Raw genomic sequence first — 57,671 nt, forward strand, 5'->3', positions numbered from 1 at the left:
AATTATATTATAATGCGTAGCTGTAATACCGCTTGCACTACTCTTATTTGCATTTGCCAAAACAGAACATTGTAATTCTGTAAACAGACTATAAAACTCTTTTTCTGTTGAATTACTCATATTATTTAACCTTATTAATTAATACTTAACTTCGTTAAGTATTAATAAGGTTAAGCACAATGAAAAATATAATCATCACAAATGCTAGACAAAACAATTTAAAGAATATCTCTTTAGAAATTCCTAAAAACAAAATAACTGTTTTTACAGGAGTTTCAGGATCAGGTAAATCTTCCTTAGTGTTTGAAACAATCGCAGCGGAAGCGCAACGTCAATTTAATGAGACCCAAGATAGTTTCTCTCGCAATAGATTAAAACATATGGGGATAGCAGATGTCGATAAAATAGAAAACCTAAACGTACCTATTATTATCAACCAGAAAAAACTAGGTGGTAATGCAAGATCTACAGTAGGTACAGCTACAGATATCTATGCCTCCCTTCGATTGCTATACTCAAGAATGGGGTCTCCTTTTGTTGGTTATTCCAACTCTTTTTCTTTTAACAATCCTCTTGGAATGTGTCTTGAATGCCAAGGACTTGGTTTTATTCAAGCTGTAAACCTAGACGCTCTGATAGATAAAAACAAATCTTTAAATGAAGGTGCTATTCTATTTCCTACTTTCCAACCTGGTGGATGGAGATTAACTCGCTACACCCTATCTGGTTATTTTGATAATGATAAAAAACTAATTGATTACACCTCTAAAGAATGGGATATTTTTTTATATGCCAAAGAACACAGACCTAAAAACCCAAATAAACAATGGGGTAAAACAGTTAGATATGAAGGGTTAATTTCAAGGATTGAGCGAACTTTCTTAAAGAAAAACTCAAAAGAGAATAGTATTCGAAAAGATGCTTTAGATCAAATCACAACAACAACAGATTGCCCCTCTTGTAAAGGAAAAAGATTAAACGACACAATCTTAACTTGTAAAATCAATAACTTAAACATTGCCGATACATCTGCTCTATCTATTGATGAATTATTGGATTTTATAAAAGCTATTAAGTCAGATAAATTTGAAGTTATACTTCATGATCTAAAAGAGAAACTACAAAATTTAGTAGATATTGGATTACAATACCTAACCTTAGACCGAAGAACTCAAACCCTCTCAGGAGGAGAAAGTCAAAGAATAAAAATGGTTCGCAATTTAGGTAATAGTTTAACAGACTTACTCTACATCTTTGACGAACCAAGTGTAGGATTACACCCAAAAGACTTACAGAATATTGCAACTATACTAAAACAAATAAGAGATAAAGGAAATACAGTTTTAGTAGTAGAACACGATCCTGATTTAATAAAAATAGCTGATTGGATTGTTGATATGGGACCTAAATCAGGTAAAGATGGCGGGCAGATTATTTATGAAGGAACTTTTGAAAAACTAAACATTTCAACAGGGAAAACAGGGCAATATTTTGCTACAATACCAACAATTAATTTAACCCCTAGAATAGCTAGTGAATATCTTTATGTCGAAAATGCTTCTTTATATAACCTTAAAAATATAAGCCTTAAAATACCCAAGAATGTATTAACTGTTGTTACAGGAGTAGCTGGATCTGGAAAAAGTACATTAATAAATAAAGTATTTCCTCAGCTATATCCACAGGTTACACTTGTTGATCAATCGCCATTTACTACCAATGTTCGCTCTACTATTTTAACGTTTTTAAACCTGTCTGATGATCTTAGAAAGAAAATGGCTAAAACCAATACTGTATCTGATAAACTCTTTAGCACAAATAGTCAAGGAGCTTGTGAGAATTGTAAAGGATTAGGAATGGAAAAAATTGACTTAGCCTTTTTAGAAAATATTCAGCAACCTTGTGAAGTGTGTAAAGGTACTGGGTTTAAAACTGAAGTATTGCAGTACAAATACAACAACAAAACTATTGTTGATATATTAGCTATGACTATAAAAGAGGCACTTGTTTTTTTTGATAAATCTCCTATTTACATTTCAGCATTAACTATTTTAATCAAACTTGGTCTGGGATACCTAACCCTAGGACAAAGACTTAATACTTTTTCTGGTGGCGAAAGACAACGGCTTAAACTTAGCAAAGAATTGAATCAAACCAACAAAATTATTATTTTAGATGAACCTAGTACAGGTTTACATCCAAGTGATACTCAAATACTACTTGATTATATAAATAATCTAGTTGAACAGGGTAATACGCTAATTGTAATTGAACACAACTTAGACATTATTGCAAAAGCAGATTGGATTATTGACATAGGTCCAGGTGCAGGAAAATATGGTGGTAATATTGTATTTACAGGCACTGCATCTGATATATTAAAAGACAATAATTCTATAACAGGGAGTTATTTAAAAAGATATATTGAAGATAAATAACGCGTTACATCATCGTATTCTACTATAAAAACCAAACTTAGAAATACTTAGTAAAAAGAAAAAACAACATGAATGGTTATCGAAAAATCATTAACGTTGTATATTATAGCTATTTCTAATCAAATTAATAACACTTCCTACACATAGTAAATAAAATTTTAATTCATTCTCCTATATTCATTCGGAGCAACGCCTACCCTTTGCTTAAAGGCTCTTGTGAAGTGCTGTGGATATTTGAACCCGAGTTCATAGGCGACTTCACTTATCGATTTATTAATATCAAAAATACGTTCCTTGGCAACGTCAATTACCTTTTCCTGTATGTATTCCTGTGCAGATTTTCCAGTTTCCTTTTTTATCAGGTCTCCAAAATAATTAGCCGATAGATTTAGTTCATCAGCGCAATATGCAACCGAGGGTAATCCAATACTTTGTGGTTTATCCGAAGAATAATACTGGTTGAGCAACTCTTCAAATTTCTCTAACATTCCCTGATGGGCATTATCCCTGGTTATAAATTGACGGTCGTAAAAGCGTGTGCAATAATTCAGCAACAATTCTATATTCGCTGCTATCAAAGTTTTGCTGTGCTTGTCGATAGACTGTTGCAATTCATACTGGATTTTAGCGAAGCAATCCAAGACCAATTGCTTTTCTTTTTCTGAAAGGTGCAGTGCCTCATTAACGTCATACGAAAAAAAGGTGTAATCCTGTATGTGTCTACCCAAGGCTGTTCCTTTTACTAACTCCGAATCAAATAACAGTGCCCACCCTTTAGGTTCAAATGACTTGACGTTTGGCTGAACACCTATCACTTGTCCAGGAGCTGTAAATACCAAAGTGCCTTCCTGGTAATCGTAATTATTGCGCCCGTATTTTAATTCGCCACAATTCAACTCTTTTAAGTATATCGCATATACGCCAAAATTAAACGTCTTGGCGGTCATCGGTGCTGCTTTTGACAGGTCAATAACTGTGACTAACGGATGCAATGTCGGTACGCCGCGTAATTTATTATACACCGATACGCTATCCACTTTCACTATCTCTTCCATATTTTATTGATTTTCTGATACAAATTTAATCAATCCTGTCATGTAATTATCATGTATATAGCTATTTCAGTAATAATGGTAAGACAAACAGTAATCTGTATACAAACTGCCTCATATCTAATTCGGAAATTTGTATTAGAAAATAAAATGGCAAAATAAAGTGCCATTTGTAATATACAATGATATGAAAACAAGAGCTTTAGGAAACAGTGGATTGGAAGTTTCCGCAATGGGAATGGGATGTATGAACCTGAGTTTTGGAACGGGCAAAGCTGCCGATATTAATGAGGGTATAAAAGTGATTCGTACAGCTTACGAGAAAGGGATAAACTTTTTCGACACAGCCGAAGCGTACGGCCCTTTTACAAACGAAGAATTGGTAGGTGTAGCTTTAAAGCCTTTGCGAAAAGATGTAATTATTGCAACAAAATTTGGAATGATCTCCGATACCGGAGTTAACAGCAAACCCGAACATATCAGAAAAGTTGTTGAAGATTCACTGAAAAGACTGCAAACCGATTACATTGATTTGTTGTACCAACACCGCGTAGATCCAAACGTTCCTATTGAAGATGTGGCTGGCACGGTAAGAGATTTGATCCAGGAAGGAAAAGTGAAATATTTCGGCCTTTCAGAAGCTGGATCGGAAACAATCCTGCGGGCGCATTCGATACAGCCGGTTTCTGCGGTACAAAATCAGTATTCTTTATGGACAAGAGAACCAGAAGCGAAAGTGTTACCTCTTTGTGAAAAACTGGGAATAGGTTTTGTGCCTTGGGCGCCAATCGGAACAGGATTTTTAACCGGGAAAATTACTCCGGATACAAAATTTGACAGCGACACTGATCTTCGTGCAGCCTTCCCCCGTTTTACTCCCGAAGCCATCAGGGCAAACATGCCTGTCGTGGAATTGCTAACGAAAATTGCCCACAGGAAAAATGCCACACCGGTACAAGTTGCCTTAGCATGGTTACTGGCCCAAAAACCGTTTATCGTTCCTATTCCGGGCATGGATAAAATAGAGTACCTCGGCGATAATATAAAATCGGTGGCACTGGAACTTACTGGATCCGACTTGCAGGAAATTGAAAATGGCTTGGCAAACATTAGATTTCTGGGAGCAAGACTGGATGCAGGATTACTTGGATTATCAGAATAATAAAAACAGATAAAGCTACCCTGTAAAAAAAGGTAAGCGTTTTTTAACGAAAAAAAAATGGAAAATAGAAAATTAAACAATGGTGTAGAAATGCCCATCCTTGGGTTTGGGGTATTCCAGATTACAGACCCTCAAGAATGCGAACAAAGTGTCGTTGACGCTCTTAGCGTAGGTTACCGCTCCTTGGATACCGCAGCTTCGTACCTCAATGAGGTATCAGTGGGCAATGCCATCAAAAAAAGTGGTGTTGCAAGAGAAGAACTGTTTATTACCACCAAACTTTGGATTCAGGATGCTGGTTATGAAAACACCAAAAAAGCCTTCCAAAAATCATTAGACCGGTTGCAATTGGATTACGTGGATTTATACCTTATCCATCAGCCTTATGGGGATGTTTATAGTTCCTGGAAAGCTATGGAGGAATTATATGCCGAAGGAAAAGTAAAAGCCATTGGTGTTGCCAATTTTCATCCCGATCGTTTAATCGATTTAATCCTGCACAACAAAATTGTTCCTGCGGTAAACCAAATCGAAACGCATCCATTTCATCAACAAATTGAAACTCAAAAATTCCTTACTGACAATAATGTACAGATCGAATCTTAGGGTCCGTTTGCAGAAGGTAAAAATGATATTTTCAAAAATGAACTACTGGCTTCGATAGGAACAAAATACAACAAAAGCATCGCTCAGGTTATTCTGAGATGGCTGACGCAACGCGGTATCATAGTAATCCCGAAATCGGTTAAAAAAGAAAGAATGGTCGAGAACTTCCACATTTTTGATTTCAGGCTTTCCGACGATGATATGGCCAGAATCGCAACACTCGATACCCGCCAGAGTTTGTTTTTTGACCATCGCGATCCGGCAATGGTCAAATGGTTGAGTGAAAGAAAGCTCGACATCTAATTAAAACCAATTCTTATGAATTGTAGAGACTTATTAAAATCATCCGGACTTGTTATAGCAGCAACCGCATTGTTGATTCACATTTTACACTCACGCATATCACGGGATATGTGCAGTCAAAAGCCGAATGGTTCTCCGAAATTGAAAGTGAGAGGATGAAATATTATTCTTATGCGGAAGTAAAAACAGCTGTAAAAATTAATGGAGACAAAGCTACTTTCGTGGATCAGAACCTTCTCGATGCCCAAATTTGGGGAACACGGAATAAATGGCGTTTGCAACAGAAAATGGATCTTGAAAAACAAAACGGGAAATGGACTATCCTGAAATCTGTAGCGACAACCTTTTAAAAATTGATTTCGAACTTAAACCAAAAAATGCAATAAAATATATCTTTTGACTATTTTATTTTTTACCGACTTTCAATCTTTTCCACAATCCGCTCCTGAAAAAGAATTACGCCAGTTATCTGATGCTATCTTTAAATGGGAAGTGGATAATAAGATCGATTCCGTACAAACAGCCTTTCATGAAAAATTTCTTGTGATTGGTTCCGATGGAAACGTCCAGTTGAAAAATCAATACATCAGCAAGTTAAAAAGCGGTGCCTTTGTCCATAACCGTATAGGTATAGAAGAAAATAACGCTGTCATTTCAGGTAATTCAACTGTTGTTTCGGTTACCATTTCTGGAAATAAGGTTCAGTTCCATCTTTCTCACATAGAGGTGTTTACCAGAGAAAACAATAAAAAAGAGTGGAAAGTCCTAGCAATGAAAGCAAGTGTTATTGATAAATAGTTCAGTTTACAACAATAAATAATATTAAGTTATGCAAACAAGAAAATTAGGTAATAGCGGATTAGAAGTATCCGCATTGGGATTAGGTTGTATGGGGTTGAGTTTCGGCTACGGACCGGCAACAGATAAATCCCAAGGTATAAAATTAATAAGGGAAGCTTATGAACAGGGCATTACTTTTTTTGATACGGCTGAGGCTTACGGAAAAGCAAATGAAGAATTGGTGGGTGAAGCTTTAGCACCTTTTCGAAAAGAGGTGGTCATTGCTACCAAATTCGGATTCCAGGATGGCGATTCGCATAAAGGACTGGACAGCCGACCAAAACGTATCAGGCAGGTGGTTGAAGAATCTTTACAAAGATTACAAACAGACTACATTGATTTGTTTTACCAACACCGTGTTGATCCCAATGTACCTATGGAAGACGTTGCCGGCGCGGTAAAAGAGTTGATTGCGGAGGGAAAAGTAAAGTATTTTGGACTTTCGGAAGCCGGTGTAGAATCGATTCGCAAAGCGCATTCGGTACAACCTGTGACTGCCTTGCAAAGCGAATACTCCATTTGGTGGAGAGAACCTGAATTAGAAATTTTGCCAACTTTGGAGGAACTCGGAATTGGGTTCGTTCCTTTCAGTCCATTGGGAAAAGGATTTTTAACCGGTGCCATCAACGAAAAAACAAAATTTGATGCTACTGATTTTAGAAATGTAGTACCTCGTTTCAGTGAAGAAAACAGAAAAGCCAATCAAGGTTTACTATCGTTATTAGGCGAAATCGCAAAGCAAAAACAAGCAACGTCTGCGCAAATTGCGCTGGGTTGGCTGCTGGCTCAAAAGCCCTGGATAGTTCCAATTCCGGGCACAACTAAATCAAACCGTTTAACTGAAAATATAGGTGGAGCATCAGTCAATCTATCTAACGAAGAGGTGAAGGCTATTGATGATTCTTTTGCTAAAACTACCATTCACGGCGACCGTTATCCCGTTTATTTACAAAAAAGGGTAGGCAAATAATCATACCTGATTTAGCAGCGGGAAGCGCTTTAATGGGTGGTATTTGGGGATATTTGGCAGATTTTATTGAATTTGAATCTATTCTCACCGCCAGAATTTTGTTATTGGCGGTTTCAGGAATTTTAGGATCCTATGCACTGCGAAAAAGCAAACCATTTCAAACCATACAATAATTACCTGCAACATGAAAAATGTTCCAGTGGATGACAATTAAATATAAAAACATGAAAAAAGTATTAGTAATAGGCGCAAGCGGAAGCCTTGCCAAATTTGTAATTGACACTTTGGAAAATGTAGCTGATGTACATCTTACCTTAATGGCAAGAAATAAAAAAAATATTGCAAATGACACCACAAGCTGTACTGTTGTGCAAGCCGATGTGATGGATTACGACAAATTGAAAAGCGCGGTTGCAGGACAGGATATTGTCTACATCAATCTTACTGGAAATTTAGAAGCAATGGCGAATAATATTGTAAAAGCCATGCAGGAGACTGGCGTAAAAAGAGTCATTGCCATCAGTTCCATTGGTATTTACCAAATGCCATTGAAGCCTGTTTTAGTTCCTTACCGAAAGTTGGCAGATGTTATAGAGAGTTCAGGATTGGATTACACTATACTGCGTCCGGAATGGTTTACCAGTGCTAACGAAGTCAATTATGCCATTACCGAAAAAGGCACGCCTGAAAAAGGTTCTGCGATTTCACGAAAAAGCATCGCTGCTTTTGTGGCAACAATTGTCCAGGATCCTGAATTGCATAAAAACAAGAATCTTGGAATCAGTAAGCCATAACAATTACGTCGGGCGATATCACACCTGCTATCGATAACGCTTACTAAAATGTGCTAGATGGAAAGGTAAAATACCGTTATGTAATCAATATGCATACGATGAAATAAAAAATACTGACATGAAAATAAGTACAAATCTTGTCCCGTTTTGCTTAATAACTGCAATGCTTATTTTTGCAACGCAGAGTAAAGGACAAGCAACAAATAACACAAAAAAATATAAAATGAAATCAATAGCACAACAAGGGAGCGCAGCTCCCGAAGAATACTTTACTGGCACCGTGTACATAAATATGGCCGTAACCCCTGAAGATAAATTAAATACAGGGATCGGTAAAGTGACTTTTGATGCAAAGGCCCGCACTAATTGGCATACCCATCCATATGGGCAAATTTTGATCGTTACTCGGGGAAAAGGTTATTACCAGGAAAAAGGCAAGCCTGTCCAGCTCATCCGCAAAGATGACGTAGTCAAGATACCGGCAAATGTGGAACACTGGCACGGCGCATCTCACGATATGGGAATGAGCCACATTGCAATCGTTCCGTCAGATACAAATGCCACGATTTGGTTCAAGCCTGTTACCAATGTTCAGTATAACGAAGCCCTGCCTGATAACGAGCAATCCGTATTGGAAATATCAGATGTTGCTCACCGAAACCATAATGAAATCTTACCCGCAAAGTAATGAAAATTGATTTGAAGTATAGGTTTATTAGTGACATGACATCATTGATAGACTAAATCTAGACACTTAATAGCATTTTGTCGTTTTATTACTAATGTATAGGTCGGATGTTTCTAAATCATCCAATTACTAATCCGCTAATACCTTTTTGCTTCCTGTCTTTGCAATAGCCAATCCGTTATAAAATGATTAAAAGCAAGATTATGATGTTGTGTTTTATTCCCTTTTTTAATTTATATATTATAGAGTACATTGACTGACTGCGATTAGATTGATCAAGAAAACAAAAAACACATTTGGAATACACTTCGTTATATGTATTTCTAATTCAAACCAAACAGTCCACTTCTACAGTACGTAAACTGCTATTTAATTTTTATGCAATTCCTTTGCTATTTCAAAAAATCAAAACAATATCAATTGTTTTCAAGAGGACTAATAGAACTAGGGGGTGTAATTCCTTTTAAAATGAATTGAATTGCTCGATTAACCTCGATTTTATTTGAATTCAATGAAACATGAGATATAGCTCCGCCTAGCATAACTATTACAAGAATTAAATCCTCTTTAATACTGAAATCATGTCGTAACTGTTTCGTTTTTTTTGCTTTTCCAATTGGATTTTTAAAAATTTCAAATAAGCGCTTAGTTGCTTCAATGCTCTGTTCTTCGCTCATATATGGTAGTAATAAATTGTAATCTATACGTAGTTCTAATACAGCATACAATAACTTAAAAAAAGCTTGAGCATCATTTTTTAACAACAGGGCATAATCTGCTAATTTATCTAGATTATGATTAAAAACTGCTTCTATAATTGCTTTTTTATCTGGAAAATTACGATAACAAGTCATTCTGGATACTTTAGCAATTTTAGCAATTTCACTTAAAGTTACATCCGGTCCTTCTGTTTTAAAAAGCTTCAGAGCAGCTTGAATTAAAGCCCTTTTATTTTCTTTAGCATCTTTCCTTAAAGAATCAGTATCATTAGTTAAATTCTTAGTAGTTCTTTCCATAATTAAATTAAAAACAAACAAATGTTACACCATGTAACATTTAATTAGTATATTAGTGTGAAGTCCTTTCCTTTAATATAAGGGTTTTTATAGGTGTATTACCTTGCTTGTTGTATAAAAAACAAAAAAATAAATATATGAAAAAAATAAATATGGACTTCGGTCCTGTCTTAAAAGAACAAACTGTAGATTTACTAATTGTTGGGGCTGGAACAGGATTGGCTGCGGCACTTACTGGTCATGAGAATGGGCTATCAACTATAATCATCGAGAAAACCCCCTATGTTGGTGGTTCGACCGCGCTTTCAGGTGGGGCTTTTTGGATTCCAGGGAATCAGGTACTTCGTGCTGACGGTTCGAAAGATAAAGTTGCTGAAGGTGAGAAATACCTAAATGCATTAGTAAAAAAAGACTATCCTAAAGCCAGATGGCAAGCTTTTTTAAAATATGGAGAAGCGACAATCGATATGCTTTATCGTCAAACATCTTTACATTTTTTTTGGGCAAAAGGTTATTCAGATTACCATCCTGAAACTCTGGGAGGATCTGCTATTGGTAGGACCTGTGAATCAAGACCATTTAATTTAAACCGTTTAGGGAAAGAAAAGGATAGATTTAGACAAGGAAAAATGGAAGCACCTCTTCCTATGCCTGTTACGGGATATGATTACAAATGGATTAACCTGATGATAAAAAAACCTTTTAAGGCTTTTCCAATTATTTTTAAACGTTTATTTCAAGGTATTGGAGGTTTGATTCTAGGAAAAAAAATGATAGCTGGAGGACAAGCTATTGCTGCAGGGATGTTCGATGGTGTAATTAAAGCTAAGATTCCTGTATATACAAATTCGAAATTAATTTCCTTAATTTATAAAGACAATCGTGTTACTGGTGCACTTGTGGATCAACACGGAAAACAGATTACTATTTATACTAATCGAGGAGTGATATTAGCTGCAGGTGGGTTTGATCATAATATGTTTATGCGTCAAAAATATCAATCACCAAGTCTCCAAGATAACTTAAGTTTTGGTGCCGAGGGTAATACAGGTGATGCTATTAATATTGCAGAAAACCTTGGAGCAGTTATTGCAAACATGAAGGAATCTTGGTGGTTTCCAGCAGTTGCTCCTTTACAAAAAGGAAGTGACCCGCAAGTTTTGCTTGCTGAGCGTTCATTGCCTGGAAGTTTTATGGTGAATACTAAAGGTCAACGTTTCATTAATGAATCTATTGATTATATGTCATTTGGTCAAACTCTTCTTAAATTAGAAAAAGAAAAACAGCCAGTTGGTGAAATGTGGCTTATATTCGATCAAAAATATCGTAATCAATATATGTTAGCAGGATCAGTATTTCCAGGAATGGCTCTCCCAAAATCGTGGTATGAATCAAAAATCGCTTATACAGCTAAAAATCCTAGTGAACTTGCTGGCCAAATAGGCCTTCCTAGAGAAGTTTTTAGCGCAACTTTTGATCGCTTTAATACATTGGCAAGTAAAGGAGAGGATACTGATTATAAACGTGGTCAGAGTGCATATGACCAATATTATGGTGATCCAACTGTAAAACCTAATCCTTGTTTACGTCCTTTAAAAGGCAAATTATACGCAATTAAGGTGGTCCTCTCTGATTTAGGGACATGTGGTGGTATTCTAACAGATGAAAATGGCCTTGTCTTGCAAGAAAATAATCAACCAATTTCTGGATTATACGCTATTGGAAATACGGCAGCTAATATTTTTGGGCAAGTTTATCCTGGTGCTGGTGCAACTATCGGTCAAGGATTAGTATTTGGTTATATTGCTGCTCGACATGCAGCTCTGCAAGATAAATTTAAATAATATTGTAAATTTTCAAAATAAGCATCACAATTTTTATTAAACAGCCATTTAACAATGAATATAGTTAAGTGGCTGTTTATTTCTTCTTGTACATCACTTGTAATTATTCTTGACAGGTAGAAAGGCAAAAAATTGTTTCTGATCCACTTCTTTTAAAATATCTCAACCCAAAAAGACACGTACATGCTCCCACTTTTCGATCAAAATAGTAACACTTTGAAAGTATGATTTTCTCACCACCCCCTATTCCCTCCCATTAATCTGTCAAAACTTTTTAGTTGATTTTCCTTTGAATTCCTTTGAAAAAGGTGTTGCACAAAACAAGTTTAACTCCCTCTGACTGCTAGGTTTTAAAAGGTTCTATTGGTGTTTTAAAAAATTTACAGCAACTTTTTGTATTTCCTGATGTATTGATTTGTTCATGCTCACGGATTTTAGTGCTTGAATTAATTCTTTATCATTTTCAGTTTTTGTACCATTTATTACACGATTAAGTAGCCAAACCGTATGCACTGTAGGTTGTTTTAAAATGGATTGCAGCAATAATTCTTCATAGAATCGACTATTTTCTTGATAAAATTTCTCCATGAAATGTGTCAATGCTCCGGGGCTTCCGAATTCTACTAATGGATATTTTTCCATCAATTCTATAATAGGTTGAACAGCCTCCATACCCATTTGATTTTGTTCCATTATATCTACAATATCATATTGAATAAGCGCAAACTCTTCTTCATTGTCACTCCAATTAGGATGATCAAGAAAGTTGATAATTGGTTGCAAATATTTTTCCATACTTATTGTTTTGTGTGTTTACGATTTATAACTTTCCCTTAAGCTGAAGCAACACGCCCACTTTCAGATTGTGCATATAAAATTCTATTGTTTAGTTTAAAATACGTTTTCCCATGCTTCATCCCCATTAATTTCACAATAAAAATCGACCGACCTCATCCGCATAGCATTCTAAATTAATTCCTGTTTCCGTTGTTATTCTAGCTACGAGATGACAAACATAGACTTCTCTCAATTTATTAGCTTTCCCAACTTAAATGGTCTAAATTTCCGTTCTCGTCGGTTTTTACTACGATTAGTTGGTCAGTCAAGTCTTTGTTAACGGAATAATCGAAAACTGCAAAATAAGAAGTACCGTATTTTCCGTCTGGATAAAGTCCAACTCTTGTCAAGTGTAGTTTTGTCAAAAACGCCTGTTCTTTGTTAGTGTTGTCACTTGAAATATCGATTTGTCCCAAAAAATCGTCTCCTAATTCGTCAATGTGAAATGTCACATATTCTTTTACGGTATCTCCATGTTCATCGTCAAAGTCACTTTTAATATAGCCTTGGTTTTGTTTATCAAATATCGTTATATTTTCAACGAAATTTTTTAGCTTATCGAATGTTACTATGTCAATTGTTTTGTTTTCAAAATTTAGGTCAATCTGAATTTCTTTTCCACTGAACTCAATATCAACATTGTAATATTCTTCTAAATTTTCTGTTTGTAATTTTCCGAAATAGGGTAATGTATATTCTGCCATTTTATTATTTTTTAGTGTCAATTGTCAATTTGGGTGTGTGTTCTAAAATGACCCGCTGAAAGAAAACTTAGCTCTTGACTCTCCGTTTATTTTAATTATGCTTCTTAAAAAAAGCTGCTAATGAATGATACAATTGTTCAGGTTCCTCACTGGGTATATTATGAGAGGCATTTTTGATGTAGATTAATTCTTTATCATTCTTAGGAACATTTTTTAATGCTTTAAAAATCATTTTTCCAGATTCCACTCCAATTGCATAGTCGAATTCTCCTTGTATAACTAATATTGGCGTTTTAATACCAGCAAGTTGATTTAAAATATTCAGATTGTTGTAAGCTTCCTGCCCATGAAAAACTTCGTTGACGTACTCAAACTTTGCCATTACTTTTTCTAAAAGTTCGGGTGTATATTTATTCCTGATATAGAAACCTGGATCTTTCAAGAGTGCATCTATTTTTGCTTTCTTTTCGGGTTGAGCCCAATAAACATCAAATCCCAGTTCTTTTGGAAATTCATATCTTATCGTATTCATGTCTGCAAAGAAAGTTTCTTTAAACCCACTTTTTTCTATCGTGTCTAATTTTTTGAGAATTTCATTATATCTACCTTTTTTTGTAGAATCCTTGGTTTTCTTGAGGAGTTTATTCGCTAATTTTTTTTCATGCTCAATTAAAGCAAGCGTATTATGTTGAATATTTGCAGTGCCCGAATTGCTAATAAATGAATTAATTTTTTCTTGATGTTTGATCAAATACAAAAAACCATACATTCCACCCCAAGAGGAGCCTAAAAGATTGATTTTTTTGTTTGGATATTTACTTTTTATATAATCTACAACAAGGTCCAAATCTTTCACAAATTGATCTGTTGTAAGCATTGTTTTATCTATGAATTCATCCGATTTACCGCATCCTCTTTGATCAAAATAAACCATCAAATAATCTTTTTCAAAAACATCTCTATAAAATTCGTGATCAACATTGAAAGCACCGGGACCACCGTGAAGTGTTATAATGATAGGTTTATCAGGATTTCCAACAACTCTTGCATAGAGATTGGTTTTTTCAATAGGAATTAAAAACTCAGTGTCGATTTGAGTTTGTGCCTCACAATAATTTGAAAATAATAAAGTAAAGAGTAGAAAAAATAAAAGGCTTTTTTTCATTGTAATTAATTGTTATTCTATGTTTTATGATTTTTGTTTTACATTATGTCCAAAAGTTAAGTGCTTCGTTTAACTCTAAACCATTGTTAGTTATGCTTACTGATTGCATAAAAATGCACTCAGAATGTTATTCAATTTAATTACGTCTTCTTTATATCTCGGATATTTTTTACTATTTCTAATACAGTGATTTTGGTCATTTGTAATTCCTATTTGATTTTGATTATAATACTGCCCCTCTACTTTAATTCCGTTTAATATACAAGTAGCAATATAATGAGCCTGATTTTCAAATTTAAGAATTGCCCTCAGTTGTTTCGTTATTAATGCTAGAGCTTCATTGACTTGATGTTCTTCAACGCCAGTCATGGGTAATAGCAGAAAAAAAAGATTGTCAAATTTTTTAAAAGCTAAAAGTTCGTCCCAAGTAAGGAAGTAAGCTTCAAAATGTCCCCCTAAATTCCCAATGTATAGATCATTTATAAAAAACACTATTTCATCGTTATTAAATTCAATGTAGATTGAAATTTCACCTGTTAATTTCCTTTCAATAAACCGGCTAGCTTTATTGTCTTTGTTGTCAGCAAAAAAAAACTTTGCCCACTCCTGAAATTTGTCTCTATCGATATCAATCACTTCAAGTGCTTCATCAATATTAATTTCTTTACTGTCATCGTAGCCACGAAACCAACTGATATAAGCATACCAGAAAAATGAATTATCTCTTAAATCCTCGTTTGTAATTTGTCTATTCATTTAATTAGAAAAATAGATCTATAAATTTCACTTAACGCTTCGATGGCATTCTCTTAAGCACGTATTCACAATCAAATCAACTTAATAATAGGTCGATTAGCAATGTTTTTTAACATAGATAAGATCAAATAACGTTTTACTCAATGCGTTTATTTTAATTTTCTTATAAATTAGGTCGAAAATACATAAAAAAAAGATGCCTTTGTGAGCTTGTCCTATTTTATATTCATTTTGTTAATTGTACGATCTCAAACAGCTCCTGTTTAATAATCTTTTGGGTAGAAACTTAAACAAAATATTACAGCTTAAGCGAATGTTTATTGTATTGTTGCAGTTCAGACGTTAGCTAGCATTTAAAACGCAGTAAATAAGACAGACCGATGACTACAACAAACTTTGGAAATTTGGAGTATCAAACTTTTCAAATTTGCAATTTAACAACAAAGGAGGATTGCGTATATTTGAGAGTTACCAGCAATATGGAAACCACAGACAACGAAAACAAAAATGAACTGGAATAATTATTTATTAGAGAAGAAAAGCCCTCATGGCGATTACGCACATTTGGGTGTTTTTGAAGGAGCTGTTAGGGGAATTTTTGACTTATCTACCATTCCAACTGACACCAAGATTTTGGAAATGTCTACCCCTTTGAAGAAGTTTAAGTTGAGCTATACGAACCTTACTTCGTTAAAGGGAAACAAAAATATAGAAGCAATATGTTTGGGGGAGATTAATGACGAACGTCTTGCTGTATTTTCTACATTACCGAATTTAAAATATCTTCATTTAAGCATAAATAAACAAAATGAAATACCGAACTTATCTTCTTTGAAAAATCTCGAAGTGTTAATTCTTTCGAGTATTAAGAAAGTAGATAATATTAACTTTATTAAAGGCTTAACAAATCTAAAAACTTTGTATATGCACGAGATAAACAATATGTACGATTTAGAACCACTATCTTCTTTGAAAAACTTAGAAGAACTTTTTTTAGATCACGGAAAAATGACCACTACAGGACAAGCAGTAAAAGATATGGAACCATTATCAAAACTAACCAATCTAAAATATCTGGCTTTTATCTTAAATATAGAAAAGAAAAATTACGATATCACACCATTGCTCACGCTTAAAAAATTACAAAAACTATATCTTCTTCCAAGATATTTGGAAAACGGTCAAAGAGAAAGACTTTTGAGTGAATTACCGTTGTTAAAAGAATTATAACCTGATAACATGTACTTCAGGTAACAAGGATTTGGTGGCACAAACACTAACTAAAATAAAAAGAATTTATGTTTACAGAAAAATGGAAAGACACCGCATTTGGAAGTGATTATGGTGTAGACTTTCAACATTTTTTTGGAAAAAATCCCAAGTGAAAAATTAATTTGTGGTTATAGATATTGCCCTCTCTTCCTGTATGCACAAAGCGTGCGTCTGCTTGTTGTATCGTCTGCCGTTTAGGGTGGTGAAATAAGGCTTCAAATCCTGGAATTTCGACAATGCTTCAGTGACATTTCTTTAGTTTCACTAAATGCTTTAAAAACACTTTTCAGATTAAACTGTTTTTAAATATTGCTACAAATCAAGCCCTTTCCTAATCTCAACTAGGGGAGAAATTCCTTATTACCCCTCTATATAATAGTAATGCTAAGTAATAAAGTATCTTACTTGTCCTCTTTTGCTGATGCTTGGCAATAATCCCTTTTATAAAGTATTTATCTAATGTATTTCTAATTTTATTCTAATAGAATTCTAAGGTTATCACCCCCTATTAACCTCTATTTTTACACAGACAAAATTTACAACTAAGCTGTAAAATTATATTTTACACTTAAATCTCTTGGTTATTCTAAATACAGAATACTTCAATAACATTTAGATCAAAAAGTATAACAACCTAATAATAAGGATATGAAAAAAAAGGTTAGATATATTAAAAAAGAACAACAAAATGAATTTCTAATTGCTATAGCTTCTAAAAAATCAGAAGAGGAATGCTTGATAGAATGGAACACACAAGTAGATGGACTTTTGGAGAGTGATGCTACAATACGCCTACAAACCTACGGTCTCAATTCAGTAGCCCTAGAAAAAGTACCATCTCTTCTAATACAATTGGTACAAGCTTTTAAGAATCCTTTTATTCTTGTATTGTTTGTATTGGCTATCATTAGTTTCTTTACGGATTGTTGGTTACCAAAATCGCAAGGAGAAGAAACAGAATTAGCAGGGGTTATCATAATAGTAACGATGATGTTACTTAGTGGGCTATTGAGATTTTGGCAAGAATTGCGAACCAATAAAGCGGCCTTAGCTTTAAGATCTCTGGTAAGAACGACCGTAAATGTACAAAGACGCCATACTCAAACAGGAGAAACAAGTAGAAGAGAGGTTAATTTAGAAACCCTTGTTCCGGGAGATATTATACATTTATCAGCAGGAGATTTAGTTCCTGCTGATATACGCATCTTTTATTCCAAAGACTTATTTGTAAGCCAGGCTGCCCTATCGGGAGAATCCTTACCTGTTGAAAAATATGATATTCTAAGTGCTATTTCATCAAAAAATAGTGGTGCTCAAAGAAAAGAGGATGTGAGTGATGATTTATTAAGTTTTGACAATATCTGTTTAATGGGAACTAACATCTCAAGTGGTTATGCAAGTGGTATTGTTATTGCCACGGGTTCAAAAACCTACTTTGGTAATTTAGCAAAATCAATTATTGGAACACGTTCTCTAACCTCATTTGATCGAGGGGTTAATAGCGTAAGCTGGCTATTGATCCGCTTTATGGCCATTATGGTTCCCATTGTATTTTTAATAAATGGACTTACAAAAGGAGATTGGTTACAAGCTTTATTGTTTGCCTTAGCCATTGCGGTTGGTTTAACGCCTGAAATGCTTCCCATGATTGTAAATGCGAATCTAGCCAAAGGAGCTATTGCCATGGCGAAACAAAAAGTGGTAGTAAAACGATTGAATGCTATCCAAAATTTAGGGGCCATGGACGTATTGTGTACTGATAAAACAGGTACCCTTACACAAGATAAAATAACACTAAGCAATTACTACGATATTAATTTAGAGAACAATCCGAACGTATTATACTGGGCATGGTTAAATAGTTTTCATCAAAGTGGAGTTAAAAACCTAATGGATCGGGCCATAATACGCTACTTTGATTCAAACCAAGAAAAAGAGTTAGCTCCATTTGAATGTCAAAAAAGAATAGATGAAATCCCTTTTGATTTTGAGCGACGTCGTCTTTCTGTGATAGTTAGTAATGAAAAAGGAGTTCACACTTTAATTTGTAAAGGTGCTGTAGAAGAAATGCTAGAAGTAGCGAGTTATATCGACACTGGATTTGAAATACTCCCTCTAACCAATGAGTGGCAGGAGAAATTAATCCAAATAGCGGCTAATTTTAATAAGGATGGCTATCGCGTTTTATTGCTAGGTACTCGGGTGCTTGTGCATGATGACAAAAAAAATCACTATACAGTAGTAGACGAGAAAAAAATTATCATTCAAGGGTTTTTAACTTTTATAGATCCGCCTAAAGATTCTACTGCTGAAGCGCTACATGCATTAAAAAATAAGGGGATCAGCGTAAAAGTACTAACAGGAGATAATCCTGTAATTACAAAAAAAATATGTAAAGACGTAGGTTTATCAACTTCTTCTATTCTGTTGGGAGCAGCGATTGAAGCAATGTCAGATAGTGAATTAAGAATTCAAGTAGAAGACGTTTCCATATTTGCTAAGTTAAGCCCCATGCAAAAAAACCGAATATTAAAGGCATTACAAGCTAATGGGCATACTGTTGGATTTCTAGGAGATGGAATCAATGATGCACCGGCTCTACGAGATGCTGATGTGGGTATTTCAGTTGACTCAGGCACTGATATTGCCAAAGAATCAGCCGATATGATTCTACTTGAAAAAGATTTAATGGTTCTAGAAAAAGGAGTCATAAAAGGCCGCGAAACCTTTGGAAATATTATTAAATATCTAAACATGACGGCTAGTTCTAATTTTGGAAATGTTTTTTCGGTTTTAATTGCCAGTGCATTCATTCCTTTTTTACCGATGTTAGCCATTCACTTATTACTACAAAATTTGCTATATGATATCTCTCAGTTATCATTACCTTGGGATAAAATGGATGAAGAGTTTCTAAGAAAACCCCGTAAATGGGATGCTAAAAATATTGGTAGATTCATGCTTTGGATTGGCCCTACCTCTTCCCTATTTGATATCACGACCTTTGCTATCATGTGGTTCATTATAGGAGCAAATAGCATAGAACTTCAAGCTCTATTTCAATCCGGATGGTTTGTAGAAGGTCTCTTATCACAAACATTAGTAGTACATATGTTAAGAACACAAAAAATTCCTTTTATACAAAGTACAGCTACCTTACCCGTTTTACTACTTACTGCTACAATTATGGTATTCGGACTTTACATTCCGTTTTCTTCCTTAGGCACTTATGTTGGGCTAGTTCCGCTACCTTGGTCTTATTTTCCCTGGTTAGTAGTTACCCTACTATCGTATTGTATAGTTACACAAGGCATGAAAAGATTTTATATTAAAAGATTTGGACAATGGTTCTAGTACATCTTTAGGCTTTCCAATAAGATTTTATTTAGAATCTATTTCTAACTAAAAAAGATAGTTAAGCGTTTAATCGTTGAATAAAAAATACCTTCAATTCAGATAGAATACCAATCATTTTTCACAAGCGTGAGCTATTAGGTGAGTTGGGTTTAAAAAAACAAGACAATCCTTTAATTTTATTGGTATTTATGAGAGTAGGATATAACATCCTAACCCCCAGATCAATACATTCAAAAATCCGTAAATACCTCGTATTTACGGATTTTTTTTATTCTCACGCAAAAACGCTCCGTCTCATGCCAAGATACAGCATGGATCAAGTGCAAACTCCACAATTTAAATAGAAACTTGGAGATACTTTTAAACCCTATACTAATTTTTGTTGTTTATCGGAAAGCCGAAAGAATTAAGAAATGGTTGTTGTTATAAATGCGCTTACTTGTTCGTGAGTTGTGGCAATATTCGCCCTGTATTGCTCTTTATCATTTGCCTCCCCATCAAGTGTAATAACCGTAATATCAGTTATTCCCATTACATTAAAAACCCGCTTTAAGTACTTCGTTTGAAAATCGATAGGCTCATTATAATTACCTATTTCATATCCCTGAGATCCTCGGGTCAACAATAAAACAACCGCTTTATTCACTAGTAATCCGATATAGGGATCTTGTCTATTTTCTGAGTTATATCTCCACGTTTGGTCAACGCGAACCACCTGATCGATATACGCTTTTAGGCTACTAGGTATTGACCAGTTATACATGGGTGTAGCTATAACTATTATATCCGCTTCTTTTAATTCGGCAATATAATCATCACTTAGTTTTAGCGCATCCACTTCTTCTAGAGTTCTATCTTCTAAGGGCTTGAATGCCGCACTAATCCACGTTTCGGTTATATGTGGTACAGGCTGCAAACCGATCTCTCTGCACGCAATTACAGCATCAGGATAGCTAATTTGCCATTGCTCTTGAAAAGTTTCTGCTAATTTTCTACTTTGTGAACGGGTTGTTCTTGCACTAGAATTGACAATCAAAACCTTGTTTCCTATCTCTTTTTTTACGTTCATCTTTTACTATTTTGTACAAAAGTAAGGGCTTATTGGATTATATTTACATCCCAATTAATACAAATCATACAGCCCAGATGTTACCCTATACAACTTTAATTAACGTGGACAGAGCTTCTTCTGTCCCCTTGTATATCCAAGTGTGTAATGCTTTTATAGCCCTAATTACAGCTGGTACCTTAAAGCCTTCTGACCTCTTGCCTAGTACGCGTAATCTAGCCCTACTCCTGGGCATAAATCGCAATACAGTTAAACTTGCCTATGAAGAATTAATTAGTCAAGGGTGGACAGAATCCATAGCCCGCAAGGGCGTATATGTACTGTCTACCCTACCCTCACTGTCTAAAAAAAATACCAATTCTATAACAGTAAAAGCAAGCAATCAAGAAGCATTTAAGTGGAACAACAAATTTAAAAACGTTCCGTTAGGAAAAAACTTTCAAAAGACAAACCTTGCTATTGACGATGGATTTCCTGATGTTCGCCTTGCTCCAATAGATGAGCTAATGCGCGAATACAGAAGTATTTCAAAAAAATTCTACGGCCGTAATTACTTAAAATATGGGAGTCCCAAAGGTTCTGAACATTTAAGAGATGCGCTATCTAAGTATCTCTCTACTACAAGAGGATTAAATGCCTCTGTCGATGACTTACTAATCACAAAAGGAAGTCAAATGGGAATATACCTAGCCGCTCAATTACTTTTAGAACCAGGTGACACTATTGCAGTAGGTGTATCTAACTATCCTACGGCCGATGAGACTTTTAAACAAGCAGGAGCCAGACTTTTGAGAATACCTATCGATCAATATGGGATGGATGTAGACTTCCTAGAAAATAAATTAAAAAAACAAACTATAAAAGCGGTTTATATAATCCCCCATCATCACAGTCCCACGACGGTCACCTTAAGTATGGAGCGCAGATTAAAGTTCTTACAACTCGCGAAAGAATATCAATTTGCTATTATAGAAGATGATTATGACTTTGATTTTCACTATGCGAATAAACCTTATTTACCTTTAGCAAGTATTGATCACAATCAAAATGTAATTTATATTGGGTCGATTACAAAGACCTTTGCTCCTGCTTTAAGAATTGGTTTTATGTCAGGCCCTCCAAGCTTTATACATGCTGCTACTGCCCTAAGAGAGCTAATCGATAGACAGGGAGATACCCCTTTAGAAGAAGCATTTGCCTTACTGTTTAATCAAGGGGAAATGAATCGATACTACAGAAAAGCACTGAAAATTTACAAAGAAAGACGAGACCTGTTCTGTGGTCTACTAAAGGCTAACTTCGCCAATGAAATTACCTTTAAAGTTCCAGAAGGTGGATTAGCTATTTGGGCTATTTTTGATCCAAACCTAGATCTGATTCAATTAGCCGAAAAGGCATTAAAACAAGGTGTATATATGGATAATGGCTTATTTTACAAGAATGAGGTATTTTCCACCAACGGGATTCGCATGGGATTTGCCTCTTTAGATGAAAAAGAAATGACAGAAGCCTGCGCGATTTTAAAAAAAGTAATCCACTAAGAGGTTGGGCTACCTACTATTAATAATCTGGCATGTGCGGTTCTTGTAACCGTGTTTTAATTTTACCCAAAAATAATAAACATGGATACATTTGAAATTAAAGCGCTTGAAAGCACTTTAGAGATTCAACAATGTCTAGATGTGGCTTTAGTACTAAGACCTCATTTAAACAAAGATACTTGGTTAACTACGATAAATGAAATGCGTAAAAATGAGAAGTATGCATTAAAGGGGATCTATGACAAAGACCAAATTGTTGCCTTTATAGGGTATAGAAAAATGACAACCTTACATAGCGGGTGTATTATTTATATTGATGATTTATGTACCGTAGAGAGCCATAGAGGTAAAGGCCTTGGGGGTAAACTATTAGCTTGTGTAAAAACTATCGCTGAGTCTGAGCATCTGGATGCTGTAGTGTTAGACACGGGTTTTGACAATCACACCGCACAAAAATTATACTTTGCGAAGGGCTTTGAACTATCTGCAGTTCATCTTCATGCTTATTTAAAATAGGCTATCAAGTTTATATTTTTATTCGTAACTTTTACACATACAATGCTTTAAAAAATTGACAAATGAAAAAACGTATTGATTTATCGACAGTAGTTTCAAGTGGTTATAAAAGAATTATTGCACTTGATAGTTTTGTTCAAAATTCAGATTTAAACAAGACTCATCTTGAACTCATAAAAATTAGAGCATCACAAATAAATGGGTGTGCGTATTGTCTCAATTTACATACGCGTGATGCTATGAATCAGGGAGAAACGGCACAGCGAATTTTCTTATTAAATGCTTGGAGAGAGACTGAATTATTCTCTACAGAAGAATGCACAATCTTAGCTATGACAGAAGAAATTACCTTAATTAGCGAACAGGGATTAACGGAAGAAACGTATGAAAAGGCTACCACCTTATTTAGTGAAGAATACATAGGTCTTATTATTATGGCCATTCTAACTATAAATGCATGGAATAGAGTAGCCGTTAGCACACATAAACCTATTGATTAATCAAACCACTCAACGGGATTATTTTCCACTAATCCCGTTGCTAGGTTTTAGTCTATCTTTCCTTTTCCCCTTGCGTTAGATGTATCCCTTTGTCATAGTTTCTTTGGCTGACAAGATATTCGATGCGCAGTTCAAAAATAAGTACCCTTAAAACCTTTTAATCATGTGATAGTACCCTTTAAACCCAAGAATTTTACGTGCACCTTGGCCTAATTCTTTATAATAATCTTCTCTATATCCCTCTAATTCATATAGTTTCTTTGCCTGATGATTCTCCTCTATTACATCAAGCCCTAAACAAGAAAGTTGCTTCTCTTTGGCTAAGTTTTCTAACTCAGCAAGCAATAATTTTCCAACACCCTGTCCCCTATATGCTTGATCTACAGCCACCGCATCTAAATAGAGCATGCCAGCCCTAGCTTTATTGGGAAAATACTTCGCTAATAAGAACATTTTATATGTCCCTTGAAAAAAACCATATACGTTAAGTAAAACTTTTAAAGAAATAGCAAGGCTAATACGCTTGTTATATTGATAAGCGGCAACCCCTATAACTCTTTTATCTGCAGCATAAACAACAAGTACTTCCCTCCTATTTAAAGCTTGTAAAATAACTTCCTCAATTTGTTTATCCGTACCCAAGATGCCTTTCAATTTTAAACTAAAAGCCTCTTTAAAAATACGAGCTGCTTCCGCGCATTTATCTGCTTTTACATGTCTTTTAACTTTCATACCTACTAATCAGAATCTATTCTATTACGAGAACAAATAAAAGACAACACCACCTATTTACCGTATTTTTATGTCAAACTCGGTTTGTCCGATTATTTTCAATTCACACCTCTAATTTTTAGTTCGCTTGAGAAGCAAACCTCAGAGAATACTTTAAATTAAAAAATATAAAGACTAACTTTGTGTTTATAATATGAATCCGATCTAAAGAAATGAGTACACTATTTATAAAAAACATGGTATGCAATCGCTGTATACTGGTTATTCAAAATGAATTTTCTAAGCTAAACATCGCCATAGAAAGTATTGCGCTAGGAGAGGTTACGCTTGAAAAGGAACTAAGTTCAGAAGATAGAGAAGCGGTAGAAACCGTTTTAATTTCTTTGGGTTTTGAAGTAATTGATGACAAAAAAAGTAGACTTATAGAACGAATCAAGAATGTGATTGTTGAGTTGGTACATTATCAAGACAATGAATCAAAAAACAATTTATCCCATTTATTAAGTGAAAAATTAAATCACGATTATAATTACCTTTCCAATCTCTTTTCAGAAATAGAAGGCACTACCATAGAGAAATATTTTATCGCTCAAAAAATAGAAAAGATCAAAGAGCTTTTAGTGTATGATGAACTATCCTTAAGTGAGATTGCCATTCGGTTAAACTATTCTAGTGTGGCCTATCTTAGTAATCAGTTTAAGAAAGTTACTGGTTTAACCCCGAGCTATTTCAAAAAAATTAGAGAAGATAAAAGAAAGCCTTTAGATAAAGTGTAAGTAAATCTTACAAATCAATTCCATAATTCCGTAATAGTTCTCCTTGATTTTGTTGCCACATTTGTAGGGTAATACTAGCAGTAGAAATATGACAACAAATAACAAAAGAGAACTCGTTTATATCCCGCTTGAGGATGTAGATAGTGAGCACTGCGCTTTGATCGTTGAAAAAGGATTGGCTCAAGTAAAAGGAATTGAAAACCCCAAAGTAGAAATAAACAACCGCAGAGCATCCCTTGAGGTTGCTAATGCTGAAACAGTTGGACAAGCCGTTAAGACCATTAAAGATTTGGGCTATGGCGTTCCAACGGTCAAAAACACCTTCCCTGTTTTAGGAATGACGTGTGCTTCTTGTGCAGGGAGTGCTGAGAGTATTGTCAAATACGAAGCAGGGGTTGTTGATGCCTCTGTTAACTTTGCAACAGGAAATTTGACCGTCGAGTATCTCCCTACTATCACAGATGCTACAAAACTTCAAAAAGCAGTTCAGGCTGTAGGTTATGATTTGTTGCTTGTTGATGAGCAACTTCAACAAGAATCCCTAGAAGCCATTCATACTGAAAAATTTAAAAAACTTAAGAATAAAACGATTTGGGCAGTCCTATTATCATTGCCTGTCGTAGCGATAGGGATGTTCTTCATGGATATGCCGTATGGCAATGAAATTATGTGGTTGTTTTCAACCCCTGTTGTTCTATGGTTTGGTAAAGATTTCTTTATCAATGCTTGGAAGCAGACCAAAAATCGTTCTGCTAATATGGATACCTTAGTCGCTTTGAGTACAGGTATTGCGTACCTATTCAGTGTGTTTAATATGCTGTTTATGGATTTCTGGCACCAACGAGGATTACATGCGCATGTTTACTTTGAAGCAGCAGCCGTTATTATTGCTTTTATCCTTTTAGGAAAACTACTAGAAGAAAAAGCAAAAGGCAATACGTCCTCAGCCATTAAGAAATTGATGGGGTTACAACCCAAAACTGTTATCGTTATCGAAGCAGATGGTACGGAAAAACAAATCCCTATTGAAGAGGTAACTGTAGGCGCTATTATTTTAGTGAAACCCGGTGAAAAAATTGCTGTAGATGGAATTGTTGTTTCTGGTAATTCGTATGTAGACGAGAGTATGTTAAGTGGAGAACCTGTTCCTGTATTAAAAAAAGAAGATGAAAAGGTATTTGCAGGAACCATCAACCAGAAAGGAAGCTTCCAGTTTAAAGCGATCAAAGTAGGGAAAGAAACCATGCTTGCGCAGATAATTAAAATGGTACAAGATGCACAAGGTAGTAAAGCACCGGTCCAAAAATTAGTAGATAAAATTGCAGGTATATTTGTTCCAGTAGTAATTACTATTGCCCTTTTTACTTTTGTTTTGTGGTTGATTCTTGGTGGAGACCATGGCATTGTACAAGGTTTATTAGCAGCGGTCACTGTACTCGTTATTGCTTGTCCATGTGCGTTAGGATTAGCTACTCCAACAGCTATTATGGTTGGTGTTGGAAAAGGTGCCGAGAATGGCATATTAATTAAGGATGCTGAAAGTCTTGAATTAGCTAAAAAAGTTACAGCCATTGTCTTAGATAAAACAGGAACAATAACAGAAGGAAGACCGCAAGTAACAGGCATAAAATGGTTGAACAATGAAGATGTAAGAAAAGATGTTTTAGTGAGTATCGAAAAACAATCTGAACATCCCCTTGCAGAAGCAGTAGTCAAACATTTAAAAGGGGTAGCTATTACTTCAATAGCCCAATTTGATAGCATTACAGGTAAAGGTGCTAAAGCAGATTACAAGACAGAAACCTATTATGTTGGCAACAAAAAGCTACTCTTAGAAAACGAAATTACAATTGCGAAGCAATTACAAGAATATGCAAATCAATGGGGTAAAGAATCCAAAACAGTTATTTGGTTTGCAGATAGTCAACAAGCACTTGCAGTAATTGCTATTTCTGATAAAATTAAAGAAACCTCCGTTCAAGCCATTAAAGAGATGCAAGATATGGGTATCGAATTATATATGCTTACGGGTGATAATGAAGCAACGGCTAAAGCTATTGCCGAGCAGACAGGTATCTTACATTATAAAGCAGAAGTACTACCTCAACATAAAGCAGATTTTGTCAAAGAGTTACAAAAACAAGGTAAAATTGTGGCGATGGTCGGCGATGGTATAAATGACAGTACAGCCTTAGCTACAGCAGATGTAAGCATTGCGATGGGCAAAGGCAGTGACATTGCTATGGATGTTGCAAAAATGACTATCATCTCCTCTGACCTGACCAAAATACCACAGGCCATCCGATTATCCAAACAAACCGTGACGACAATTAAACAGAATCTATTCTGGGCCTTTATCTACAACTTAATCGGTATTCCTTTAGCTGCTGGTATCTTATATCCTATCAATGGATTCTTATTAAATCCAATGATTGCAGGAGCTGCCATGGCTTTAAGTAGCGTAAGTGTTGTAAGTAATAGTTTGCGCTTGAAATGGAAAAAATAACAAACAATAAAGAAACTCTAAAACAAAAAGTAATCAAGATGAAAGTAAACAAATTCAAAGTAGCTCTACTTGCTATAGTAAGCGTACTTGCCATATCCTGTGGAAATACTACCCCAGCACCCAAAGAAGTACACGATCACAAGGATCATAAAGATCATATTGTGGCTAGTGAAAACACAACCTCTCAGGAGAAAGTAAATAAGTTCGAAAACGAATTAGGCCAAGCCTTAGACGCCCATGGAACCTTACTAATGGGCTGTCCCATACACAAAGAGATGATTGGTGTAAAAGGAGATAAATGTTCGAAGTGTGATTATATGGAAATGTTGCCAATCACTTGGTCTTTACAAGGTATTGATACCGTAAGAGTGACAAATCTGCCGGATTATAACCCGCCAGTCGATAAATCTTAATAAAAACTTACTAAAACTAAAATTTAAACGATAAAAAATAAAAACAGATGAAAAATATTGAATTGCGTATCCCGACCATGCAAAGTGCACATTGCCAAACAAGGGTGAATGAAACCCTTAAAGCAATCAAAGGCTTAGAGCTAACTAAAATAGAAGCTGGAACAATCTCCTTTTCTATTGAGAATGAAGAAGTAAAGGAAAAAGCAATAGAAGCTATTGAGAAGGCAGGTTACAACGTAGATGAACCAGCTGCTTCTTCTACAGGCTGCTGTGGAAACTAAACTAATAAAATAACAGGGATAGTACAGCATGTATTTGAGGTATTTTATCCCTTTTATTTTTTGTAATACATCATAAAACACACGTTGGGTTTTAATAAGAACAAATGAAAAAACACGATTGGAGTACCTATAAAATAGTACAAGAAACAAAAGATACCGTCAGTATATACTTTGATACCAACCAGGAAGCATTCTCGTTTTTACCTGGCCAATTTATCAATATTAGTTGCCAAATTGACGGAAAACAAATCATTCGATCTTATTCTTTAAGTTCGACACCCACAGATCAATTCCCATGCATAACCGTAAAACGGGTGCACGGAGGTATAATGAGTAACTACCTTGTAGATGAGGCCAAGTCAATCACTGCATGGACGATACAAGGTCCCTTTGGAAATTTTATTTTAGAGTCTCACCTTTCACAAGATTACCCTCTTATTTTTTTAGGAGGTGGAAGTGGCATTTCTCCTCTTTTTTCAATGCTAAATAGCCTGAATACGCCTACAAATAAACCTCTACTTATCTACAGTAATAGGTCAACCGATGAAACGATCTTTGGCGAGAGGCTCCTTCAGATGGAAAAACAAGGACTGGTAAATGCATCCTATTCTTTTACAGCTCAAAATCAAAACCCCCAAGCAGACCAAGATCGAGGTATTGTGCAATCCAAGTATACCCTAGGTAGGTTTTCTATAGAGAAAATACAGGCCATACTCAAGGAACAAACATACGTATACACTTTAGCACACTATTATATTTGTGGGCCTATCGGACTTATGAACCTCTATGAAGAAGCGCTAAAAAGCTTACATATACCGAAAGAGCAAATTCACATGGAGTATTTTGATCTTGAAGAAGATCAAAATACAGTTATTACAAACACGAGTGAGTCTAGAGATATTTTTGTACATTATTTTGAAGATACGCTTGTCAATGATGATCTCCAAACGTATCAATGCACGGTCCTACTAGAAGTTAAGGCAAATCAATCGTTACTAGAGGCTATTAAAGCGTATAACATACGCGTACCTAGTTCTTGTAAAAACGGAACTTGTGGCTCTTGTTGGGCCATTAAAACAGAGGGGGAAGTAAAAATGAGAAACAATCGGGTACTAACGGAATCAAATATAGCGGAAGGCGTAATATTGCTATGTCAAAGTTATCCTTTAGATGACGATGTAACAATTAGCTTGTTAGAATAAAAAAAGAATGGGTGGAGTTTCTTGTTGAAATGATACCTCACTCCTTCTCTTTTATACATGATACAGCCTGTGATTTTTAGTTTTAGGCCCCTTGAAAAAAGGAAGTATAAAAACATATAATTTCATAAATCAATTCGGAAATAAGCTAATATGTGCAACTTAGCTCAGAGCTATCTTTGCTTTTTATAATTTAACACGAAGTATCCATAAGCCAATGAAACTACTAATTAAAGGAATGGTTTGCGATAGGTGTATTTACGTTCTGTCCGAGGAATTTTCTAAATTGAATCTAGAAGTTGCTGATATCCGCCTAGGAGAAGTAACCTTACATATGAATAAAAAAGTTGTTTTCGACGAAAAAGCAGTTAAAGCAATGCTAGATAAAAATGGATTCGAGCTCCTATACAATAAAGAGCAAAAAACAATACTAGCAATTAAATCTATCGTATTACGAAGCATTCAAAAGCGAATTGATACAGGAGAGCCTGCTAAATTCTCAACACTACTAAGTAAAGAATTACACAAAGACTATGACTCTTTAAGTTCTCTTTTTTCATCCTTAGAAGGATATACCCTAGAACAATTTATTATTGCTAAGAAAATTGAAAAGGTTCAAGAGTTTCTTGTCTATACCGATTTATCAGTATCCGATATCGCATTTGCAATAGGCTATAGCAGTTCAGCCTATCTCTCTAGTCAACTTAAAAAACATACGGGGTTTACCCCCACCCATTATCAAAAAATTAGAAGAGATAAACTTGCGTTAATCGCAAGACCTTTACCTACTAAATAAGGGTATACAATACGGCTTTTAGCTCTCTATTCAAACTCATTTTATCTCTTCATCTCCCCTTAAGGAATGAGGAGATTTCTTTTTTTTGCCCTATCCTTAAATTCTATAAAAACGGTATTAAATCGGATCATGCGCAAAAGTTAGGTAGGAATTGATAAAACGTGATGTATAGGATGCGACCCTTCGTAAGAACTTCGATGTTTCTTAATTTTACAAAAAACAGCACCAATTTTTGCAAGTAATGCTGCTATAAACGGATTGAGCATTACCCCTATCTCTTTTTAATTAATTCAACCCCAATTATATCTTGATGATCTAAAACCTGAGCCTCCATTGCATGCTCTGAAAGCTTATTTATTTTGATTTTCAACGTATTCAACCCTTTGTCTGTGCTTAATTCTACGGTATCCCCTTTCATGCTCCAATTTCCTGCTTCTTCAAGTAAAGAATAGTGATCCAAAGCCGTATACCTTCCCTGGTTTAAATCTAAATGAATAGAAGACACTTGATACTTTAATCTATTTGCACTAGTACATTCTTTTGTAAATAGAAAATAAGTTACAATCCATTTCTTCGAAATCGCAGTAGCATTTATTTCTTTTTGTTCTATACTCTCTTGGTTTCTACTATTCTCCTCTGTACTGCAACTTTTCAATACCGTTACAAAACCCATAACTAAACACAAAATTGCCCACTTTTTAACTTGCTTATTCATACTTCTTTCTATTTATAATTTCAAAATTGATTGTCACCTTTCAAGTTTGCTTAAACTATAAGTAGTCCATAGGGAAATCCCTTTTGCTTAAATAGAAATTCGCCTAAATCACACTTACATTTAAAAACCTTGATGCAACAAAAGTTTTACAAGGCAAAGAGAATACGAAATGAAAAAATTAAAAGCACAAAGTGTAAAAATCGACAAACAACAACCACAAATCTATTTTTTTAATTATTTACGATTGTAATTTTATACATTTATAAAAATGCAAAATAATAAAAATCAACTAATTAACAAAAAAGGAATAGATTTACCTTACTAAATACAGGCTAAAAGCTAGAAAATTATTTATCGTATTTAGAAGTGTACTAAAAGGAAAAAGCTTAGACAAACTATACCCTAATTTCCATTCTAATGCTCTTCAAAGACTTTGCGTTTGATTTTAATCGGAGAATTTGCGTTCAATCTCCAACTATTGCTTGCAGAAGTAAATAAAAAACAACCCCGATAACAATCGTTATCGGGGTTGCTTTCCAGAAAGAAAGTTTAACTCTTACTCTCTATTCTATAACTATTATTCTAGTAACGGTTTAAAAAGCAACTATTGCAGCGCTATTCTCTTTTAAGCTACCGCCGTATTTAAAAAATCCAGCGGACAGTACACTACTTATTGCAGCAGCAGAAAAAGGAAGACCCAAATTTACCCCCTTGAATATACAGTTTGTTGTACCAAAACTAACCGCTCCACGTACTGTTCTAAATATAGCGCTTTTCACTAAACCGAAAACTCTTTTTAAACGCTTCTGATTTACAATTTTACAAATTCATTGATTGCCTATAGATACCATCCCCCCTTATAAGTACTTAAATAAAACACGCTATCGGATCAAAAACATTAATTACCAACTTGAGAAGAAAATAGAAATAACAAAAACCGACAACTTTCATTATCGGTTTTGGTATTCAAAAAGAAAATTTCATTCTTTTATTCTATGCTAAAATATTATTCTAACACTCTCACATAAACAGATATATTTCTTCCTGAAAAATTCAAAACTAGTTATTGAGTTAGGTGCATACAGACTGTTTTAAAAATTACTAATCTCAAAATAAACAATCCTTCCCCCTTCTTTCGTATATTTGAATTTCGCAAATACTACTCCACCCTATGGCTGATTTAAAACGCACGTCTCTCCTTGATTTTTAGCAAAAAATAGTCGAGCAAAGGGCACCGATGTGGCTTCTCTTTTGCCTTCAGATAGCAAGAAGAACATTGGACACTTTACTATTTTTGATATTGGCGAAACGATTCAGCAGGTAAAAAAACCAAAGACATGCCCTACAATCGGCAGGAGTATTACAAAATCAGTTTAATACGCAGCAGAAATCAAGCGGAATATATCGATAAAACAAAAAAGCGACAACCCCAAAGAGAGTGTCGCTTTTCAATTAGTAATTCTGTATTATTTATTTGCTTTTTCTATTTTTAGAGCTTCAATAAATTGATTGAAACGAACTAAATACGCTTCTTTCGATTCGTTTAGTAGCTCTTGAAATGCATTTATTTCTTCTGCATGGTCGTTATAGAATATTTCGTCTATTGACATATTTCTTGTTGCGTCGACCATCTCCTGAGTAAGTAAAGTCAAAAAACCAGTATTATCAACCCTATCATATTCCAAACGCAGCAATTTTTCAAAAAGCGTTCTGTATCTCTGAGGCACTGTACCTGCGTGCGCTACACGCATTCCTCTATTGCTCAATACAGGACCAACTTGTTCTCCACCATCAACATTTTTAAAGTCATACGTATTAACTTTAACCATCTTTCCTCCTCTATAAGCTGTTATTATAACATCAATCATTAGTTTATCAGCAGAAGGCACGTCTTTACCAGAACCATTATACCAAATAGCATACATATCAATATTAAATTCTCTTCTTGTACTATTTGCTGGAATTTCACTTTTAACATTCGGCATATTGATATAGGTAGTTTCATAACCTGATCTTACATTATCACCTCCCCAAACTAAAGCTTCTTTTTGTTTAGGTACTGTATTAGGATATATATACAAGATAGGATCAAACGAGTCTATTAAACCATAACCAACTGCTTTTTTATCGATTGTTATAATACCCGTATTATTAATCTCTGTAGCGGTATCTAGATCATAATTAGAACCTCCACCCTGATAAACATACTGAACAACTAAATAATCAAAGGGTGGCAAAATAACAAAATTTTTATTTAATCGAATTTTCAATATTTTAGTAAAAGTAGGGTCATTTATATGAGCAACTTTAATAAATCCATCTATATTGCCAATTCTCGAGGCAGGCCCCATTTCAAAATACAGCTTTCCATTTCTATTTTGAGGTGCAGTATTCCAAGTAAATACATCTCTACTATAATCAACAACAGTCCAATCGGCATCTCCACCATAGGCCTCAATAACAGAGGATGTCATTTCAGTATTCTCTCCTGTTTTGAGCATCTCTTTGGCCAATTTCAACTCCAAGTTGCAAACTTCAAGAGTCGCACCCAAATTATTAGTATCTCTCAAGGTAAAAGTATATTCTTTATTGCCAAATTCAGTTGCACTGCGCGTAATGCTAATAAGTCCTGTAGTTTCATTAACTGATATAGAACTTGAATTACCAACTCCCATACCAACATCCAATTGCGAATCGGCAGGTTCTATAGTCATTTGGGCTGTTGCAGTCTGATTAATTGGAGAAACATAAACTTTAGTAGGAGTAACCGTTATTATCCTGTCTGCTTTCCCTACACGAATCCATTTTACTCCATCCCAAACATACATTCCAATCCCATTGCCCCCAGGTAACATCTCATTTATATTGAAAACAAGAAGTCCGGAATGTTTAGTATCTTCCTCAATCTTGGAATAATTTGAAGGAAACATCGGAAATAAATTATCTATACTTGTAAGCCATACTCTAGGCATGAGTAGTCCCTTATTTGAATTAATAGAAGAATTAAGTGTTGGTTCTAGATTCTTTAGTTGTAATAATGCCCCTTCTTCTGGTGCATTACCAGAACCTATAGTCACTTGTGCATGTCCAAATAGCGGTAATAAACCTATTAAAAAAAGAATGAGATACACTCTAAATAATTTGATTACATTCATATTTTTTGAAATATTAAATTAAGAAAAAATAATACTTTTTAAATAGTATTTTTATTAAAAAACAGAATCACAAATATATGTAATTTTTAATTATTCAATAATAAAAATACATAAATACATACTAAATACTACTAAATACGGCATTTATACAAAAATAAAGTAAAAAACAGAATTAAAACCATCAAAATAAAAAACGTATCCTCTTCTTTAATATATTTGAATTTCGTAACTAATATACCTCCCTATGGCTGATTTAAAACGCATGACTCTGCTTGATTTTTACCAAAAAATAGCCGACCACATGGGAACGGACGTGGCTTCCCTTTTACCGTTAGATAGCAAGAAAAACATAGGGCACTTTACTATATTTGACCTTGGCGAAACGATTCAGCAGGTAAAGAAAACCAAAGACATGCCCTACAATCGGCGGGAGTATTACAAAATCAGTTTAATACGCGGCAGAAATCAAGCGGAATACGCCGATAAAACCATCGAAATTAAACACAATGCTTTACTATTTGCTACGCCTCGGATTCCATATCGATGGACCCCTTTAGATGAAGATCAATCGGGGTGTTTTCTTGTATTTACGCCTGAGTTTATGGCGAAATCCCAAGTCGGTATTGCTATCGATGAACTTCCGATTCACCAACCCAAGGGGTATCCACTCTTCGAAATTTCAGACGAGCAAGCGGAGGAAATACAGCTAATTTTCAACAAGATAAAAAAGGAGGTAAATTCGGAGTATGCCTATAAGTATGAGTTGATTCGAACGTATATCCTTGAACTTTTTCACCTGGGACAAAAATTACAACCCACAGAAAATCTACCCATTCATCCCGCTAGGCCTACCTGTATTTCGGCTTTGTTTATCGAACTTCTGGAACGTCAATTTCCCATTGAATCCATCCATCAAACCCTTGGGTTGCGAACCGCCAAAGCCTATGCCGATCAATTGGCTATTCACGTCAATTACCTCAATCGAGTGCTCAAAAAAGATACAGGCTTAACAGCACTCGGAAGAACGGGATTACCTACAGACATTGGCAGTGTGGTTGCTTTTCTATGTACACCAGAAGCAAGTTGGATTAATGCGCAACGCATTGAAGTTTCGGGAGGGCAAATGCTCTAAAAGAGTTTGAACTAAATGGAGAGATTTGTGCATTACAGGATCTCTGTTTTTTGATTAAATGTAAAACAATTGATTTTAGAAAATCTATATAACCATTATACGACATGCTAACGTTATCTAAATTTTATTTTTAGGAATAAATTGATAAGGGTTTGTAGGTATCCTTTGAAGTTTTCTAATACAGGTAGCGCAGCACTACCACTACGTGTGTGACTGTAATTAAACATCACGAGCTTAGATATGGGTGCGTGATACACCCAGTAGTAACCAAGATGAGATTTGTCTTTCTTTTTCTGATCCAAAACTTTGATGGTGGTTTCATCTACTTGAAGATATCCTTCGTTTTTGATGTCTATGACAAGCTTTTCATATAGTGGTTTTAAAGCATCCATACTTTGAGCTGCCCAACCCTCTATTGTAGAGCAAGCTATATCAATGTTTTCTCTTGAAAAGCGTTGCTTTTGACGATATAGTGGAAGGTGATCTACCTATTTATCTACAAGTATCGTAGCTAATAATCCTTCAGAGGGTATTCCTTTATCGATGATTCGCTCTGGAAGTAATCCAATACTAATTTGCGTATTGTATTTAGTAGCGTATTTATATCGGATGTAACGTTTGATTTTAAAATATCTTGGAACATAGTCTAACACATCAGTAACTTCTTTTCCTATACAAATCTGATTGGATAAATCTCCCTTTGGGTGTATTTCTATCTCTTCAACTGGTAAATGATCTGGTAGTTTAGCTCGTCCTGGGTGTTGCTTTTTTTCGCGTGAATAAGTAATCTCTTGTTTGATTACCTCTTCTTGCTCTTGTACAACCTCAGGTTCTACATCTAGGGGTAACTCTGTTTGATTAGGATCTTCAAATCGTTCTCTGCTTTGACCAAACTTCATGCGTTGAAGTAGTTTAACTAAACGTTCTAATTCAGCGTTCTTTCGATAAGTTTTCTAAGTCTATTTCCATGAAGTAAATATACATCAAAACCCTTATTTACACAAGGAATTAACATGTTTTACTCCATAGAAAATCGCCTTTTTTGACTGCTTTTTATAACCTGGATTCCCTCTATCATAAGTACTAAATCACTCCAACTAATTTGAGTCCGATTATGAGCAGGAAAGGCAAAAGTTCCTTGCTCTAAGCGTTTGTGGTATAATACAAAACCTCCTGTTTCCCAGTGTAAAAGCTTCATTTGATTACCTCGGCGATTAATAAATACATATACACTGCCATTATGAGCGACTTGATTCAATTCGTTTTGAACAAGGCCACACAGACTATCAAAACTCTTGCGCATATCACAGGCTGATTTATACAAATAGAATTGATGGGAACTACTTAAACTAAACATTATCCAAGCTGTAATAAAGAATACAACTCACTCAGATTTTCTGTGTGTACTCGAAGTTTAACCCCATTAGGATAGATAATCTCATACTCCTTTTTTGTAAAGGGTTCTTCTTTGCTAATTGCTATAAAACTGCTCGTGTCATCTTGATCGGACTGTTTATAATATTTTTGAATCCAGTAACTAAAGGTCGCTAACTTTAATCCTTGTTCTTCACAATAAGTTGCTTGGGTTAATCCACTTGTTTTCCAATCCTCTACATGAGAGTACATGATGTCTTGTTTGCTCATCTCTTTATTATTTGAAGCAAACTTACTACCTTACATCAAGCTACAAAATATGGGGTTGCTCGGGTGCATACCTAACATCAACACTTGGACTTGTTGAACCTTTTATTAAAAAATATTTGTTGCTTCACCAGTAATACCAACTCTCAAATTTACATTTATTCCTATTACGCCATTAAATTTATATACTCTGTAATTACCCCCTTGAATCGCCGATATTGCTCCCTGACTTACTCCCTGACTTACTCCGTGAGCTATTGCCTGACCTACTGCTTATTGTATGGAAAAAATCAATAACTTTAATTTCTACTACTTTCATGCTAATTTATTACTTATAGACTATCAAAGAAGCGACGTATAATTACGTCTATAAACGCTCAAACTCATTCCTTTGTGCCTTTTAAAAAACTTATTCATATGGCTTTCATCTGCAAAACCAAATTCTTCCACAAGTTCATTAATACGAGCATCGCTAAAACTTAACCGATATTCAATCAATCTAAGGCGGTAATTAGCTATAAAGTTCGAAAGAGTTTCACCACATTGTTCTTTAAAATACACACTTAAATAATTCGGTGATATTCCAAATTTATCACATAGAATAGCAACTTTCAATTGTTTAGGCAGATAAATATTAGATTGGATATAATTTATAATTTCAAGAATTTTCTTATCGGCTTGTGCTTTTATATCACGGGGTTTAAATTTTGAAATGTTTCTTGCTGCAATTACAATCAAGGCATTGATAAAATGCAAATTCAAATCGGTATTGTACAGATCTTTGTTTCTGATAGTATAGAGGATGGATTCAATAATTGACTTGACAAGGGGCTTGTCATTTTCATTCTCTATGATACATCCAGATACATGTGATGCGTTATGCAATAAACATTCAATATGGTCAATACTCTTCCATTTATAGTCTTTGATATATTCCTTATTAAATCGAATGAGTAAAAACTCCGTTGTTGCTTCTACAGAAAAAATATGATAATCATTTGGCGTAAGCAATAAAAATGTTCCAGTCTTATAGGCAATGTGATTTCCATTTACTCCATGAGAGCCACTCCCAGAAATAACGTAAACAAATTGAAAAAAATTGAATGAGCTATCCGTCATCGGACATTCATCTGTTTTATTATAGAGTATTTCTACCTGTTGATGCAAACTTTTTTTTATCATGGTACAAATGTACTTCATTACAACACAATAGTACCTAAATATAATCCTTTTATCAGTCTACTTTTGTTGTATGAATAAAAATAATTTAATGAACATGACTACAGATACAATAGCCAATCAAGATTCAAAAATAACCAACCGATTACCTGTCTTAAAATTAATTCCATTAGCCCTAGCTGGTTTTATTGCCATTATGACTGAAACTATGCCTGCAGGTTTATTATCGCAAATAGGAAAAAGTTTAAGTATAAAAGAATCCTTAGCCGGACAGCTTATCACACTTTACGCACTTGGTTCTGTACTGGCAGCCATTCCAGTTATAGCAGCAACCCTACACTGGCCAAGAAAACGGTTATTATTACTAGCTACAGTAGGTTTTTTTATATTTAATGCCCTAACTGCGGTATCGACTCATTATATATTGACCTTAGTTGCACGATTTTTGGCAGGTATGGCAGCTGGTATTACATGGGGACTACTTATAGGCTATGCAAAACGTATTGTACAACCCCATATGGAAGGTCGGGCCATAGCTTTGGTCGGTGTTGGTCAACCCATAGCCTTAGCATTTGGTGTTCCTCTAGCAGTATGGTTAGGGAAAGTTTTTGGATGGGATGGAGCATTTTGGGCTATGTCCGTGTTGTCCTTTTTATTACTGATTTGGATGATACTTGTCTTACCCGATTTTAAAGGAATAAAACTTCAAAATCAATTAAGTGTATCTCGTGTTTTTACACTTAACGGTATAAAAAGTTTATTATTGGTTCTATTTTTATGGATATTGGCACATAATATTCTCTACACTTATATCGCTCCATATCTTTCCAATTTTGGTCTTACTGATAATGTAGATTTGATCTTGTTGATTTTTGGAGTATCCTGTCTATTAGGAATTGGTATAATTGGAATTTTTATTGACAAATGGCTGATTCCTTTGACAAAAGGAAGTCTCTTCGTGTTTGCTCTTGGAATCTTTTCTTTACTTATTGCCAATTATATACCTTCCTTACTCTATCTTGGCGTGTTTTTGTGGGGAATTTCTTTTGGAGGAATTTCTACCTTACTTCAAAAGAATTTGGCTGATAGAGCTGCTGAAAATGCTGATGTGGCTCAATCGATGTTCGTTACTGTATTCAATCTAGCTGTTGCAATTGGAGGTATTCTCGGTGGTATCTTGTTAGATAAATTTGGCTCGAAATCCTTTCCATGGGCAATACTAATCCTGATATTCGTTATCGTTCTTTGTCTGTCAAATAAGAAATTTAGTGCTACAAAAAGTCAATAAAACACGCCTTTTATTTAACAGCGTTACTTTTCATACAGGATTTGAAAAGCAAGTCCAACAAAACCACGAATTCCATACAATAAACTAAAGTGAATTATACTTTTAGTTACAATTTAACCCGTTGGATGTAATTAAATAATTTGATTTTTAAGATTTTATATATTTTTTTATATTTGCATTCAATATAACATAATTTAACAATATCGCATTATAAAACAATTCTTAATTACTCTTTTTTCTATAGCTCTATTGAGCTCTTGTTCATCTGACAAGGAAGAAATTATCACTAATAAAACAGAGAAACAATCAGAATATGCAATAAAAAACAAAAAAGAATTAATCCTTGAAAAAATTAAAGAATTAGGTTTAGATCCTAAACGAGTTAGTTTCACAGATGAATATATAAATGATGATAAGATAATTGTAAACTCTATAAAAGACTTGGATGTAGTTTTCAAAGGATTTTCTGATAAAGGCAATTTAGAAAGTAAAACATTTTATACGACAGAAAAAAATCCTGTGGAAAATCATGCCTTTACAAGTACTAATTTTGACAAGACTACTAAAAACTTTATAGAGTATTACTCTGTATATAATACTACACCGGTTTATGGAGCTTTATTCAATATGAATTTACAATATAATTTTTCTTATTCTCCAGTGAATTTAAGATACAAGGACCGTGATGGGTATAAAGATATTTCAAGTTTTATTACTGGATTTGTTCTAGGTGTTTCATATCAACAACAATATGCTCAGGAGGATTTATACATGAATGGCCCACAGATGTCTGAATTACATGAATTAAGAATACATGGAGTTATGAATTATAACTTATTTATAGAAGACATAGGAACCATTTACAGAAGCCCTGTTTTAACAGGAATCAAATTTAGATTACCTGATAGTAAGTATTCAAATAATGTGTCTTTTTTCCAAGCTTTCACAAAAATATTATAACAAATCATGAAAATTTATATTTGGCAATTATTTCTTATAAGCCTATTTTTATTTACAATATATGCTTTATATAGAGTCAGTAAATCAAATTATACCTTAAATAAAAAACTAATATTTTGCTTTATAATTCTATTGTTTCCTTTACTAGGTGGAATATTTTTTTTAATGATTAATCAAAACAACAAGAATTAGTTCTAAAGTAAGTTCCAGTTGTAACAACTCCAGAGGAACTTCTCCTCTGGAGTTGTTTGTCTAGGCATAATACTATGCAAAGATAAAGTCTTGAGCAGGGCGTATTGCTTACCTACCTGTAGTATACCCAAATAACACTTACTTATCCAAAGGTACATTTAACATTATTGAAAATGTAGCTTTTGGCAAAGGGAGTTGGTCGACTGTTTTCGATGAAAGAGCGAGAAGTACAATGACCGCGAGTTAGGCAACTTGGTTAGATCAATCGAATGACCCAGAACGACTGAATATAAAACCTAGAAAATTAACTTCCTTCAAAGGCAACATAACGCTTCTCATGGGGAGCAATTCCATCCTCGCTTATCCTGCTGTAGCAAAGGAATTAAAAGAAATCTTACCTGCTATACACTTACAAACTGTTGAAGGTGCAGGACATGGGGGACTCTTATCTCATGCTGAGTAAACGGCTAGTTTTATAACGGAACATTTAAGTAGCTACAAATAAAAATAGTTAAAATTCCTATTGCTTTTTCTATTTTTATACTTTTGTCGCCTATTTTACTTCTTTAGTGTGGAATAGTCACTGAATTTTACACCTTCGACCACTCAAAAAAGCGTGTCGACATCAATATGTACCTTGTATCAATGGAAAGAAAAAAAGTTACCTATCACCATTTATTCAAACTTGTTATCGCTTCAGCGCTTGTGAGTATATGCAGTTTGCTTTTAGTTTTTGCGACGCAACAATTGACGGAACACGTAGAGCATTTCATTTTTGAAACGGTATCGACTACGCAAAAGGCCCTTTTTATCATTCTGCCTACTGTTGGAATTACCGCGATCTATTTTTTGCGTAAACTGGTTTTTAAAGGGCGTAAAAACAAGGGGATTACAGAGATTTACAAAACACTGGATCAGCGCAAAGACCACCTGCCTGCTTTTAAAATACCTTCTCATTTACTCAATGGTTTTTTAACGGTAGTAACGGGAGGTTCTACGGGTATAGAAGTATCCTCTGTAGTGGCCACAGCAACCGTTGGCAACCTTGTACACACCAAACATTTTTCTGCCAATAGCTATAAAAAAGAATTGATTTGTGCGGGGGTTACCGCCGCGGTTTCTTTGCTATTTGCTAGTCCCTTAGCGGGTTTTCTTTTTGCGATAGAGGTAATTGCCAGAAAAAGAAGTAAATCGCTCTTCATCAGTTGTGGTACTTCTGCGCTACTGGCCTATGTATTTATCTTTTTGTTTCATTATCAACCTCTACTTCCTTTTCGCATAGAAGGTTGGTATGTACAGGCAATTCCTCTGTTTTTACTCGTAAGTTTACTGGGTGGACTGGTGTCGGTTTATTTTACGCTATTGGTTACCCGAATGAAAAAACTATTTGGAAACATCAATAATAATTTCATTCGCGTCAATCTCGGCGCTCTTTCGGTTGGGGGGCTAATTTTCTTGTTTCCTGTACTTTATGGAGATAGCTACCACGGTTTACACAATATTTTAGCGCATAAAGAAAGTGTGACTTGGATGGGTTTAGGCCTTTTGATTTTACTCAAACCCCTAGCCGCTTCCCTAACCCTTGGTGCGGGTGGCGATGGTGGCGTATTTGCCCCGAGTATTGTAGTGGGTGCTTTTCTAGGACTACTGTTTGCTCAAGTGTGTAATGCACATCTTTCGTTTCAGGTTATTCCTTTAAACTTTGCTTTAGTAGGTGCCGCTGCTACTTTATCAGCGTCTATTTATGCCCCGCTAACGGCTTTAATTTTAGTGTGTAATCTGGTTCCTAATGGCTATCAATTGTTTATCCCTTTGTTATTGGGTAGTTTTACAGCCAAGTACTCGGCACAGCTCATCCTGCCTTATAATGTGTACACCTATGATTTTTATTTAGAAAAAAATAAGCCTGCTTAGTTAGCGCCGTTTCCTTTTTCTCAGTTTGTGAAAACGGATGAACGATTTAACGGGATATTGTCTTTTGTGTGGAATGTTATTAAAAATAAGGGCGGCGATAAACAAAATAGTCACGCCAGTCAATACAGGTGAAAATACATAGCCATACCCTAAACGGGTAATACTCTCTCCGCCTGTAACGGCAATCAAAGCAGTTGCTCCACCTGGAGGATGAAGGGCTTTTGCCATTTGCATACCAATAATGGATAGGGACACCGCCAAAGGGGCTGCAACCCAAATATACTCACCGATGAGTTTATAAATAGTCACTCCGATAATCGCTGAGATAATGTGACCTAAAAACAGGTTCTTAGGTTGGGCTAACGGACTGCCAATGGCGCCATATATCAGCACACAACTCGCCCCAAATGAACCGATTAAAAAAGCAAAATCCTGCTTTGAAAAGGTTTCAAAATGAAAGTAGCTAATGGTTCCCAAACCTACAAATGAGCCTACAAAAGCCCAAAAGTGTTCTTTAAAATCTACCAAGGTCTCTTTATACAGCAAGTATCGAGTCTTGCGGTACACCGTGTTTTTCTTTATTGACATATCCTATATTCTATCGGATGGCAAATATATTGCATATCCAATAGAATCTAGAAGTTCTTGGAGAACTAAATTGTGCATCTCCTTTTTTGTGCCTTTTAGCAGCTATTTATAGCGACTCGTAATTGACGAAAGAATCCACACTAGTGAATATACGTTTGATTTCCTTTATATCCGAAGACTTTGTATAAAAAGACTCATTAAAATAATACTTTTTATTTAGAGTAAACTATAAGTATACACCATTTTAGTAGTAAGTATTCTCATGCTGCTTCAGATGCTTTTACTGTAACTATAGCAAGCATTTTTGACACTCTTCAACACTATAGAATACTTACTATTTATGTGTTTTTTAGTTGTCCTTTATTACTTCTTTAATTTTATCAATAGAAAGACCTAATTCCTTATAAACGATTTTATTATTATATTTTATAAACACATAGGGTACAGGTGTATGTTTTAAATCATATTTCGGCAAAATAGATGCAATTAATCTTTTTGAACTAAAAATACACCATGGACTTTCTAAAAAACCTGCGCTTTTATATATATTCCCCTCTGTATAAGCCTTTATATTAGTTTCTGGCACTATGAATAAAGCAATATTTTCTTCATTTTTTTGTTTTGATTAACGAAAGGTATGTAAGACGGTCAAAGGACGATAAGGTGTTTTCTATTCCCTCAAACACCGTCTGAAATGAGAGTTTAAAACGAATATCTCAACTTATCGACTGTATTAAAGACAAGAAAGTAACCTTTTGTTTGACAAGCCATATGTTTGCTACATTATTTTTAGCAATGGTTTTCCGCTTGAAAGTTTGAGTAAAATGATAGTCATAAAAACATTGCCACTACACAGATTTATGCCAAAATACCCAACGAAAAAGTCGGAAGGGATATGCAAAAGGTTTCACCTAAATTTAAAAATATAGAACTGTCTTTTGTTTCTAAATCATGACTCACAAGAAAAACAGAGGTAATTTTACCTCTGTTTTGTTTTTTTATTCAAAATATTTTATTATTTTTGAGGTAAATTTACCTTTAGCAGGAATGATAGATAATTTATTACATAAAAGTTTTGAATATAACGGGCCTTCTATTGAAGACTTGTTTACAGAGAAATTAGAGCAGTCAGGCTTAACAAAAACTCAATTTGAGAAGCTATCTGGAATGGAGAGAAGAAGCTTGGATGCTATTTTAGATAAGACTTCTAAGCAAACTGATATTATTAAACTATTAAAGCTCGCTGAGTTTTTAGAAGTTGATTTAAGTGAATTACTCATTATTCATTTCAAAGATAGACCTGTTGAAGAAATCAGAGAGCTTCAATCATCAATGGATATTACATTCATCAACAAATATTTTGATTTAAAAACATTAGCAGGATTAGGATTCATTCAAAAGAATGATTCTTTAGAAACTCTGAAAAACCGCATTTGTAGCTTTTTTGACTTAGATACTATTTACAATTACGATAGAGAGTTAAGTGACGCTCTTTATAGTAGAACTAAAAAATCTTTCAGTGACAAAATGAAGGACTTTTGGATAAAATCCAGCTATAAATATTTTGAGCTTATTGACAATCCAAATGAATATAGTAGGAAGGAATTAGTGGAACTGATTCCTAAAATCAAACCTTATACTCAAAATATAGAAAATGGACTGCTAACCGTTTTTCAAGCATTATATAATATAGGCGTTACAGTAGTTTTTCAGCCATTATTACCTAAAACACAGATTAGAGGCGCAACTTTTTTCATAAATGATAAACCGTGTATCGTAATCACTGATTTCAATAAGAACTATGCTACCATTTGGTTTGCTTTAATCCACGAATTACATCACGTATTATTTGATGTAGAAACAATACAAAAAACAAGTTACCATTTATCAGGAGAGCCGGATTTGTTTTTGATTCAGGAGGACAAAGCAAATGAATTTGCCTCTGAATACTTGTTGTCTTCAGAAAAAATGAGATACATTGAGAAATTGATTCATAATAAGTTTATGGTAGAGAAATTTGCTAAAGAGTGTCAGATACATCCTTGTATTATTTATTCTCAATATCAATGGAGGCAATCTAAATTAGGAAACGATTATTGGGCAGCATTTAAAGATGCTTTTCCAAACATCAAAAATATAACCAAAAAATTGAATGTTGCTAATTGGGATGTGGAATCAATCAAAGAAGCATCATTAAAAATAAGAGAATTATTAACTGTATAAAGCGACAAGATGAGCGATAATAATTTAAACAAAAACAAAGTAGAACGTAATCTCTCGAAAGAAGATCTAGAAAGATTAGAAATTCTACAAAAATCGGAAGAAGTAAAAGGCGAACAACTATTTATAAATTACGATTCAGAGGTAGTTATAGAGAATGAAGCAGAGCAATTGCTTGGACAAAAGATTGATGATCCGGTTCAAAAATTTCAATTGTACTATCACGGTCTTACCAAATTATTAAAGGATAATTTGCCAAAAGGTAAAGAGTTTGAAGATGTTCGTAGAATAGTATATGATGAAAAAAACGTACTGATTAATAGAGGTGCGAAAAAAGATGAAAAGGGAATTAGAGGAAGTGATGGTAGAATGGCTTATACCGAAGATTTGGAAGAAGCTATAAAGATTGTTGCTGAATGGACCAGTAGAAAAGGAACACCAGCAGAACTTTTTATGTCTTTTTGGGATAAGAACGAAGAACTTGGATATGGGCATCAAGATTAAATACAAATACCAAACAAATCTAAATCCTGAATAAAATAGGTACTAATGTAGGATTCCCTCAAAATCACTTGCAAGAATTATTGAGAAATAAATGATGGACTACATTGAAAACAAAATTAATAAACTACAAGAACTAGTATCGTAATACGATACTGAAAGTTTTGCAGAGTTCTTTGCATGCTTCATAAAGAAGTAACCCGCCCCTTTTGCTGAAATTGATTTAAACAAATTTAAATCCAAATTGGAAGACTTTCTATACTTGATTGCTCTAAATAATTAAACAGAAAAATAAAAAAGGTTTATTAAAGTATTACTTTAATAAACCTTTTTTAGTACACAATATTCTAGCTGTTTATGTTTTCAACCACTTAAATAAAAAAAGCTCTATTCTTTGGGGCTCATTTTCAGAAGTTCTGACCGTTGGCTCGTGGTGTCTCTATATTTTGTTTTAAAATTTAAATCACCCGCACTAAATCACCCAAGCTATTTTCGTTGAAATAGTTATCGCGACAAACTTTAAATTCTTGATTTCCCTTTTCAGTAGCTATAGCTTGTAAATAAAATTCCATCGTATGTTCACGTAAGGTCTCGTAATCCGCCTCATAAACGAAAGAAAATTTGGACGATATTAGGGATAGAAAAGACCAGGTACAAAATTCACTATCACTATCGCTTTTATATACCCCTTCATTCATTCCCTTCTGTATATTCCCTTCAATATAGGGACCAATCTTTTTCAGTAAAAACTTCTTTTGTTTGGCTTCTATTTTGGTATAAAATCTTGAATATTCAGTGACCACAGAAGAAAAGCTAAACTTAATCAGTATCTCGATGTAATATTTAAGTTCAAACAGTTCTTTAATGGCTGAGAAATTGCGTTCTTTAATAAAATCAAGATGCAAGAGAACCAAGGTATTTACTTCCGTTACACAGGCTTCAATCAACGCTTCTTTAGAAGCAAAGAACTGGTAAATGGTCTTTTTGGATATCCCTAATTCCAAAGCCAACTGATCCATCGTGGTCCTTTTTAAACCATCGCGAATAAAAAGGCCTAAAGCGATTTGACTAATTTTTTCTCTCATAATTCTTATCTTCCTTTCTAGGGGGCTTCTTAGCTTGTTTTACTACCACAATTAACCTTGTTGCTAACTCCTTTACTATCCTCTTAACTCCTTTGCTAACCTTGTTGCTAAGCCAGTCTTTTAGGGGTACTATTCAACACCACCGCCTAAAGCGCGGTATAAGCCAACAGACGCATTTAGCTTTTCCATTTCTGTTGTGGATTGATCTAACGCATTTTGCAAACTATTGTTTTGGGCGAGTATAACTTCCAAATAGGTAGCCATACCGCTTTGGTATAGTTTTAGCGCATCTAAAGAAGCTTTCTCTAAAGAAGCTGTCTTTTGCTGCATCAGTACTAATCGTTCCGTAGCCGCCTTGTATTTAGCTAATTCATCCGATACTTCGCCTACTGCCGTGAGTACCGTTTGCTTAAATTGAATACTGGTTTTCTCTTCTTCTAAAAGCGCCGTTTGATAAGCCGTTCGCAGTGCCTTTTTCTGAAAAATAGGCGCAGCTAAGTTGCCAATTAAGGTTTTCGTCAGTGAATTGGATAAATCAAACCAATCCTCAAACTTAACTGCATTAGTACCTATTTGGGGACTGATACTAATGCTTGGGTACATCGCTACTTTAGCCAAGCCCATTTTTGCATGATTGGCAACCACCGCATATTCTGCTGCTTTGACATCGGGTCTTCGACTGATTAATTGAGCGGGAACTCCCGTGGTCCATACCTCTTCTTGAAGGATGTCTTTCAAGGCTGCCGTGCGTTCTATTTTTGTGGAATACGCCCCACAAAGCAGACTTAATGCTGTTTCTTGAATGGCTATATTTTGTGTGATAAGTGGTACCAAAAGCTCAGCTGTTTTGAGCTGTGCTTCGGTTTGATCAACCGCCAAGGAAGTAATTTGACCCGCTTCATACTGCAATTGCATCATCTCTAACGTGGTTTTGCTTAACGCTATGTTCGCTTGGGCAATAGCTAGTTGCTCATCTAGGCTTACTAAATTGTAATACGCTTGGGCCACTTGAACGATAATTCGCGTTTTTAAGACCGTTAGGTTCTCGCCTTGTGCAAAATACTCCGCTTGAGCGGCCTGTTTTTGGAGCCTCGCTTTGCCCCAGATATCTACTTCCCAGGTTAATCGAAGGGATGAATTAAAATCATCGCTATAAGAAGTACCTGAAAATTGCTGAGCCATCTGCGCATTCAAATTGTTTTTGGAATTGTAATTTCTACTGGCTCCTGCTGCTACATCCAAGGTTGGTAGGAGTGCCAATTTAGCTTGTTTAAAAGCTAAATCCAGCTGTTCCATGTTTTTTAGAGCTACGTGAATATCGTTGTTTTTTTCTAAGGCTTTTTCAATTAATCCAATCAGTTGTTCATCGCGGAAAAAGCGCTTCCACGGCAACTGTACACTATCACTCGTTACCTGTAATTCTTGGCGAAATTGAACAGGAAGATTTAGGTCTTCCTGTTGATATTTCTTCGTACCCACACAAGAGGCAAACACGACCATCAGAGTGGGTATAGCTAATGCGCTGTATCTTAATTTCATTTCTTATTTTTATTTGTGATCGGTTTCAACTTCCTTTTCTTTTACACCCGAAATTCGCTCTTGCAGCTGTTGGAAAAAGATATACAACAACGGAATAACAAAAATTCCCAGTACTACGCCACTAAGCATCCCTGCTGCGGCACTCACACTGATAGAGCGATTACCTGTGGCTGTTCCTCCTGAGGAAAGCATCAAGGGCATCATCCCTACAATAAAGGCCAAAGAGGTCATTACAATGGGACGCAATCTCGATTTAGCTCCTTCAAAAGCGGCCTCAGTAATGGAGTAGCCTGCTTGACGTCTTTGCACCGCGAACTCTACAATCAAAATCGCATTTTTAGCGAGTAAGCCGACTAACATAATGAGTCCAATCTGCACGTAAATATTATTGTCTAAGCCTACGGTTTTTATGCCTACATAAGCACCTAACACACCCGTTGGTATTGAAAGTAATACAGCAAGTGGCAATAGAAAACTCTCATATTGTGCGGCAAGTAACAAATACACAAACAACAAACACAAGGCTAAAATTAGCACGGTTTGATTGCCTGCGGATTGCTCTTCCAAACTCAAACCTGTCCACTCGTAACTGTAGTCCGAAGGCAATTGATCGAGCACTTGTTCTATTTTGCCCATTAACTCTCCATTGCTCATACCTGGCGTTGGGATAACGTTAATCGTTACGGCATTGTATAAATTATAACGACTTACCGATTCAGGTCCATACACTTTTTTCAGGGTTACTAAGGATTTGATCGGAACCATTTCTCCTGCATTGCTCTTTACAAATATTTCATTTAGCGATTCGGTATCCTGGCGATAAATGCCATCTGCTTTGATATGAACGCGATAAAACTTACCGAAACGAGAGAAGTCTAACGACTGGTCTCCAGCAAAAAAGGTTTGCATAACATGTAAGAGACCGCTAACGCTAACCCCCATTTGTTTGGCCTTATCTTCATCTACTTCAATCTCATATTGGGGATAATCGGTTCTAAACATGGTAAAAGCAACTTGAACTCCTGGTATAGCCATAATCTGACCAATTACCTCATCAGTTTTGGCTTTTAGCATCGCAGGATTACGCGCCATACGATCTTGCAGTACTAATTCGGCTCCTCCAGAAACCCCATATCCATCTACGGGTGGCATGCGCAACGCCATGACCGTACCGTCTTTAATATGGGCTAATTTTTCGTTTACAATTCCCATTAACGCATCAATATCCTGAACTTCGCCACGCTCTTTTTTCGGCTTAAACTTAACAAAGCCCAAACCATAGCTAGGTCCACTACTGTTGCTCAAAAGGTTAAAACCCGTAATGGCTGTATTTTCATCAATCGCCTCTATTTCGCTGAGTAATTCATCGATTTCCTTCATCACCTTTGCCGTTGGTCCAGCATTGGTTCCCGGAGGCATTTCTAAAGAATAAATAAACATGCTATCATCTTCCATAGGCACAAAACTCTTCGGTGTACTCAACATCGTCCATCCTGCTAGGCCAATAATGCCAACAACTAAACCTGCGGCTAACCACTTGCGCATCGCTAAAAAGCGAACAGTGCTGACATAGCGATTGGTCAAGGTATTGAATCCTTCATTAAAAGCAGAAAAGAAGCGTTTTTTGAAGCCGTAGTTTCCGGTATCGTGACTGTGGTTATTTTTCAACAATAGGGCACATAAAGCTGGCGTCAGCGTTAAGGCATTTACGGCTGAAATAATAATAGCAATGGCTAAGGTATAAGCAAACTGTTTGTAGAAAATACCCGCAGATCCTTCCATAAAACCAATGGGAATAAATACCGCTGACATCACTAGTGTAATTGAAATAACAGCACCTGTAATTTCACTCATCGCACTTTTAGTTGCTTCTTTCCCTGTCATGGAGCTCCCTTCCATCTTCGTATGTACCGCCTCGACCACAACAATGGCATCATCGACGACAATACCAATGGCGAGTACCAAGGCAAATAGCGTTAATACGTTAATGGTAAACCCAAAAACCAAGAGAAAGAAGAAAGTACCTACAATAGCAACCGGTACGGCAATAGCAGGAATAATGGTAGATCTCAAATCTTGCAAGAAGATGAATACCACAATAAAAACCAAAATAAAAGCTTCGATTAACGTCGTAGTTACCTGTCCCGTTGCTTCATCTAACTTTTCTTTGGTACTCATTACTTTGCTAAAGTGAATACCTGGTGGAAAGGATTTCGATAAACGCGCTACTTCTTGGTCAATGCCTATTTCAATTTCATTGGCATTGGATCCTGTGGTTTGCATAATTGCTATAGTAACAGCATTTCTGCGGTTGCTCTTATTCTCATTTCCATAAGACACCGATCCAAATTCTACTCTACCGACATCATCCAATCGAATGCTATTAATACCCTCGTTTTTTACGACAATCTGCCCATAGTCTTCCGGTACATTCTTTTTTCCTTTATAGCGCATGACATACTGCAATACCGCATCTGAATCTTCGCCAAATTTACCGGGTGCAGCCTCCAAACTCTGGTCGGCAATAGCCGCTGTAATATCCGCTGGAACTAATCCATAGCGCGCCATTTTACCTGGGTCCAACCAAACGCGCATCGCATAATCTTTACTTCCAAAAATCTGCGCTTGACCTACACCTGGTATACGCTTAATTTGGGGAATAAGGTTAATATTAGCATAGTTTTGAATGAACTTCTCATCGTATTTCGCATTGTCATCCGTGTATAGATTAAATACCATAATCATACTGTTCTGCTGTTTGGATGTAGTAAGTCCCATTCGAATTACTTCAGTAGGTAATATCGGGGTTGCTTGTTGAATGCGGTTTTGCACATTTACGGCAGCTTGATCGGCATTCACCCCTTGTTTAAAGATGATGGAAATGGAAAAAGTACCATCATTACTAGCGGTAGATTTGATATATTGCATATCCTCTACCCCATTAATTTGTTCTTCTAAAGGGGTTACTACGGAGCGAATTACCGTTTCGCTATTTCCACCTGGATAGGATCCCGTTACGGTTACTGTGGGGGGTGAAATATCGGGAAAGCGGGTAACGGAAAGTCGAGACAATCCAATTAAACCCAATATCACGATAATTACAGATATAACAGTAGCTAGAACAGGTCTATCTATTATTTTTCTTAACATAAAAAGTATATTTTATTCTTAACTTTATTTTGAAGACTCTACTTTGGATACAACGGGAATTACCGCCATCCCTTCCATCAGGGCATCCATTCTATTGCTGGCGATTTTATCGCCTGCCTGAACACCTGATTCAACTAAATAGTCATCGCCGGAGCTTCCAGCTATTTCAATTGGCGTCATTGTTACGGTATTATTCTCCAAAAGTTTAAATACAAAGAACTTATCTTGAATGTCTTTGACACTTAGTTTTGATACTTTTAATACGTTAGGTTGTATTTTATTGAGTACCACTCGACCTGATCCCCCTGAACGCAATACTTTATCTGGGTTTTCAAAGATGGCTTTCAACGTCATACTCCCTGTATTTCGATCAATATTTCCACTGGCAAACTCCAATTTCCCTTGGTAAGGGTATTTAGATCCATCTGCGAGAATCAACTCAATCGTTTCTCCCATGTGATTGGCTTTTTTATAAGCAATAAAATCAGCCTCACTAAATGAAAAATAAACAAAAACAGCCTGAATATCAGATAATGTAGTTAGAGATACGGCATCATTTGGCGTAACCAAGTTTCCGATTCGATTGGGAATACGTCCGATATAACCACTCACGGGAGCTTTGATTAAAGCAAATTCAGCATTCAATTTTGAAGAGCCTAAACCAGCTTTGGCCTGTGCTACTTGGGCTAAAGCGGCATCGTAACGCGCTTTGGCTTCATTGAGCTGTATGGCACTAATCACTTTTCCTTCTACTAGAGGTTTTAATTTATCTACTTCTAAGGTTGAAGTGGCCAAATTCGCCAAAGCTGATTTTAAAGCGGCATCACTGTTATTCACTTGTTCGTTGTATATCTCTCCTTTGATGCGAAATAACGCCTGTCCTTTTTGAACATAGTCGCCTTCTTTGACATAAATTTCTTCTAAATACCCACTTACTTGCGCCTTAATATCCACATTAACTGCACCTTCTATCATACCCGGATAGGTGGTGGTTACTGTTGCATCTCCTTGTTTTAATGCAACAAAATTAGTCTCGAGAGCAGGCATATCAAAGCCTGCTGATTCTTCATTTTTTGAACCACAAGCCGCTAGAATTAGCGTTAAAACTAACGTTGATAGTACCTGTTGAATTATCCTTTTTTTACTAGAATACGTTATCATTTCTTTTTGAAAATTTGTTTTATAATCGAGAACAAAGAAAGAAAAGTCACCTCATTTTTTGGAGCTGAAATTTGGTGAAACGTAAAAATGGACAAGTGAACCGTTAATAGCGGTAGGTCAACTGATTTTAGTTTGCCTTGTCCTTTCTGAATCATGCCACAAAGCCTTACTTTACTTGAAATAGCAAGCTATTCACTAGATTTATTTTACAGGGGTGTATACTTTCATTTCACCTCCTGTATTTTGACTATTCACTCCCTATTTTATCCGTTCCAATAGAATTGAGACTCCTAAAACAACAAGGATTAAGTAGCTTGTCGCACTTAAGTAGTAGGACCTAACGGAAAGGAGAATCCGAAGTAGATGCTCTAAGAATTAATACCGTTCTCACAAAAACTGCAAATCTATATTTGCTTATCTTTACTTACACAAAAACTGCTCGCTTCATGATAACAAATAAAGGAATTAGAGGTATATTAATCCTATTTGCTTTTGTAGGTTCTTATATCTTTTCATTTTTATTAAATCCCAATTCAATCCACCATATAGGGTATTTTGAAAGACCCTATTCTGAACTAGCCATTGAATGGATATCCATTCTTGTATTTTGTGCTATTATTACCGAATTGAGCCTTTATCTAGACCGCAGATTAAATAATAAAATGCCGTGGACTGCGAAACCTCTTAAGCGATTAATTGTACAAACTATTCTTCAAATTATTGGAGTTTTGGTTGTAGTTGCTATTTTAGATCTACTATTGAATTTGGTGTTGGATATGTCGGCTCCAACCGAAAATGAACAACGCGAATTTATGCAGTGGATTATCGCAACGGTATTAATCGTCTTGATGATCAGCGCGATTAGTACCGGAAATTTTTTACTGCAAAACTGGAAAGCCACAGCAATTGAGGCAGCAGAACACCAATTGAAAGCGACAGAGTATGAATTAAATGCAGCTCAACATAAACAGGTAGCCGCAGAAGCGGAGTTACAAGCTTTAAAATTACAACTCGACACGCATTTTGTATTCAATAATTTAAGTGTCCTTTCTGAATTAATTCTGGAAGATCAACAGCTGGGGTATCAATATGCGGAGAATTTCACCAAAGTATATCGCTATCTACTAGTCAACTCAAAGAAGAACCTTATTACCTTGGAAGAAGAACTTAAGTTTTTAAACTCCTATCTCTTTTTAATCAAAAAACGCATCGGTGAAGGCGTGGTATTTGAAATAGAGATCGCTCAAGAGAACTTGCAAAAGCGATTACCTCCCCTGTCTTTACAACTGCTTATTGAAAATGCCTTAAAACACAATCGAACATTAAAAGACAATCCCTTAAAGATAAAAGTCTATACTACAGATCAAGACGAACTTATTGTGGTCAATGATTTATTGCCTTTGGTTACCAAACCCCAGTCGGCAACCATTGGCTTAAACAACATCAACAGTCGCTATGCTTTAGTATCTGATCGAAAACCGAGTATTAAAAAAGACGACTATTCTTTTACTGTAAAAATACCAATGCTTGTATGAAAGTAAAAAAAATTGTAATTATAGAAGATGAGAAACCCAATAGCGACCGACTAAAACGCTTATTGGTTGAACTCCGACCTGAGGTAGAAATACTAGCCGTTTTGGACAGTGTCAAGGAAGCTGTTCTTTGGTTTACGCAAACTAACATTGCCCCTGACTTGGTCATGATGGATGTACGCCTAGCGGATGGTCTTAGTTTTGAGATTTTTAATCAAATAAAAATAGAGTGTCCCGTTGTTTTTACAACGGCTTATGATGAGTATGCCGTCAAAGCATTTAAGTATAATAGCATTGACTATTTATTAAAACCAGTTGAAAAAGAAGAACTTGAAAATGCGTTACTCAAATTTGAATCTCAGGTTCAAGCTCCACAAATCGCGAATCCTTTTATAGAGGATCTTTTGCAATACATTCAACCGAAAGAATATCGCAGTCGCTTTTTGCTTCCCTATAGAGATGGTTATAAAACCGTGCTGATTGAAGAAGTGGCTTTTTTCTTTTCTGAACTTACAATTACCTATGCCAAATTATATTCGGGAGAAAAAGAAATCATTCCACAAACCTTAGAAAAACTGGAAGCTCAACTCAATCCCAAAGTATTTTTCCGAACTAATCGCAAGTATATTATCCATATCCACTCGATTCACAAAGTGCACAACTACTTCAATGGGAAACTCAAAATAGAGCTCAAAAACAACCCTAACGAAGAAGTACTGATTAGCCGAGAAAAGAATCCGCTGTTCAAAGTATGGATGGATTATTAATTGTTGAACTTGCTGTTTTAAGCGAATAATACTAACGCAAAAAAGCCCGAAGTAAACACACTTTGTTTGGCTGTTGCTTTGGCACAGTTGACTCATCCCATTTCTTAAAATAGTATAACTTTTTCTCTAAATACTATAACACTTCTTTGTTTAGTATGTCTGACTTTTGCCTTCGTAATTGAGTAAAGCATGAAAAACAAGATTCTGATTATTGGAGGGTATGGAAAAGTAGGTCGCATCATCAGTGAACAACTAGCCGTACGCTTTCCTCATAAAGTAATAGTAGCGGGAAGGAATCTAAAAAAAGCAGAAGCCTTAGCGAAAAAATTAAATCACACCGTTATCCCCTATGCCCTGGATATTAATTCCCTTGCAGAGGATTCCATTTTGGCCAATACAAAATTGGTGCTTATGTGCATCGATCAAAAGGATACAGATTTTGTTGCGCTATGTATAAAAAATAAGGTGCATTACATGGACATTACAGCCAGTATGGATTTTATTACGCAAGTGGAAGCTTTAGATGAACAGGCCCAACAAGCGAATACAACGGTAGCCTTAAGCGTTGGGCTTGCTCCAGGTATAACGAATCTACTCACACAGCATGCAATCAATCAATTGCCAAAGGCTCCTTTAGCGGATATTTTTATTCTATTGGGAATTGGCGAAAAACACGGAGATGCGGCGTATCGCTGGACCTTTGATAATATCCATTCCACTTATGAAATTCAGGACAAAGAAAAAGCAGTTCATATAAAGAGTTTTTCTCAACCCAAAACAACGCATCTACTCGGAAAGAGGACCTTTTATACGTTTAATTTTTCGGATCAACACACCCTTAGCAAGACACTAAATACCTCCGAAATCCGCACGAGAATGGCTTTTGATTCTAGGTTTTTAACGCTGCTAATTGCTTTATCGCGAAAACTGGGACTAACCCGAATCTTTACTAACCCTAAGATACAAAATCTCTTTATCGCCTTATTTAAAAAAATGCCTTGGGGAAGTGCTGTTTTTGCTGTAAAAGTAACGGTTGAAAACGAGGCCAAACAAACCTATCACTGTAGCCTTACAGGGGAAGATGAAGGAAAAATAACGGCCTATGTAGCGATTGAAATGGCACTGCATGTCTTGCAAAATAATACTGTTTCGGGGGTTCAACACATTCATCAGATGATACCAGACATTCCCCAGTTTCTTGAAAATCTAAAACAATACAACCCAACCCTTGAAATAGAAATAAAGTAAAGCGTTTCCAAAAAAAAAGAAGTGTAATTGCTTACACTTCTTTTCTCATTTTACTAAAATATCTATTTTTAGTTGTAACGTTTGTACTTCCAACTCTTAACTGTTAGGGTTTTAAGGTTGCCTCTATTCTACGTAGCGCTTCTTCTGTAGAAATTCCTTGATAGAATTCCTGAACAAAAAGAGAATCCTTATTCTGATGGGGTAAAATGGTGGGTATTCCCTTGCTATTATCAACCTCAACATTCGTAGGTAAACCAAAAGTAGTCTGGGGTGGATAATTGGGTAAATTAGTTACTAACCAGCCAAAGTAGGTGGTTTTATAGGTTTTATCTTCATAATTCGCATAGTAGTCCTTCATGCTTTCTTTACTCAAACTAACCCAAACCCCATAATCCAAATACTGACAAGCGTCATATACATATTGGGTCAATACGCCTCTTAGATACCAATGCGTTTGCTCTTCGTCGTCAATACTACAAATTTCACTGGTTAAATCTGCTTTTTCTTTTTCTTCTTCTGATAAAGCCAAATAAGGATCGGGTGCTTTATAGACTAAAGCGGGCCAATCTTCATGTACTTGACCACAGTGTTCGCAGGTATACTTCATTACTAAGTTACATTTTCAATTACAGATAGCCCATGCACTGGAATATCAGCTTACAAAGATAAGTTTTACATTTCTTATTACTTGACATTACTTACGGGTACAAAGCATCTATTTCTTACTTTTACTTACCTTTATATAAAAATCAACCATGAGCACCTTGCAGTTAGAAACCAATCGCTTACTTTTAAATCAACCCACGGTTAAGGATATATCTCAACTTCTCGAAATCATGAAGAATCCCATATACAGTAAGCATACAACGAATATTCCGTACCCTTATACAGAAGACAGTGGTCTTTTTTGGATAGATTTAGCTGAACAAGGATTAGCCAGTCAAAACGCTTATGTTTTTGCGATTCGCTTGAAAGATGACCCAACCCTTATTGGTGGAATTGGCTTAGGAGTTGATCGCACAAACAATAAAGCTGAACTTGGGTATTGGCTAGCTGAACCTTATTGGAATCAAGGCTTGATAACCGAAGCCGCACATACCGTTATCCAATTTGGCTTTGCAACCCTTAAACTTCATAAGATATTTGCTTCTTATTTTAGTTTTAATGAAGCATCAGGAAGAATTATGCAGAAAATAGGCATGCAAAAAGAAGGGGATTTACGTGCTCATACACTAAAAGAGGGACAGTATATTGATCATGTTTTGTATGGTATTATTAATGAGAATCACTACTAATCTTTATCTTTTTGATGGGTAAAATATATATTTTTAGTGGTTTAGGAGTTGATGAAAGCGTTTTTGACTCTTTTTCTTTTGAAGGGATGGATGTCCAATTCATTACCTGGATTACTCCATTATCTAAAGAATCTATAGCTGCGTATGCTAAACGTCTTGCTTTGCAGATAAAAGATGATTTACCTATACTAATTGGTCTTTCTTTTGGAGGAATGGTTGCGGTTGAAATCGCACAATATATACCAACTAAAAAGGTCATTTTAATTGCTTCAGCTC

Annotated in this window: 53 protein-coding genes and 3 pseudogenes (1 of these 56 running past the window's edge); 33 read left to right on the forward strand and 23 right to left on the reverse strand. The window is 35.4% G+C overall.

The genetic code is table 11. The annotated features are described in order from the left end of the window. The first annotated feature begins 179 nt into the window (after positions 1-179). Positions 180-2,438 carry an ATP-binding cassette domain-containing protein gene (locus tag ACMHJ2_RS04040; RefSeq protein ID WP_413511680.1) on the forward strand — a complete coding sequence of 753 codons (2,259 nt, stop codon included), beginning with the start codon at positions 180-182 and terminating at the stop codon, positions 2,436-2,438. 158 nt (positions 2,439-2,596) lie between these two features. Here the strand turns inward: ACMHJ2_RS04040 and ACMHJ2_RS04045 are convergent, their stop codons facing one another. Further along, positions 2,597-3,493, reverse strand: coding sequence for a helix-turn-helix domain-containing protein (locus tag ACMHJ2_RS04045; RefSeq protein ID WP_413511681.1), 897 nt, complete (start codon positions 3,491-3,493; stop codon positions 2,597-2,599). A 184-nt stretch (positions 3,494-3,677) separates the two neighbouring features. Here ACMHJ2_RS04045 and ACMHJ2_RS04050 point away from each other — a divergent pair, with 184 nt between their 5' ends. The 7 genes and pseudogenes from ACMHJ2_RS04050 to ACMHJ2_RS04080 all read left to right on the forward strand — a co-directional run bounded on the left by ACMHJ2_RS04050 (position 3,678) and on the right by ACMHJ2_RS04080 (position 8,853). After that, entirely contained in the window at positions 3,678-4,652 is a 975-nt protein-coding gene (locus ACMHJ2_RS04050; protein ID WP_413511682.1) for an aldo/keto reductase, read from the forward strand. Positions 4,653-4,709: 57 nt separating this feature from the next. Beyond that, a pseudogene (locus ACMHJ2_RS04055) lies at positions 4,710-5,561 on the forward strand (aldo/keto reductase). Positions 5,562-5,629: 68 nt separating this feature from the next. Next, positions 5,630-5,911, forward strand: a complete 282-nt coding sequence (locus ACMHJ2_RS04060) for a nuclear transport factor 2 family protein (RefSeq protein ID WP_413511904.1) — start codon at positions 5,630-5,632, stop codon at positions 5,909-5,911. A 46-nt stretch (positions 5,912-5,957) separates the two neighbouring features. Then, a complete protein-coding gene (locus ACMHJ2_RS04065; RefSeq protein WP_413511683.1) occupies positions 5,958-6,359 on the forward strand; it encodes a nuclear transport factor 2 family protein in 402 nt (133 codons plus the stop codon). A gap of 31 nt (positions 6,360-6,390) precedes the next feature. Continuing rightward, complete coding sequence (locus ACMHJ2_RS04070) at positions 6,391-7,371, forward strand: aldo/keto reductase (protein WP_413511684.1); 981 nt, start codon at positions 6,391-6,393, stop codon at positions 7,369-7,371. 224 nt (positions 7,372-7,595) lie between these two features. Beyond that, positions 7,596-8,165, forward strand: coding sequence for an NAD(P)H-binding protein (locus ACMHJ2_RS04075; protein WP_413511685.1), 570 nt, complete (start codon positions 7,596-7,598; stop codon positions 8,163-8,165). A gap of 118 nt (positions 8,166-8,283) precedes the next feature. After that, a complete protein-coding gene (locus ACMHJ2_RS04080; protein WP_413511686.1) occupies positions 8,284-8,853 on the forward strand; it encodes a cupin domain-containing protein in 570 nt (189 codons plus the stop codon). A gap of 416 nt (positions 8,854-9,269) precedes the next feature. Here the strand turns inward: ACMHJ2_RS04080 and ACMHJ2_RS04085 are convergent, their stop codons facing one another. Further along, positions 9,270-9,869 (reverse strand): TetR/AcrR family transcriptional regulator, encoded by a 600-nt coding sequence (locus ACMHJ2_RS04085; RefSeq protein WP_413511687.1) that lies wholly within the window; start codon positions 9,867-9,869, stop codon positions 9,270-9,272. Between the two features lie 137 nt (positions 9,870-10,006). Between ACMHJ2_RS04085 and ACMHJ2_RS04090 the strand changes: the two genes are divergently transcribed. Continuing rightward, positions 10,007-11,713, forward strand: coding sequence for a 3-ketosteroid-delta-1-dehydrogenase (locus tag ACMHJ2_RS04090; RefSeq protein ID WP_413511688.1), 1,707 nt, complete (start codon positions 10,007-10,009; stop codon positions 11,711-11,713). A gap of 360 nt (positions 11,714-12,073) precedes the next feature. Here ACMHJ2_RS04090 and ACMHJ2_RS04095 read toward each other — a convergent pair whose 3' ends face one another. The 4 genes from ACMHJ2_RS04095 to ACMHJ2_RS04110 form a co-directional block, all read right to left on the reverse strand. Continuing rightward, a complete protein-coding gene (locus ACMHJ2_RS04095; protein ID WP_413511689.1) occupies positions 12,074-12,508 on the reverse strand; it encodes a hypothetical protein in 435 nt (144 codons plus the stop codon). Positions 12,509-12,747: 239 nt separating this feature from the next. Continuing rightward, positions 12,748-13,254 carry a DUF2004 domain-containing protein gene (locus tag ACMHJ2_RS04100; RefSeq protein WP_413511690.1) on the reverse strand — a complete coding sequence of 169 codons (507 nt, stop codon included), beginning with the start codon at positions 13,252-13,254 and terminating at the stop codon, positions 12,748-12,750. 91 nt (positions 13,255-13,345) lie between these two features. Beyond that, the gene (locus ACMHJ2_RS04105; protein WP_413511691.1) at positions 13,346-14,419 is read right to left on the reverse strand and encodes an alpha/beta fold hydrolase; all 1,074 of its coding nucleotides are present in this window, start codon (positions 14,417-14,419) and stop codon (positions 13,346-13,348) included. Between the two features lie 96 nt (positions 14,420-14,515). Next, positions 14,516-15,175, reverse strand: coding sequence for an Imm19 family immunity protein (locus ACMHJ2_RS04110; RefSeq protein WP_413511692.1), 660 nt, complete (start codon positions 15,173-15,175; stop codon positions 14,516-14,518). A gap of 507 nt (positions 15,176-15,682) precedes the next feature. Between ACMHJ2_RS04110 and ACMHJ2_RS04115 the strand changes: the two genes are divergently transcribed. Both ACMHJ2_RS04115 and mgtA read left to right on the forward strand, forming a co-directional pair. Beyond that, the gene (locus ACMHJ2_RS04115; protein ID WP_413511693.1) at positions 15,683-16,405 is read left to right on the forward strand and encodes a leucine-rich repeat domain-containing protein; all 723 of its coding nucleotides are present in this window, start codon (positions 15,683-15,685) and stop codon (positions 16,403-16,405) included. A gap of 690 nt (positions 16,406-17,095) precedes the next feature. Then, entirely contained in the window at positions 17,096-19,801 is a 2,706-nt protein-coding gene (gene mgtA / locus ACMHJ2_RS04120) for a magnesium-translocating P-type ATPase (RefSeq protein ID WP_413511694.1), read from the forward strand. 409 nt (positions 19,802-20,210) lie between these two features. On the opposite strand, the gene ACMHJ2_RS04125 is transcribed toward mgtA, so the two are convergent. Then, positions 20,211-20,873, reverse strand: a complete 663-nt coding sequence (locus ACMHJ2_RS04125; RefSeq protein ID WP_413511695.1) for an FMN-dependent NADH-azoreductase — start codon at positions 20,871-20,873, stop codon at positions 20,211-20,213. A gap of 77 nt (positions 20,874-20,950) precedes the next feature. Between ACMHJ2_RS04125 and ACMHJ2_RS04130 the strand changes: the two genes are divergently transcribed. From ACMHJ2_RS04130 to ACMHJ2_RS04140, 3 genes are all read left to right on the forward strand, one after another. Beyond that, the gene (locus tag ACMHJ2_RS04130) at positions 20,951-22,414 is read left to right on the forward strand and encodes a PLP-dependent aminotransferase family protein (RefSeq protein WP_413511696.1); all 1,464 of its coding nucleotides are present in this window, start codon (positions 20,951-20,953) and stop codon (positions 22,412-22,414) included. 81 nt (positions 22,415-22,495) lie between these two features. Next, the gene (locus tag ACMHJ2_RS04135; protein ID WP_413511697.1) at positions 22,496-22,930 is read left to right on the forward strand and encodes a GNAT family N-acetyltransferase; all 435 of its coding nucleotides are present in this window, start codon (positions 22,496-22,498) and stop codon (positions 22,928-22,930) included. Positions 22,931-22,992: 62 nt separating this feature from the next. Next, entirely contained in the window at positions 22,993-23,430 is a 438-nt protein-coding gene (locus ACMHJ2_RS04140) for a carboxymuconolactone decarboxylase family protein (protein WP_413511698.1), read from the forward strand. A 147-nt stretch (positions 23,431-23,577) separates the two neighbouring features. Here the strand turns inward: ACMHJ2_RS04140 and ACMHJ2_RS04145 are convergent, their stop codons facing one another. Beyond that, complete coding sequence (locus tag ACMHJ2_RS04145; RefSeq protein ID WP_413511699.1) at positions 23,578-24,162, reverse strand: GNAT family N-acetyltransferase; 585 nt, start codon at positions 24,160-24,162, stop codon at positions 23,578-23,580. Positions 24,163-24,374: 212 nt separating this feature from the next. Between ACMHJ2_RS04145 and ACMHJ2_RS04150 the strand changes: the two genes are divergently transcribed. The 6 genes from ACMHJ2_RS04150 to ACMHJ2_RS04175 all read left to right on the forward strand — a co-directional run bounded on the left by ACMHJ2_RS04150 (position 24,375) and on the right by ACMHJ2_RS04175 (position 30,133). Continuing rightward, entirely contained in the window at positions 24,375-24,938 is a 564-nt protein-coding gene (locus ACMHJ2_RS04150; RefSeq protein ID WP_413511700.1) for a helix-turn-helix domain-containing protein, read from the forward strand. Between the two features lie 88 nt (positions 24,939-25,026). After that, entirely contained in the window at positions 25,027-27,444 is a 2,418-nt protein-coding gene (locus ACMHJ2_RS04155; RefSeq protein WP_413511701.1) for a heavy metal translocating P-type ATPase, read from the forward strand. 38 nt (positions 27,445-27,482) lie between these two features. Further along, positions 27,483-27,857: a hypothetical protein gene (locus ACMHJ2_RS04160; protein ID WP_413511702.1), complete on the forward strand. Its 375-nt coding sequence runs from the start codon at positions 27,483-27,485 to the stop codon at positions 27,855-27,857. Positions 27,858-27,904: 47 nt separating this feature from the next. Next, on the forward strand, positions 27,905-28,138 hold the full coding sequence (locus tag ACMHJ2_RS04165; RefSeq protein ID WP_413511703.1) for a heavy-metal-associated domain-containing protein: 234 nt from the start codon (positions 27,905-27,907) through the stop codon (positions 28,136-28,138). A gap of 104 nt (positions 28,139-28,242) precedes the next feature. Beyond that, positions 28,243-29,340, forward strand: coding sequence for a flavin reductase family protein (locus ACMHJ2_RS04170; protein WP_413511704.1), 1,098 nt, complete (start codon positions 28,243-28,245; stop codon positions 29,338-29,340). Positions 29,341-29,554: 214 nt separating this feature from the next. Then, entirely contained in the window at positions 29,555-30,133 is a 579-nt protein-coding gene (locus ACMHJ2_RS04175; RefSeq protein ID WP_413511705.1) for a helix-turn-helix domain-containing protein, read from the forward strand. A 271-nt stretch (positions 30,134-30,404) separates the two neighbouring features. Here the strand turns inward: ACMHJ2_RS04175 and ACMHJ2_RS04180 are convergent, their stop codons facing one another. From ACMHJ2_RS04180 to ACMHJ2_RS04190, 3 genes are all read right to left on the reverse strand, one after another. After that, on the reverse strand, positions 30,405-30,848 hold the full coding sequence (locus tag ACMHJ2_RS04180) for a hypothetical protein (RefSeq protein ID WP_413511706.1): 444 nt from the start codon (positions 30,846-30,848) through the stop codon (positions 30,405-30,407). 593 nt (positions 30,849-31,441) lie between these two features. Continuing rightward, a complete protein-coding gene (locus tag ACMHJ2_RS04185; RefSeq protein ID WP_413511707.1) occupies positions 31,442-31,627 on the reverse strand; it encodes a hypothetical protein in 186 nt (61 codons plus the stop codon). A 687-nt stretch (positions 31,628-32,314) separates the two neighbouring features. Beyond that, positions 32,315-34,003 carry a hypothetical protein gene (locus tag ACMHJ2_RS04190; protein WP_413511708.1) on the reverse strand — a complete coding sequence of 563 codons (1,689 nt, stop codon included), beginning with the start codon at positions 34,001-34,003 and terminating at the stop codon, positions 32,315-32,317. Between the two features lie 244 nt (positions 34,004-34,247). Here ACMHJ2_RS04190 and ACMHJ2_RS04195 point away from each other — a divergent pair, with 244 nt between their 5' ends. After that, positions 34,248-35,135 (forward strand): AraC family transcriptional regulator, encoded by an 888-nt coding sequence (locus ACMHJ2_RS04195; protein ID WP_413511709.1) that lies wholly within the window; start codon positions 34,248-34,250, stop codon positions 35,133-35,135. 113 nt (positions 35,136-35,248) lie between these two features. Here the strand turns inward: ACMHJ2_RS04195 and ACMHJ2_RS04200 are convergent. The 5 genes and pseudogenes from ACMHJ2_RS04200 to ACMHJ2_RS04220 form a co-directional block, all read right to left on the reverse strand. Next, a pseudogene (locus tag ACMHJ2_RS04200) lies at positions 35,249-35,608 on the reverse strand (IS66 family transposase); the annotation flags it as partial. A 15-nt stretch (positions 35,609-35,623) separates the two neighbouring features. Continuing rightward, positions 35,624-36,055 (reverse strand): annotated as a pseudogene (locus tag ACMHJ2_RS04205) (IS66 family transposase); the annotation flags it as partial. A gap of 98 nt (positions 36,056-36,153) precedes the next feature. Next, positions 36,154-36,492, reverse strand: a complete 339-nt coding sequence (gene tnpB, locus ACMHJ2_RS04210; protein WP_413511710.1) for an IS66 family insertion sequence element accessory protein TnpB — start codon at positions 36,490-36,492, stop codon at positions 36,154-36,156. Continuing rightward, positions 36,492-36,779, reverse strand: coding sequence for an IS66 family insertion sequence element accessory protein TnpA (tnpA, locus tag ACMHJ2_RS04215; RefSeq protein ID WP_413511711.1), 288 nt, complete (start codon positions 36,777-36,779; stop codon positions 36,492-36,494). Before tnpA ends, tnpB begins: the two co-directional genes overlap by 1 nt. A 339-nt stretch (positions 36,780-37,118) precedes the next feature. Continuing rightward, positions 37,119-37,958 carry a helix-turn-helix domain-containing protein gene (locus tag ACMHJ2_RS04220; RefSeq protein WP_413511712.1) on the reverse strand — a complete coding sequence of 280 codons (840 nt, stop codon included), beginning with the start codon at positions 37,956-37,958 and terminating at the stop codon, positions 37,119-37,121. A gap of 94 nt (positions 37,959-38,052) precedes the next feature. Here ACMHJ2_RS04220 and ACMHJ2_RS04225 point away from each other — a divergent pair, with 94 nt between their 5' ends. The 5 genes from ACMHJ2_RS04225 (at position 38,053) to ACMHJ2_RS04245 (ending at position 42,309) form a co-directional block, all read left to right on the forward strand. Then, entirely contained in the window at positions 38,053-39,243 is a 1,191-nt protein-coding gene (locus ACMHJ2_RS04225) for an MFS transporter (RefSeq protein ID WP_413511713.1), read from the forward strand. Positions 39,244-39,492: 249 nt separating this feature from the next. Continuing rightward, entirely contained in the window at positions 39,493-40,203 is a 711-nt protein-coding gene (locus ACMHJ2_RS04230) for a hypothetical protein (protein WP_413511714.1), read from the forward strand. A 6-nt stretch (positions 40,204-40,209) separates the two neighbouring features. Beyond that, positions 40,210-40,395: a PLDc N-terminal domain-containing protein gene (locus tag ACMHJ2_RS04235; RefSeq protein WP_413511715.1), complete on the forward strand. Its 186-nt coding sequence runs from the start codon at positions 40,210-40,212 to the stop codon at positions 40,393-40,395. A gap of 337 nt (positions 40,396-40,732) precedes the next feature. Continuing rightward, positions 40,733-40,858 carry a hypothetical protein gene (locus ACMHJ2_RS04240; RefSeq protein ID WP_413511716.1) on the forward strand — a complete coding sequence of 42 codons (126 nt, stop codon included), beginning with the start codon at positions 40,733-40,735 and terminating at the stop codon, positions 40,856-40,858. Between the two features lie 182 nt (positions 40,859-41,040). Next, positions 41,041-42,309, forward strand: a complete 1,269-nt coding sequence (locus ACMHJ2_RS04245) for a chloride channel protein (RefSeq protein WP_413511717.1) — start codon at positions 41,041-41,043, stop codon at positions 42,307-42,309. On the opposite strand, the gene ACMHJ2_RS04250 is transcribed toward ACMHJ2_RS04245, so the two are convergent. Continuing rightward, positions 42,310-42,897 (reverse strand): HPP family protein, encoded by a 588-nt coding sequence (locus ACMHJ2_RS04250; protein WP_413511718.1) that lies wholly within the window; start codon positions 42,895-42,897, stop codon positions 42,310-42,312. 349 nt (positions 42,898-43,246) lie between these two features. After that, positions 43,247-43,483, reverse strand: a complete 237-nt coding sequence (locus ACMHJ2_RS04255) for a hypothetical protein (protein WP_413511719.1) — start codon at positions 43,481-43,483, stop codon at positions 43,247-43,249. Positions 43,484-43,848: 365 nt separating this feature from the next. On the opposite strand from ACMHJ2_RS04255, the gene ACMHJ2_RS04260 reads away from it, so the two are divergent. Continuing rightward, complete coding sequence (locus tag ACMHJ2_RS04260) at positions 43,849-45,120, forward strand: ImmA/IrrE family metallo-endopeptidase (RefSeq protein WP_413511720.1); 1,272 nt, start codon at positions 43,849-43,851, stop codon at positions 45,118-45,120. A 9-nt stretch (positions 45,121-45,129) separates the two neighbouring features. Beyond that, positions 45,130-45,621, forward strand: a complete 492-nt coding sequence (locus tag ACMHJ2_RS04265; protein ID WP_159730883.1) for a hypothetical protein — start codon at positions 45,130-45,132, stop codon at positions 45,619-45,621. A gap of 455 nt (positions 45,622-46,076) precedes the next feature. On the opposite strand, the gene ACMHJ2_RS04270 is transcribed toward ACMHJ2_RS04265, so the two are convergent. The 4 genes from ACMHJ2_RS04270 to ACMHJ2_RS04285 form a co-directional block, all read right to left on the reverse strand. Next, positions 46,077-46,703 (reverse strand): TetR/AcrR family transcriptional regulator, encoded by a 627-nt coding sequence (locus ACMHJ2_RS04270; RefSeq protein ID WP_413511721.1) that lies wholly within the window; start codon positions 46,701-46,703, stop codon positions 46,077-46,079. A 129-nt stretch (positions 46,704-46,832) separates the two neighbouring features. Further along, complete coding sequence (locus tag ACMHJ2_RS04275) at positions 46,833-48,242, reverse strand: efflux transporter outer membrane subunit (RefSeq protein ID WP_413511722.1); 1,410 nt, start codon at positions 48,240-48,242, stop codon at positions 46,833-46,835. Between the two features lie 9 nt (positions 48,243-48,251). Next, positions 48,252-51,392, reverse strand: a complete 3,141-nt coding sequence (locus ACMHJ2_RS04280) for an efflux RND transporter permease subunit (RefSeq protein WP_413511723.1) — start codon at positions 51,390-51,392, stop codon at positions 48,252-48,254. A 24-nt stretch (positions 51,393-51,416) separates the two neighbouring features. Beyond that, on the reverse strand, positions 51,417-52,553 hold the full coding sequence (locus ACMHJ2_RS04285; protein WP_413511724.1) for an efflux RND transporter periplasmic adaptor subunit: 1,137 nt from the start codon (positions 52,551-52,553) through the stop codon (positions 51,417-51,419). Between the two features lie 446 nt (positions 52,554-52,999). Between ACMHJ2_RS04285 and ACMHJ2_RS04290 the strand changes: the two genes are divergently transcribed. The 3 genes from ACMHJ2_RS04290 to ACMHJ2_RS04300 all read left to right on the forward strand — a co-directional run bounded on the left by ACMHJ2_RS04290 (position 53,000) and on the right by ACMHJ2_RS04300 (position 56,100). Continuing rightward, positions 53,000-54,088 carry a sensor histidine kinase gene (locus ACMHJ2_RS04290; protein ID WP_413511725.1) on the forward strand — a complete coding sequence of 363 codons (1,089 nt, stop codon included), beginning with the start codon at positions 53,000-53,002 and terminating at the stop codon, positions 54,086-54,088. Continuing rightward, positions 54,085-54,852 carry a LytR/AlgR family response regulator transcription factor gene (locus ACMHJ2_RS04295; RefSeq protein ID WP_413511726.1) on the forward strand — a complete coding sequence of 256 codons (768 nt, stop codon included), beginning with the start codon at positions 54,085-54,087 and terminating at the stop codon, positions 54,850-54,852. The genes ACMHJ2_RS04290 and ACMHJ2_RS04295 overlap by 4 nt, the downstream gene beginning before the upstream one ends. 189 nt (positions 54,853-55,041) lie before the next feature. Continuing rightward, positions 55,042-56,100: a saccharopine dehydrogenase NADP-binding domain-containing protein gene (locus tag ACMHJ2_RS04300; RefSeq protein WP_413511727.1), complete on the forward strand. Its 1,059-nt coding sequence runs from the start codon at positions 55,042-55,044 to the stop codon at positions 56,098-56,100. A gap of 103 nt (positions 56,101-56,203) precedes the next feature. On the opposite strand, the gene ACMHJ2_RS04305 is transcribed toward ACMHJ2_RS04300, so the two are convergent. Continuing rightward, positions 56,204-56,707, reverse strand: a complete 504-nt coding sequence (locus tag ACMHJ2_RS04305; protein ID WP_413511728.1) for a DUF2199 domain-containing protein — start codon at positions 56,705-56,707, stop codon at positions 56,204-56,206. Between the two features lie 148 nt (positions 56,708-56,855). On the opposite strand from ACMHJ2_RS04305, the gene ACMHJ2_RS04310 reads away from it, so the two are divergent. After that, entirely contained in the window at positions 56,856-57,395 is a 540-nt protein-coding gene (locus tag ACMHJ2_RS04310) for a GNAT family N-acetyltransferase (protein ID WP_413511729.1), read from the forward strand. A gap of 14 nt (positions 57,396-57,409) precedes the next feature. Further along, positions 57,410-57,671 carry the 5' portion of an alpha/beta hydrolase gene (locus ACMHJ2_RS04315; protein ID WP_413511730.1) on the forward strand. The gene runs 380 nt beyond the window's last position, so only the first 262 of its 642 coding nucleotides appear in the window; its start codon is at positions 57,410-57,412; its stop codon lies beyond the right edge, outside the window.

The organism is Myroides odoratus (genome assembly GCF_965118575.1).
GTDB classification, from domain to species: domain Bacteria; phylum Bacteroidota; class Bacteroidia; order Flavobacteriales; family Flavobacteriaceae; genus Flavobacterium; species Flavobacterium odoratum_B.

What these genes read in the sequence shown, in the direction of transcription:
- ACMHJ2_RS04180 (WP_413511706.1), bottom strand. Translation starts at nt 30,848, where the DNA reads ATGAATAAGCAAGTTAAAAAGTGGGCAATTTTGTGTTTAGTTATGGGT.
- ACMHJ2_RS04095 (WP_413511689.1), bottom strand. Translation starts at nt 12,508, where the DNA reads ATGGAAAAATATTTGCAACCAATTATCAACTTTCTTGATCATCCTAAT.
- ACMHJ2_RS04195 (WP_413511709.1), top strand. Translation starts at nt 34,248, where the DNA reads ATGGCTGATTTAAAACGCATGACTCTGCTTGATTTTTACCAAAAAATA.
- ACMHJ2_RS04155 (WP_413511701.1), top strand. Translation starts at nt 25,027, where the DNA reads ATGACAACAAATAACAAAAGAGAACTCGTTTATATCCCGCTTGAGGAT.
- ACMHJ2_RS04160 (WP_413511702.1), top strand. Translation starts at nt 27,483, where the DNA reads ATGAAAGTAAACAAATTCAAAGTAGCTCTACTTGCTATAGTAAGCGTA.
- ACMHJ2_RS04260 (WP_413511720.1), top strand. Translation starts at nt 43,849, where the DNA reads ATGACTCACAAGAAAAACAGAGGTAATTTTACCTCTGTTTTGTTTTTT.
- ACMHJ2_RS04085 (WP_413511687.1), bottom strand. Translation starts at nt 9,869, where the DNA reads ATGGAAAGAACTACTAAGAATTTAACTAATGATACTGATTCTTTAAGG.
- ACMHJ2_RS04135 (WP_413511697.1), top strand. Translation starts at nt 22,496, where the DNA reads ATGGATACATTTGAAATTAAAGCGCTTGAAAGCACTTTAGAGATTCAA.
- ACMHJ2_RS04280 (WP_413511723.1), bottom strand. Translation starts at nt 51,392, where the DNA reads ATGTTAAGAAAAATAATAGATAGACCTGTTCTAGCTACTGTTATATCT.
- ACMHJ2_RS04130 (WP_413511696.1), top strand. Translation starts at nt 20,951, where the DNA reads ATGTTACCCTATACAACTTTAATTAACGTGGACAGAGCTTCTTCTGTC.
- ACMHJ2_RS04190 (WP_413511708.1), bottom strand. Translation starts at nt 34,003, where the DNA reads ATGAATGTAATCAAATTATTTAGAGTGTATCTCATTCTTTTTTTAATA.
- ACMHJ2_RS04220 (WP_413511712.1), bottom strand. Translation starts at nt 37,958, where the DNA reads ATGATAAAAAAAAGTTTGCATCAACAGGTAGAAATACTCTATAATAAA.
- ACMHJ2_RS04275 (WP_413511722.1), bottom strand. Translation starts at nt 48,242, where the DNA reads ATGAAATTAAGATACAGCGCATTAGCTATACCCACTCTGATGGTCGTG.
- ACMHJ2_RS04305 (WP_413511728.1), bottom strand. Translation starts at nt 56,707, where the DNA reads ATGAAGTATACCTGCGAACACTGTGGTCAAGTACATGAAGATTGGCCC.
- ACMHJ2_RS04270 (WP_413511721.1), bottom strand. Translation starts at nt 46,703, where the DNA reads ATGAGAGAAAAAATTAGTCAAATCGCTTTAGGCCTTTTTATTCGCGAT.
- tnpA (WP_413511711.1), bottom strand. Translation starts at nt 36,779, where the DNA reads ATGAGCAAACAAGACATCATGTACTCTCATGTAGAGGATTGGAAAACA.
- ACMHJ2_RS04295 (WP_413511726.1), top strand. Translation starts at nt 54,085, where the DNA reads ATGAAAGTAAAAAAAATTGTAATTATAGAAGATGAGAAACCCAATAGC.
- ACMHJ2_RS04070 (WP_413511684.1), top strand. Translation starts at nt 6,391, where the DNA reads ATGCAAACAAGAAAATTAGGTAATAGCGGATTAGAAGTATCCGCATTG.
- ACMHJ2_RS04140 (WP_413511698.1), top strand. Translation starts at nt 22,993, where the DNA reads ATGAAAAAACGTATTGATTTATCGACAGTAGTTTCAAGTGGTTATAAA.
- ACMHJ2_RS04175 (WP_413511705.1), top strand. Translation starts at nt 29,555, where the DNA reads ATGAAACTACTAATTAAAGGAATGGTTTGCGATAGGTGTATTTACGTT.
- ACMHJ2_RS04045 (WP_413511681.1), bottom strand. Translation starts at nt 3,493, where the DNA reads ATGGAAGAGATAGTGAAAGTGGATAGCGTATCGGTGTATAATAAATTA.
- ACMHJ2_RS04125 (WP_413511695.1), bottom strand. Translation starts at nt 20,873, where the DNA reads ATGAACGTAAAAAAAGAGATAGGAAACAAGGTTTTGATTGTCAATTCT.
- ACMHJ2_RS04080 (WP_413511686.1), top strand. Translation starts at nt 8,284, where the DNA reads ATGAAAATAAGTACAAATCTTGTCCCGTTTTGCTTAATAACTGCAATG.
- ACMHJ2_RS04115 (WP_413511693.1), top strand. Translation starts at nt 15,683, where the DNA reads ATGAACTGGAATAATTATTTATTAGAGAAGAAAAGCCCTCATGGCGAT.
- ACMHJ2_RS04250 (WP_413511718.1), bottom strand. Translation starts at nt 42,897, where the DNA reads ATGTCAATAAAGAAAAACACGGTGTACCGCAAGACTCGATACTTGCTG.
- ACMHJ2_RS04245 (WP_413511717.1), top strand. Translation starts at nt 41,041, where the DNA reads ATGGAAAGAAAAAAAGTTACCTATCACCATTTATTCAAACTTGTTATC.
- ACMHJ2_RS04150 (WP_413511700.1), top strand. Translation starts at nt 24,375, where the DNA reads ATGAGTACACTATTTATAAAAAACATGGTATGCAATCGCTGTATACTG.
- ACMHJ2_RS04225 (WP_413511713.1), top strand. Translation starts at nt 38,053, where the DNA reads ATGACTACAGATACAATAGCCAATCAAGATTCAAAAATAACCAACCGA.
- ACMHJ2_RS04040 (WP_413511680.1), top strand. Translation starts at nt 180, where the DNA reads ATGAAAAATATAATCATCACAAATGCTAGACAAAACAATTTAAAGAAT.
- tnpB (WP_413511710.1), bottom strand. Translation starts at nt 36,492, where the DNA reads ATGTTTAGTTTAAGTAGTTCCCATCAATTCTATTTGTATAAATCAGCC.
- ACMHJ2_RS04310 (WP_413511729.1), top strand. Translation starts at nt 56,856, where the DNA reads ATGAGCACCTTGCAGTTAGAAACCAATCGCTTACTTTTAAATCAACCC.
- ACMHJ2_RS04090 (WP_413511688.1), top strand. Translation starts at nt 10,007, where the DNA reads ATGAAAAAAATAAATATGGACTTCGGTCCTGTCTTAAAAGAACAAACT.
- ACMHJ2_RS04285 (WP_413511724.1), bottom strand. Translation starts at nt 52,553, where the DNA reads ATGATAACGTATTCTAGTAAAAAAAGGATAATTCAACAGGTACTATCA.
- ACMHJ2_RS04240 (WP_413511716.1), top strand. Translation starts at nt 40,733, where the DNA reads ATGGGGAGCAATTCCATCCTCGCTTATCCTGCTGTAGCAAAGGAATTA.
- ACMHJ2_RS04235 (WP_413511715.1), top strand. Translation starts at nt 40,210, where the DNA reads ATGAAAATTTATATTTGGCAATTATTTCTTATAAGCCTATTTTTATTT.
- ACMHJ2_RS04165 (WP_413511703.1), top strand. Translation starts at nt 27,905, where the DNA reads ATGAAAAATATTGAATTGCGTATCCCGACCATGCAAAGTGCACATTGC.
- ACMHJ2_RS04300 (WP_413511727.1), top strand. Translation starts at nt 55,042, where the DNA reads ATGAAAAACAAGATTCTGATTATTGGAGGGTATGGAAAAGTAGGTCGC.
- ACMHJ2_RS04050 (WP_413511682.1), top strand. Translation starts at nt 3,678, where the DNA reads ATGAAAACAAGAGCTTTAGGAAACAGTGGATTGGAAGTTTCCGCAATG.
- ACMHJ2_RS04110 (WP_413511692.1), bottom strand. Translation starts at nt 15,175, where the DNA reads ATGAATAGACAAATTACAAACGAGGATTTAAGAGATAATTCATTTTTC.
- ACMHJ2_RS04265 (WP_159730883.1), top strand. Translation starts at nt 45,130, where the DNA reads ATGAGCGATAATAATTTAAACAAAAACAAAGTAGAACGTAATCTCTCG.
- mgtA (WP_413511694.1), top strand. Translation starts at nt 17,096, where the DNA reads ATGAAAAAAAAGGTTAGATATATTAAAAAAGAACAACAAAATGAATTT.
- ACMHJ2_RS04145 (WP_413511699.1), bottom strand. Translation starts at nt 24,162, where the DNA reads ATGAAAGTTAAAAGACATGTAAAAGCAGATAAATGCGCGGAAGCAGCT.
- ACMHJ2_RS04290 (WP_413511725.1), top strand. Translation starts at nt 53,000, where the DNA reads ATGATAACAAATAAAGGAATTAGAGGTATATTAATCCTATTTGCTTTT.
- ACMHJ2_RS04170 (WP_413511704.1), top strand. Translation starts at nt 28,243, where the DNA reads ATGAAAAAACACGATTGGAGTACCTATAAAATAGTACAAGAAACAAAA.
- ACMHJ2_RS04100 (WP_413511690.1), bottom strand. Translation starts at nt 13,254, where the DNA reads ATGGCAGAATATACATTACCCTATTTCGGAAAATTACAAACAGAAAAT.
- ACMHJ2_RS04105 (WP_413511691.1), bottom strand. Translation starts at nt 14,419, where the DNA reads ATGAAAAAAAGCCTTTTATTTTTTCTACTCTTTACTTTATTATTTTCA.
- ACMHJ2_RS04075 (WP_413511685.1), top strand. Translation starts at nt 7,596, where the DNA reads ATGAAAAAAGTATTAGTAATAGGCGCAAGCGGAAGCCTTGCCAAATTT.